Source organism: Serratia sp. 2C06 (genome assembly GCF_050037615.1).
GTDB classification, from domain to species: Bacteria; Pseudomonadota; Gammaproteobacteria; order Enterobacterales; family Enterobacteriaceae; genus Serratia; species Serratia ureilytica.
The window spans coordinates 4424479-4480111 of sequence record NZ_CP188299.1 but is presented as its reverse complement, the minus strand read 5'-3'; the positions used below and the strand labels follow the sequence as shown (position 1 = coordinate 4480111).

Annotated in this window: 52 protein-coding genes, 3 tRNA genes, 1 pseudogene and 1 riboswitch (2 of these 57 running past the window's edge); of the genes and pseudogenes, 32 read left to right on the top strand and 24 right to left on the bottom strand. The window is 61.6% G+C overall.

Annotated features, from left to right (window positions below):
• A protein-coding gene (dpiA, locus tag ACP3TA_RS21935) for a two-component response regulator DpiA (protein ID WP_047574538.1) crosses the window boundary here: on the bottom strand, positions 1 to 161 show its 5' end (the start). The gene continues 526 nt to the left of window position 1, outside the view; 161 of the gene's 687 nt are visible here — the first part of the coding sequence; its start codon is at positions 159 to 161; its stop codon lies off the left edge, out of view.
• A gap of 313 nt (positions 162 to 474) precedes the next feature.
• Here dpiA and citC point away from each other — a divergent pair, with 313 nt between their 5' ends.
• From citC to dhbA, 11 genes are all read left to right on the top strand, one after another.
• Complete coding sequence (citC, locus tag ACP3TA_RS21930) at positions 475 to 1545, top strand: [citrate (pro-3S)-lyase] ligase (RefSeq protein WP_046896435.1); 1071 nt, start codon at positions 475 to 477, stop codon at positions 1543 to 1545.
• Complete coding sequence (gene citD, locus ACP3TA_RS21925) at positions 1545 to 1853, top strand: citrate lyase acyl carrier protein (RefSeq protein WP_004940811.1); 309 nt, start codon at positions 1545 to 1547, stop codon at positions 1851 to 1853. The genes citC and citD overlap by 1 nt, the downstream gene beginning before the upstream one ends.
• On the top strand, positions 1837 to 2757 hold the full coding sequence (citE, locus tag ACP3TA_RS21920; RefSeq protein WP_016927085.1) for a citrate (pro-3S)-lyase subunit beta: 921 nt from the start codon (positions 1837 to 1839) through the stop codon (positions 2755 to 2757). Before citD ends, citE begins: the two co-directional genes overlap by 17 nt.
• Complete coding sequence (citF, locus tag ACP3TA_RS21915; RefSeq protein WP_028130661.1) at positions 2757 to 4262, top strand: citrate lyase subunit alpha; 1506 nt, start codon at positions 2757 to 2759, stop codon at positions 4260 to 4262. Before citE ends, citF begins: the two co-directional genes overlap by 1 nt.
• Before the next feature lie 3 nt (positions 4263 to 4265).
• Positions 4266 to 4814, top strand: a complete 549-nt coding sequence (gene citX, locus ACP3TA_RS21910; RefSeq protein WP_033651845.1) for a citrate lyase holo-[acyl-carrier protein] synthase — start codon at positions 4266 to 4268, stop codon at positions 4812 to 4814.
• Complete coding sequence (gene citG, locus ACP3TA_RS21905; protein ID WP_197816217.1) at positions 4795 to 5679, top strand: triphosphoribosyl-dephospho-CoA synthase CitG; 885 nt, start codon at positions 4795 to 4797, stop codon at positions 5677 to 5679. The genes citX and citG overlap by 20 nt, the downstream gene beginning before the upstream one ends.
• 25 nt (positions 5680 to 5704) lie before the next feature.
• Complete coding sequence (locus ACP3TA_RS21900) at positions 5705 to 7168, top strand: anion permease (RefSeq protein ID WP_033643712.1); 1464 nt, start codon at positions 5705 to 5707, stop codon at positions 7166 to 7168.
• Positions 7169 to 7314: 146 nt separating this feature from the next.
• Positions 7315 to 8544: a bifunctional glucose-1-phosphatase/inositol phosphatase gene (gene agp / locus ACP3TA_RS21895; protein ID WP_043143150.1), complete on the top strand. Its 1230-nt coding sequence runs from the start codon at positions 7315 to 7317 to the stop codon at positions 8542 to 8544.
• Positions 8545 to 8706: 162 nt separating this feature from the next.
• Positions 8707 to 9399 carry a 4'-phosphopantetheinyl transferase family protein gene (locus ACP3TA_RS21890; protein ID WP_042785751.1) on the top strand — a complete coding sequence of 231 codons (693 nt, stop codon included), beginning with the start codon at positions 8707 to 8709 and terminating at the stop codon, positions 9397 to 9399.
• A 189-nt stretch (positions 9400 to 9588) separates the two neighbouring features.
• Entirely contained in the window at positions 9589 to 10779 is a 1191-nt protein-coding gene (locus tag ACP3TA_RS21885) for an isochorismate synthase (RefSeq protein WP_033643708.1), read from the top strand.
• Between the two features lie 100 nt (positions 10780 to 10879).
• Positions 10880 to 11638: a 2,3-dihydro-2,3-dihydroxybenzoate dehydrogenase gene (gene dhbA, locus ACP3TA_RS21880; RefSeq protein WP_206196385.1), complete on the top strand. Its 759-nt coding sequence runs from the start codon at positions 10880 to 10882 to the stop codon at positions 11636 to 11638.
• 1 nt (position 11639) lies between these two features.
• Here the strand turns inward: dhbA and rarD are convergent, their stop codons facing one another.
• On the bottom strand, positions 11640 to 12518 hold the full coding sequence (gene rarD, locus ACP3TA_RS21875) for an EamA family transporter RarD (RefSeq protein WP_033643705.1): 879 nt from the start codon (positions 12516 to 12518) through the stop codon (positions 11640 to 11642).
• Between the two features lie 139 nt (positions 12519 to 12657).
• Between rarD and alkB the strand changes: the two genes are divergently transcribed.
• Positions 12658 to 13305 carry a DNA oxidative demethylase AlkB gene (gene alkB, locus ACP3TA_RS21870; RefSeq protein ID WP_103100980.1) on the top strand — a complete coding sequence of 216 codons (648 nt, stop codon included), beginning with the start codon at positions 12658 to 12660 and terminating at the stop codon, positions 13303 to 13305.
• Here the strand turns inward: alkB and ACP3TA_RS21865 are convergent.
• Entirely contained in the window at positions 13288 to 14223 is a 936-nt protein-coding gene (locus ACP3TA_RS21865; protein ID WP_033651839.1) for a LysR family transcriptional regulator, read from the bottom strand. The genes alkB and ACP3TA_RS21865 overlap by 18 nt on opposite strands.
• 85 nt (positions 14224 to 14308) lie before the next feature.
• On the opposite strand from ACP3TA_RS21865, the gene ACP3TA_RS21860 reads away from it, so the two are divergent.
• On the top strand, positions 14309 to 14938 hold the full coding sequence (locus ACP3TA_RS21860; RefSeq protein ID WP_033651838.1) for a serine-tRNA(Ala) deacylase AlaX: 630 nt from the start codon (positions 14309 to 14311) through the stop codon (positions 14936 to 14938).
• 5 nt (positions 14939 to 14943) lie between these two features.
• On the opposite strand, the gene ACP3TA_RS21855 is transcribed toward ACP3TA_RS21860, so the two are convergent.
• The gene (locus tag ACP3TA_RS21855; RefSeq protein WP_015378427.1) at positions 14944 to 15186 is read right to left on the bottom strand and encodes a hypothetical protein; all 243 of its coding nucleotides are present in this window, start codon (positions 15184 to 15186) and stop codon (positions 14944 to 14946) included.
• A 319-nt stretch (positions 15187 to 15505) separates the two neighbouring features.
• Here ACP3TA_RS21855 and ACP3TA_RS21850 point away from each other — a divergent pair, with 319 nt between their 5' ends.
• A complete protein-coding gene (locus tag ACP3TA_RS21850) occupies positions 15506 to 16261 on the top strand; it encodes a glycosyltransferase family 2 protein (protein WP_096242393.1) in 756 nt (251 codons plus the stop codon).
• Between the two features lie 110 nt (positions 16262 to 16371).
• On the opposite strand, the gene ACP3TA_RS21845 is transcribed toward ACP3TA_RS21850, so the two are convergent.
• The 4 genes from ACP3TA_RS21845 to ACP3TA_RS21830 form a co-directional block, all read right to left on the bottom strand.
• Positions 16372 to 18012 carry a Na+/H+ antiporter gene (locus tag ACP3TA_RS21845; protein WP_016927100.1) on the bottom strand — a complete coding sequence of 547 codons (1641 nt, stop codon included), beginning with the start codon at positions 18010 to 18012 and terminating at the stop codon, positions 16372 to 16374.
• A 193-nt stretch (positions 18013 to 18205) separates the two neighbouring features.
• On the bottom strand, positions 18206 to 20545 hold the full coding sequence (locus ACP3TA_RS21840) for a membrane-bound PQQ-dependent dehydrogenase, glucose/quinate/shikimate family (protein WP_122016250.1): 2340 nt from the start codon (positions 20543 to 20545) through the stop codon (positions 18206 to 18208).
• A gap of 457 nt (positions 20546 to 21002) precedes the next feature.
• On the bottom strand, positions 21003 to 21176 hold the full coding sequence (locus ACP3TA_RS21835) for a hypothetical protein (RefSeq protein ID WP_154219870.1): 174 nt from the start codon (positions 21174 to 21176) through the stop codon (positions 21003 to 21005).
• Positions 21177 to 21876: 700 nt separating this feature from the next.
• Positions 21877 to 22560, bottom strand: coding sequence for a helix-turn-helix domain-containing protein (locus tag ACP3TA_RS21830; RefSeq protein ID WP_426784430.1), 684 nt, complete (start codon positions 22558 to 22560; stop codon positions 21877 to 21879).
• Between the two features lie 697 nt (positions 22561 to 23257).
• Between ACP3TA_RS21830 and ACP3TA_RS21825 the strand changes: the two genes are divergently transcribed.
• Positions 23258 to 24106, top strand: a complete 849-nt coding sequence (locus ACP3TA_RS21825; RefSeq protein ID WP_223524802.1) for a helix-turn-helix domain-containing protein — start codon at positions 23258 to 23260, stop codon at positions 24104 to 24106.
• Positions 24107 to 24823: 717 nt separating this feature from the next.
• Here ACP3TA_RS21825 and ACP3TA_RS21820 read toward each other — a convergent pair.
• A complete protein-coding gene (locus ACP3TA_RS21820) occupies positions 24824 to 26743 on the bottom strand; it encodes a sigma-54-dependent Fis family transcriptional regulator (RefSeq protein WP_206196386.1) in 1920 nt (639 codons plus the stop codon).
• A 281-nt stretch (positions 26744 to 27024) separates the two neighbouring features.
• Here ACP3TA_RS21820 and ssuD point away from each other — a divergent pair, with 281 nt between their 5' ends.
• Entirely contained in the window at positions 27025 to 28197 is a 1173-nt protein-coding gene (gene ssuD, locus ACP3TA_RS21815; protein ID WP_426784429.1) for an FMNH2-dependent alkanesulfonate monooxygenase, read from the top strand.
• Entirely contained in the window at positions 28197 to 29576 is a 1380-nt protein-coding gene (locus ACP3TA_RS21810) for an FAD/NAD(P)-binding protein (protein ID WP_069099982.1), read from the top strand. The genes ssuD and ACP3TA_RS21810 overlap by 1 nt, the downstream gene beginning before the upstream one ends.
• A gap of 28 nt (positions 29577 to 29604) precedes the next feature.
• Here ACP3TA_RS21810 and ACP3TA_RS21805 read toward each other — a convergent pair whose 3' ends face one another.
• Complete coding sequence (locus tag ACP3TA_RS21805) at positions 29605 to 30240, bottom strand: flavodoxin family protein (protein WP_047574567.1); 636 nt, start codon at positions 30238 to 30240, stop codon at positions 29605 to 29607.
• 115 nt (positions 30241 to 30355) lie between these two features.
• Here ACP3TA_RS21805 and ACP3TA_RS21800 point away from each other — a divergent pair, with 115 nt between their 5' ends.
• The 3 genes from ACP3TA_RS21800 to ACP3TA_RS21790 all read left to right on the top strand — a co-directional run bounded on the left by ACP3TA_RS21800 (position 30356) and on the right by ACP3TA_RS21790 (position 32333).
• Entirely contained in the window at positions 30356 to 31252 is an 897-nt protein-coding gene (locus tag ACP3TA_RS21800) for a LysR substrate-binding domain-containing protein (RefSeq protein WP_033643692.1), read from the top strand.
• A gap of 69 nt (positions 31253 to 31321) precedes the next feature.
• Positions 31322 to 31909, top strand: coding sequence for a nitroreductase family protein (locus ACP3TA_RS21795; RefSeq protein WP_033643691.1), 588 nt, complete (start codon positions 31322 to 31324; stop codon positions 31907 to 31909).
• A gap of 130 nt (positions 31910 to 32039) precedes the next feature.
• Entirely contained in the window at positions 32040 to 32333 is a 294-nt protein-coding gene (locus ACP3TA_RS21790; RefSeq protein ID WP_033643690.1) for a DUF2623 family protein, read from the top strand.
• Positions 32334 to 32345: 12 nt separating this feature from the next.
• Here the strand turns inward: ACP3TA_RS21790 and ACP3TA_RS21785 are convergent, their stop codons facing one another.
• The gene (locus ACP3TA_RS21785) at positions 32346 to 32915 is read right to left on the bottom strand and encodes a helix-turn-helix domain-containing protein (RefSeq protein ID WP_033643689.1); all 570 of its coding nucleotides are present in this window, start codon (positions 32913 to 32915) and stop codon (positions 32346 to 32348) included.
• 38 nt (positions 32916 to 32953) lie between these two features.
• Between ACP3TA_RS21785 and ACP3TA_RS21780 the strand changes: the two genes are divergently transcribed.
• Both ACP3TA_RS21780 and ACP3TA_RS21775 read left to right on the top strand, forming a co-directional pair.
• The gene (locus tag ACP3TA_RS21780; RefSeq protein ID WP_033643688.1) at positions 32954 to 33472 is read left to right on the top strand and encodes a GNAT family N-acetyltransferase; all 519 of its coding nucleotides are present in this window, start codon (positions 32954 to 32956) and stop codon (positions 33470 to 33472) included.
• Between the two features lie 17 nt (positions 33473 to 33489).
• A complete protein-coding gene (locus ACP3TA_RS21775; RefSeq protein ID WP_033643687.1) occupies positions 33490 to 33930 on the top strand; it encodes a DMT family transporter in 441 nt (146 codons plus the stop codon).
• 57 nt (positions 33931 to 33987) lie between these two features.
• On the opposite strand, the gene ACP3TA_RS21770 is transcribed toward ACP3TA_RS21775, so the two are convergent.
• A tRNA-Asn gene (locus ACP3TA_RS21770) sits at positions 33988 to 34063 on the bottom strand.
• Positions 34064 to 34391: 328 nt separating this feature from the next.
• Here ACP3TA_RS21770 and nac point away from each other — a divergent pair.
• Positions 34392 to 35315 carry a nitrogen assimilation transcriptional regulator NAC gene (nac, locus tag ACP3TA_RS21765; protein ID WP_033643686.1) on the top strand — a complete coding sequence of 308 codons (924 nt, stop codon included), beginning with the start codon at positions 34392 to 34394 and terminating at the stop codon, positions 35313 to 35315.
• 36 nt (positions 35316 to 35351) lie between these two features.
• Here nac and ACP3TA_RS21760 read toward each other — a convergent pair whose 3' ends face one another.
• Both ACP3TA_RS21760 and opgB read right to left on the bottom strand, forming a co-directional pair.
• A complete protein-coding gene (locus tag ACP3TA_RS21760; RefSeq protein ID WP_033643685.1) occupies positions 35352 to 36815 on the bottom strand; it encodes an AMP nucleosidase in 1464 nt (487 codons plus the stop codon).
• 139 nt (positions 36816 to 36954) lie between these two features.
• Positions 36955 to 39258, bottom strand: a complete 2304-nt coding sequence (gene opgB / locus ACP3TA_RS21755) for a phosphatidylglycerol--membrane-oligosaccharide glycerophosphotransferase (RefSeq protein ID WP_142002647.1) — start codon at positions 39256 to 39258, stop codon at positions 36955 to 36957.
• Positions 39259 to 39543: 285 nt separating this feature from the next.
• Between opgB and ACP3TA_RS21750 the strand changes: the two genes are divergently transcribed.
• The gene (locus tag ACP3TA_RS21750) at positions 39544 to 40284 is read left to right on the top strand and encodes a transporter substrate-binding domain-containing protein (RefSeq protein ID WP_033643683.1); all 741 of its coding nucleotides are present in this window, start codon (positions 39544 to 39546) and stop codon (positions 40282 to 40284) included.
• Here ACP3TA_RS21750 and ACP3TA_RS21745 read toward each other — a convergent pair whose 3' ends face one another.
• From ACP3TA_RS21745 to ACP3TA_RS21730, 4 genes are read right to left on the bottom strand one after another with little or no spacing between them, the layout of a single operon-like run.
• Positions 40285 to 41220, bottom strand: coding sequence for an ABC transporter substrate-binding protein (locus ACP3TA_RS21745; protein ID WP_033643682.1), 936 nt, complete (start codon positions 41218 to 41220; stop codon positions 40285 to 40287).
• Positions 41221 to 41255: 35 nt separating this feature from the next.
• Positions 41256 to 42023 carry an ABC transporter permease gene (locus ACP3TA_RS21740; RefSeq protein WP_033643681.1) on the bottom strand — a complete coding sequence of 256 codons (768 nt, stop codon included), beginning with the start codon at positions 42021 to 42023 and terminating at the stop codon, positions 41256 to 41258.
• The gene (locus ACP3TA_RS21735) at positions 42020 to 42760 is read right to left on the bottom strand and encodes an ABC transporter ATP-binding protein (protein WP_033651821.1); all 741 of its coding nucleotides are present in this window, start codon (positions 42758 to 42760) and stop codon (positions 42020 to 42022) included. Before ACP3TA_RS21735 ends, ACP3TA_RS21740 begins: the two co-directional genes overlap by 4 nt.
• Positions 42757 to 43440, bottom strand: coding sequence for a TenA family protein (locus ACP3TA_RS21730; RefSeq protein ID WP_089194926.1), 684 nt, complete (start codon positions 43438 to 43440; stop codon positions 42757 to 42759). Before ACP3TA_RS21730 ends, ACP3TA_RS21735 begins: the two co-directional genes overlap by 4 nt.
• 62 nt (positions 43441 to 43502) lie before the next feature.
• A riboswitch (TPP riboswitch) is annotated at positions 43503 to 43605 on the bottom strand.
• Between the two features lie 149 nt (positions 43606 to 43754).
• Between ACP3TA_RS21730 and ACP3TA_RS21725 the strand changes: the two genes are divergently transcribed.
• From ACP3TA_RS21725 to gap, 4 genes are all read left to right on the top strand, one after another.
• Complete coding sequence (locus tag ACP3TA_RS21725) at positions 43755 to 44777, top strand: LLM class flavin-dependent oxidoreductase (RefSeq protein WP_142002645.1); 1023 nt, start codon at positions 43755 to 43757, stop codon at positions 44775 to 44777.
• A gap of 12 nt (positions 44778 to 44789) precedes the next feature.
• The gene (locus ACP3TA_RS21720) at positions 44790 to 45524 is read left to right on the top strand and encodes an SDR family NAD(P)-dependent oxidoreductase (RefSeq protein WP_033643677.1); all 735 of its coding nucleotides are present in this window, start codon (positions 44790 to 44792) and stop codon (positions 45522 to 45524) included.
• Between the two features lie 125 nt (positions 45525 to 45649).
• Entirely contained in the window at positions 45650 to 46624 is a 975-nt protein-coding gene (locus ACP3TA_RS21715; RefSeq protein ID WP_426784648.1) for a GlxA family transcriptional regulator, read from the top strand.
• A 77-nt stretch (positions 46625 to 46701) separates the two neighbouring features.
• Positions 46702 to 47712: a type I glyceraldehyde-3-phosphate dehydrogenase gene (gene gap, locus ACP3TA_RS21710; protein WP_033643676.1), complete on the top strand. Its 1011-nt coding sequence runs from the start codon at positions 46702 to 46704 to the stop codon at positions 47710 to 47712.
• A gap of 54 nt (positions 47713 to 47766) precedes the next feature.
• On the opposite strand, the gene ACP3TA_RS21705 is transcribed toward gap, so the two are convergent.
• A tRNA-Asn gene (locus ACP3TA_RS21705) sits at positions 47767 to 47842 on the bottom strand.
• A 99-nt stretch (positions 47843 to 47941) separates the two neighbouring features.
• Entirely contained in the window at positions 47942 to 48742 is an 801-nt protein-coding gene (mtfA, locus tag ACP3TA_RS21700) for a DgsA anti-repressor MtfA (RefSeq protein ID WP_033643675.1), read from the bottom strand.
• A gap of 92 nt (positions 48743 to 48834) precedes the next feature.
• Between mtfA and ACP3TA_RS21695 the strand changes: the two genes are divergently transcribed.
• Positions 48835 to 48924: transfer RNA gene (locus tag ACP3TA_RS21695), tRNA-Ser, on the top strand.
• Positions 48925 to 49036: 112 nt separating this feature from the next.
• Here ACP3TA_RS21695 and ACP3TA_RS21690 read toward each other — a convergent pair.
• Together ACP3TA_RS21690 and ACP3TA_RS21685 are read right to left on the bottom strand one after the other, a co-directional pair.
• On the bottom strand, positions 49037 to 50410 hold the full coding sequence (locus tag ACP3TA_RS21690) for an MFS transporter (protein ID WP_046687396.1): 1374 nt from the start codon (positions 50408 to 50410) through the stop codon (positions 49037 to 49039).
• A 255-nt stretch (positions 50411 to 50665) separates the two neighbouring features.
• Positions 50666 to 52561 carry a bifunctional sugar phosphate isomerase/epimerase/4-hydroxyphenylpyruvate dioxygenase family protein gene (locus tag ACP3TA_RS21685; protein ID WP_198808810.1) on the bottom strand — a complete coding sequence of 632 codons (1896 nt, stop codon included), beginning with the start codon at positions 52559 to 52561 and terminating at the stop codon, positions 50666 to 50668.
• A gap of 229 nt (positions 52562 to 52790) precedes the next feature.
• On the opposite strand from ACP3TA_RS21685, the gene pcaH reads away from it, so the two are divergent.
• Genes pcaH through ACP3TA_RS21670 form a run of 3 tightly spaced genes read left to right on the top strand, consistent with a single transcriptional unit; the run spans position 52791 to position 55140 of the window.
• Positions 52791 to 53528 carry a protocatechuate 3,4-dioxygenase subunit beta gene (pcaH, locus tag ACP3TA_RS21680; RefSeq protein WP_033651814.1) on the top strand — a complete coding sequence of 246 codons (738 nt, stop codon included), beginning with the start codon at positions 52791 to 52793 and terminating at the stop codon, positions 53526 to 53528.
• Positions 53528 to 54148, top strand: a complete 621-nt coding sequence (pcaG, locus tag ACP3TA_RS21675) for a protocatechuate 3,4-dioxygenase subunit alpha (protein WP_016927159.1) — start codon at positions 53528 to 53530, stop codon at positions 54146 to 54148. Before pcaH ends, pcaG begins: the two co-directional genes overlap by 1 nt.
• A 59-nt stretch (positions 54149 to 54207) precedes the next feature.
• A complete protein-coding gene (locus ACP3TA_RS21670) occupies positions 54208 to 55140 on the top strand; it encodes a LysR substrate-binding domain-containing protein (RefSeq protein WP_069100813.1) in 933 nt (310 codons plus the stop codon).
• Positions 55141 to 55149: 9 nt separating this feature from the next.
• Here the strand turns inward: ACP3TA_RS21670 and pcaC are convergent, their stop codons facing one another.
• Positions 55150 to 55560, bottom strand: coding sequence for a 4-carboxymuconolactone decarboxylase (gene pcaC / locus ACP3TA_RS21665; protein WP_208060768.1), 411 nt, complete (start codon positions 55558 to 55560; stop codon positions 55150 to 55152).
• Positions 55561 to 55633 (bottom strand): annotated as a pseudogene (pcaD, locus tag ACP3TA_RS21660) (3-oxoadipate enol-lactonase); its annotated part runs 671 nt beyond the window's last position; the annotation flags it as partial. It abuts the gene before it with no gap.

The window sequence follows — 55633 nt, the reverse complement described above, 5'->3', positions numbered from 1 at the left end:
AGGATCAGATCCGGCTTGAAGCGTTCGGTCATGGCGCGCGCCTGCGCCAGCGTGCCGGCCAGCCAAATCTGGCGGCAGCCGCCGTTCTGGCGGATAAACTCCGCGTGCATCTCCGCCAGCGGCGTTTCGTCTTCAACGATCAGGATGTTCAGCCATTCCATAGTGTGACCCGTAATTGCAATAAAAATGCTAAGTGAATGTAAGTGAATTGCGGCGCCAAATAAAGATTATCTCAATAATAAACACCATAAGATTAATTAAGCAAATAAAGAACATTAAATAACTTATTAACCGGGATCGGTTTGTGAAATAGGTCAATAATCCGCGTTTTTTTTCTGCTTACCATGGGTTTATCGAACGAGAGGATGATTTTATCTTCATGGTTTTTAAGGTTTTAATTGCCATTTCTGATGTTAATTAAAATGCCTTTTTGTATTTCATTTGTTGTTTGCCAGTTAACCCAGAGAGCGTGTTATGTTAGGCGATGCCGTATTTAATCGGGTAAAGCGATCGGATCATAAAGCGATTTCGGAAATAAGCGCCTTCTTGCGCAGTAACGATCTGAATATCGACACCACGGTTGAAATATTTATTACCGTTACCCAGCACGACAAATTGGTCGCCTGCGGCGGCATCGCCGACAATATTATCAAATGCGTCGCCATCAGCCCGCTGATGCGCGGCGAAGGGTTGGCGTTGGCGCTGGCGACCGAGCTGGTGAACCTGGCCTACGAGCGCCATCACACCCAGCTGTTTATCTACACTAAGGTGCAGAACGAGCCGCTGTTCCGCCAGTGCGGTTTCTACCCGATCGCCACCGTGCCGGGCATCGTGGTGCTGATGGAAAACAGCCCGTGCCGCCTGAAGCGCTACGCCGCCCAGCTGGCGAGCCAGCGCCGGCCGGGCGACACCATCGGCAGCATCGTGATGAACGCCAACCCCTTCACCCGCGGGCATCAGTATCTGGTGCGTCAGGCGGCCAAACGCTGCGACTGGCTGCACCTGTTTCTGGTGAAGGAAAACACCTCGCGCTTCAGCTATGAAGACCGCCGCCGGCTGGTGCTGGCCGGCACCGCCGATATCCCCAACCTCACGGTACACGAAGGCTCGCAGTACGTGATCTCGCGCGCCACCTTCCCCTGTTACTTCATCAAGGACCAGGGCGTGGCCGACGACTGTTACACCGAAATCGATCTGAAGATCTTCCGCCAGTATCTGGCGCCCGCGCTGGGCATTACCCACCGCTTCGTCGGCAACGAGCCGTTCTGCGCGGTGACCGCGAAATACAACCGCGACATGCGCTACTGGCTGGAAACGCCGGCGCTGCCCAGCCCGCCGATCGCGCTGGTGGAAATCGAGCGTTTGCAATATCAGGGCACGGCGATCTCCGCCTCCTGGGTGCGCAAGCTGCTGGCGGCGGGGGATTTCCACGCCGCCGCGCCGCTGGTGCCGCCGGACACCCTGTACTACCTCCAGGATCTGCAAACGCAGCGCCGGGCCAAGACGGCCCCGCATCCTTTTGAGTCCGCACAATCAGGTGAATGATGAAAATTATCCGAGAAGCAATGGCCGGCACGCTGGAATCCAGCGATGTCATGGTGCGCATCGCGCCCGCCGAGGGGCCGCAGCACGATCTGTTGATCGCCAGCAGCGTGGAAAAACAGTTCGGCGCGGCGATCCGCCGCACCCTGCTGGAGGTGCTGCAGCGTTATGAGGTGGAGCCGGTGCAGGTGATCGTCGACGACAAAGGGGCGCTGGACTGCGTGCTGCGCGCCCGGCTGGAAACCGCGCTGATGCGCGCCTGCGAGGGCGGCCAACTGCCGTGGGAGGCGAAAGATGAAAACGCTGAATAAAACCCGGCTGCGCCGCAGCATGCTGTTCGTTCCCGGCGCCAACGCGGCGATGGTCAGCAACGCCTTTATCTATCAGGCCGATGCGCTGATGTTCGATCTGGAAGACTCGGTGATCCTGCGTGAAAAAGACGCGGCGCGCCGGCTGGTGTACCACGCGCTGCAGCATCCGCTGTATCAGGAGGTGGAAACCATCGTGCGCGTCAATGCGCTCGACTCCGCCTACGGCCTGGCGGACCTGCAGGCGGTGGTGCGCGGCGGCGCGGACATCGTGCGCCTGCCGAAGACCGACAGCGCGCAGGACGTTGTCGACATGGAGCGCGAGATCGCCGCCATCGAGGCGGCCTGCGGCCGGCCGGTCGGCAGCACCGGGCTGCTGGCGGCGATCGAATCGGCGCAGGGCATCACCAACGCGGTGGCGATCGCGCACGCTTCGCCGCGGCTTATCGGCATCGCGCTGGGAGCGGAAGACTATGTGCGCAACCTGCGCACCGAACGCTCGCCGGAGGGCATTGAGCTGCTGTTCGCCCGCTGCTCGCTGCTGCAGGCGGCGCGCGCCGCCGGCATTCAGGCGTTCGACACCGTCTACTCCGACGCCAACAACGAGGCCGGTTTCCTGCAGGAAGCGGCGCTGATCAAACAGCTCGGCTTCGACGGCAAATCGCTGATCAACCCGCGCCAGATTGAGCTGCTGCACAACCTATATGCGCCGACCGCCAAAGAGGTGGCGCACGCGCAGCGGGTGGTGGACGCCGCCGAAGCGGCGGAGCGGGAAGGGCGCGGCGTGGTGTCGCTCAACGGAAAAATGGTCGACAGCCCGGTGATTGAACGCGCCCGGCTGGTGCTGGAGCGCGCCGCGCTGTCCGGCTTACGGGAAGAACCGGCGCAGCACGGGGAGGAAGCATGATGAACCGCCAACAACGATTGATGACCTTCGCCAACCCGGCGGATCTGCCGGGCTATCAGGACGTGTCCAAAGCCAATCTGCAGGCGCGTAAACCGCGCGATCTCAAGCTGTGCGACTCCTTGCAGGAAGCGGTGCGCCGCAGCGGGCTGCAGGACGGCATGACCATCTCCTTCCACCATGCGTTTCGCGGCGGCGATCTGGCGCTCAATCAGGTGATGGAGACGCTGGCGGCGATGGGGTTCCGCAACCTGACGCTGGCCTCCAGCTCGCTGACCGACTGCCATGCGCCGTTGGTTGAGCATATCCGCCACGGCGTGGTGAGCCGCATTTACACCTCCGGGCTGCGCGGCCCGCTGGCGGACGCCGTATCGCGCGGGCTGCTGGCGGAGCCGGTGCAAATTCACTCGCACGGCGGCCGGGTCAATCTGATCGAATCCGGCGAGCTGAAGATAGACGTGGCCTTCCTCGGCGTGCCGGCCTGCGATGAGTTCGGCAACGCCAACGGCTACAGCGGTGAAGCCTGCTGCGGCTCGCTCGGCTATGCGCGGGTGGACGCCGAGGCGGCGGGCACCGTGGTGTTGCTGACCGAGCAGCTGGTGCCGTATCCGCATCATCCCGCCAGCCTGGCGCAGGATCGGGTGGATCTGATCGTGCAGCTGGAGCGGGTGGGCGACGCCGACAAGATCGGCGCCGACGCCACGCGCATGACCTCGAACCCGCGCGAGCTGTTGATCGCCCGCCGCGCCGCCGAGGTTATCGCCGGTTCCGGCTACTTCACCGAAGGGTTCTCGCTGCAAACCGGCACCGGCGGCGCCTCGCTGGCGGTGACCCGGTTCCTGGAGGACAAGATGCGCGCCCGCGGCATTCGCGCCGCGTTCGCCCTCGGCGGCATCACCTCGACCATGGTGGATCTGCACGAGAAAGGGTTGATCGGCAAGCTGCTGGACGTGCAGAGCTTCGATCGGGCGGCGGCGACCTCGCTGGCGCGCAACCCGCGCCATATCGAAATCAGCGCCAATCAGTACGCCAACTTCAGCTCCAAGGGCGCGTCGGTCGATCGGCTCGACGTGGTGGTGCTGAGCGCGCTGGAAATCGACACCGGCTTCAACGTTAACGTGCTGACCGGCTCCGACGGCGTGCTGCGCGGCGCGTCCGGCGGCCATTGCGACACCGCCGCCGCCGCGCGGCTGGCGATCATCGTCGCGCCGTTGGTGCGCGGGCGCATCCCGACGCTGGTGGAGCAGGTGACCACCTGCGTCACGCCGGGCTCCAGCATCGACATTCTGGTGACCGACCACGGTATCGCCGTCAACCCGGCGCGGCCCGAGTTGGCGCAGCGCCTGCGGGAGGCCGGGCTCGAGGTGGTGAGCATCGACTGGCTGCGCGCCCGCGCGCTGCAGCTGACCGGCGAACCGCAACCGATCGCCTTTACCGACAAGGTGGTGGCGGTGGTGCGCTACCGCGACGGTTCGGTGATCGACGTGGTGCATCAGGTGGCGGAGTAACCGATGGCCGCCGTCGATCCTCAACTGGCCGCCGAACGCGCGGTCAGCCTGCCGGAGCTGCTCACCAGCCGCGAATGTCGTCAGGCGCGCCAGCAGGCGTGGCTGGCGCAGCACGAGTGCACGCTGCTGGTGCTGACGCTGGTGGTGCCCGGCCCGGTGAAGGACAGCGCGTTGACGCGCGGCATCTTCAACCTCGGGTGGGCGGCGCTGCTGCGGCTGTGCGCCGAACAGGGTTGGCCCAGCCCGCAGGCCGAGGCGCTGGCGCTCGCCACCGGCTGCGAAGGGTTTGTAGCGCTGCGCGCCGACGCCCAACGGGTGAAAGATTGCGCCATGCAGCTGGAGGTGAGCCGCCCGATCGGCCGGCTGTGGGATATCGACGTGCTGGATGCGCAGGGGCGAATCCTGTCGCGCCGCGACATCGGCCTGCCGGCGCGGCGCTGCCTGCTGTGCGGCCAACCGGCCAAGATCTGCGCCCGCCAGCGGCGGCATGGCAGCGAGCAGCTGCTGCAAGAAATGGAAAGGATGTTCAACGATGCGATCTCTGCCGATTAATCCACCCGCCCGCCGAGCCGAGCCGGCCTGCGACTTCGCCCGCGCCGCCTTTCGCGCGCTGTTGGTGGAGGTCAACCTCACGCCCAAACCGGGGCTGGTGGATCGGCATAACACCGGCGCCCATCGCGACATGGATCTTGGGCATTTCTACCGCAGCGCCCGCGCCATCGGCGTGTGGCTGCCGCGTTTTATCCAGCGCGGACGGGAAGACGCGGCTTTGCCGGCCGAGCGGCAGCTGGCGCGGCTGCGGCCGCTCGGCCTGGCCTGCGAAAACCAGATGTTTCGCGCCACCGGCGGCATTAACACCCACAAGGGCAGCGTGTTCTCACTCGGGTTGCTGTGCGCCGCCTTCGGCCGCCTGCAGCAGCAGGGCCGGACCATCAGCGCCGCATCGTTATGCGCCGAAGTGGCGGCGATGTGCCGAGGGCTGGTGGACAGCGAACTGCGATGCAACAACGCCGGGCAGACCGCCGGCCAGCGGCTGTTCGCCGCGCACGGGTTGAGCGGCGCACGCGGCGAGGCGGAGGCCGGTTTCCGGCTGGTCATTGACGGCGCGCTGCCGCTGTATCGGCAACGGCTGGCCGCCGGCGGCGACGAACAGCGGGCGCTGCTGGACAGCCTGCTGTGGCTGATGGCCCACAACGATGACACCAACGTCGCCTCGCGCGGCGGCCTGCGCGGGCTGCGCTGGCTGCGGCGCCGGGCGGCCTGGCTGCTGGCGCAGGGCGGCTCGGCGGGGGAGGCGGGCCTGGCGCGCCTGCGGCGCTTCGATGCCGATTGCATTGCCCGCAACCTCAGCCCCGGCGGCAGCGCCGACTTGTTGATAGTGACCTGGCTGCTGGCGCAGCTGGGTGCCCAAGAATAATAACCAAGCCTTCAGGAGAGTCCCTATGTCCCAAACCCAGGAAAAGATCTGGAAAGCGATAGCGCCGCTGGCGGTGCTCGCGATCCTGTTATTGATACCGGTGCCCGACGGCATGCCGCCGCAGGCGTGGCACTATTTCGCCATCTTTGTGGCGATGATCGTCGGCATGATTCTGGAGCCGATCCCGGCCACCGCCATCAGCTTTATCGCGGTGACCGTCAGCGTGCTGAGCGCCAACTGGGTGCTGTTCGGCGCGCAGGAACTGGCGGAGCCGGGCTTCAAGGCCGGTAAAGAGGCGCTGAAATGGGGGCTGGCAGGCTTCTCCAGCACCACCGTTTGGCTGGTGTTCGGCGCCTTTATCTTCGCGCTGGGCTACGAGGCCACCGGGCTGGGGCGGCGCATCGCGCTGTTCCTGGTGAAATTCATGGGCAAGCGCACGCTGACGCTGGGCTATGCGGTGGTGATCATCGATATCCTGCTGGCGCCGTTCACGCCGTCCAACACCGCGCGCACCGGCGGCACGGTGTTCCCGGTGGTGAAAAACCTGCCGCCGCTGTTCGATTCCTTCCCTAACGATCCCTCTTCGCGCCGCATCGGCGGCTACCTGATGTGGATGATGGTGGTCGGCACCAGCATCAGCTCCTCGATGTTCGTCACCGGCGCCGCGCCGAACGTGCTGGGCATCGAGTTCGTCGGCAAGATAGCCGGGGTGCACATCAGCTGGATGCAGTGGTTCCTGGCGTTCCTGCCGGTCGGCCTGCTGCTGCTGATCATCGCGCCGTTGATCTCCTACTACCTCTACAAACCGGGCGTGACCCACAGCAGCGAAGTGGCCGCCTGGGCGAATACCGCGCTGGGGGAAATGGGTAAGCTGACGCGCAAGGAGTACACCCTGATCGGCCTGGTGCTGCTCAGCCTGTGCCTGTGGGTGTTCGGCGGCAAGGTGCTGGACGCCACCGCGGTGTGCCTGTTGGCGGTGTCGCTGATGCTGGCGCTGCACGTGGTGTCGTGGAAAGACATTACCAAATACTCCAGCGCCTGGAATACGCTGGTTAACCTGGCGACGCTGGTGGTGATGGCCAACGGCCTGACGCGCTCCGGCTTTATCGACTGGTTCGCCCAGACCATGAGCACCCACCTGGACGGCTTCTCGCCGAACATGACGGTAGTGGCGCTGGTGCTGGTGTTCTACTTCGCCCACTACCTGTTTGCCAGCCTGTCGGCGCACACCGCCACCATGCTGCCGGTGATCCTGGCGGTCGGCAAAGGGTTGCCGGGCGTGCCGATGGAGCAGCTGTCGATGCTGCTGGTGCTGTCGATCGGCATCATGGGCGTGCTGACGCCGTACGCCACCGGGCCAGGGGTGATCATCTACGGCTGCGGCTATGTGAAGTCGAAAGACTACTGGCGCCTGGGCGGCATTCTCGGCGTGGTGTACATCGCCGCGCTGCTGCTGATCGGCTGGCCAATCATGAGCCTGTGGTACTGAGTTGACGCACAGCGGCCGCCGCCCGGTGGCCGCTGGTACGATCTTTTCCCGTGAACCCTGTCACACACTTGTCACACTAACCCCGCCATCATACGCAGGCAAACGCTAACACCTTAAAAATAATCATTTTCCGGGAGCCTCTGCGGATGAGAAAAAAAACGTTATTGCTGTGCCTGCCTTTGTTATTCACCGGGAACGCGCTGGCGGACGCCGGTGGTTATCAACTGGAACAGGTGCTGGTGATGAGCCGCCATAACCTGCGCGCGCCGCTGGCCAACAACGGCAGCGTGCTGGCGCAGTCCACGCCGAAGGCCTGGCCGGCCTGGGAAACGCCGGGCGGCCAGCTGACCACCAAGGGCGGGGTGCTGGAAGTGTATATGGGGCACTATTTCAACGCCTGGCTGAAGCAGACCGGCCTGTTGCCGCAAGAGGGCTGCCCGACCGCCGGCAGCGTGTACGTCTACGCCAACAGCCTGCAGCGCACGGTGGCCACCGCGCAGTTCTTCAGCAATGGCGCGTTCCCCGGCTGCGACGTCAGCGTGCACCATCAGGACAAGATGGGCGAGATGGATCCGACCTTCAACCCGATCATCACCGACACCAGCGAAGCCTTCAACCAGCAGGCGCTGGCGGCGATGAACGCCGCGCTGGGATCGCTGAAGCTGGACGCCTCTTATCAGCAGTTGGCGAAGATCATCGACTACAAGGATTCCGCCGCCTGCAAGACCGACAAACACTGCGACCTGACCAAAGAAGCCAGCGTGATGAGCGCGGTGCCGGGCAAAGAGCCGGGCGTCTCCGGCCCGCTGCGGGTGGGCAACTCGCTGGTGGACGCCTTTATGCTGCAGTACTACGAAGGTTTCCCGATGAAAGAGGTGGCCTGGGGCAAAATCGCCACGCCGCACCAGTGGCAGCAGCTGGCGCAGTTGAAAGACGGCTATCAGGATTCGCTGTTCACCTCGCCGGTGGTGGCGCAGAACGTCGCCAAGCCGCTGCTGACCTACATCAACAACGCGCTGCTGGGCGAGCGCAAACCGGACGCGCCGAAGCTGACGGTGCTGGTGGGCCACGACTCCAATATCGCCTCGCTGCTGTCGGCCATGCAGTTCCAGCCGTATCAGCTGCCGCAGCAGTACGAGAAAACGCCGATCGGCGGCAAACTGGTGTTCCAGCGCTGGCGCGACGCGCAGAACGACCGTGAATTGCTGAAGATCGAGTACGTCTATCAGTCCACCGAGCAGTTGCGCAAGGCGACGCCGCTGACGCTGCAAACCCCGCCGCAGCGCGTGACGCTGGCGCTGAAAGGCTGCCCGATCGATAAAGACGGCTTCTGCGCCTGGAGCGATTTCGAGAAGACCATGAAAGGCATCTTGTAATGCCCGGCCTCTCTCCCGAATGCGGGGGAGAGGCCTTTTCCCACTTCGCCCAACGCGCCTCCGCGCGGGACTTAACGCCAATTTATTTTGCCCAGGGTCATTGTTGCAGGCCGTTTCGGGGGCTAACATCATCAGCCAGCCTGCTTATCATGGATACCGCCGTTGCCCACTTTTATCCGCAATATCGAATTTTTCACGCCGGACGGCTATCCGGGCCAGGTGGCGCGCTGCCAGTTTGCGCTGGCGGAGTATCGCGACGACAGTTTTCCCGAGGCGGGCTTTACGCTGCCGGACCACCTGGCGCGCGCGGTGCCGAAACGCCGTGCGGAGTATCTGGCCGGGCGTGTGCTGGCGCGACAGCTGCTGGCGCCGCTCGGTTTCGCCGATTTCACCCTGGCGCGCGGCGAAGATCGCGCGCCGCAGTGGCCGCCGGGCATCGCCGGGGCGCTGAGCCATAATTCGCATACCGCGCTGTGCGCCGTACACCGAGAGAGCGGGCTGGGCGGCGTTGGGCTGGATGTGGAGACGCTGCTGTCCGTGGCGCGAGCGGAGGAGCTGTGGAGCGCGATCGTTTCACCGGTGGAGCGCGAGACGTTGCTGGGCGAAACGCTGCCGTTCAACGAGCTGCTGACGCTGACGTTTTCCGCCAAAGAGAGCCTGTTCAAAGCGCTGTACCCGCAGGTGCGCCGATATTTCGATTTTCTTGATGCGCGGATGGTGGCGGTGGATGCGCAGCGGCAGACGTTCGAATTGGCGCTGCTCACCACGTTGACGCCGCATTGCTGCGCCGGACGGCGTTTCGCCGGGCGGTTTTGGCGTGAAGGTGACGATGTCACGACTTTTATTTTTTGCTAAAACACAATAATAACAGTGTGTTATTTCTTGTTGTGGCGTAACGCGAATTTGCCGCGGCGTGCGGAAAGATTCATTCATCGGAGATTGACCGACGGTGGGGATCCGGTGTAATTTACCCACCCTTTACAGCTAATGATAATTATTCGCATAAACATTATCATTGGTGAGGCGCAACAAAGGAGTGGTCTTGTGGCGACACTGACGACAGAAAACCAAACCTTCTCCGGGTTTGAGTACGCCGAACAATCGACCTTTTTGTACCGGTCTGAATTCCGTTCCCTCTCCGCCCACGGCGTGTTTGAGCGTATCGAGACGCCGGCGTTCGGCGGCGAGCAGGAAGGCAGCGCGCTGGCGCAGCATATTCGCCAGGCGCTGGCGCGCGCCAAAGCCGCCGGCCAGGCGGCCCCGGTGGTGGTGGGCGCCATTCCGTTCGACACGCGCCGGCCTTCCTGCCTGTATATCCCTGAAGAAAGCCGATTCGTCGCCAACGACAGCTTTATCCGCGCCGCGCGCCCGATGCTGCAACAGCCGCATCGCCTGGTCGCCTGCACCAGTATTCCAGACGAACCGCGATTCAAACACGCGGTCGCGGAAGCGGTCAGCCGCTTTAAACAAGGCAAGCTGGACAAGGCGGTGCTGTCGCGCATCCTCGATATCGAGCTGGAGCAGCCGGTGGCCGGCCACCGGATCCTCAATAACCTGATGGTGCAGAACCCGACCGGTTACCACTTCTCCCTGCCGCTGGCCGATGGCAGCGTGTTGATCGGCGCCAGCCCTGAACTGCTGATCCGCAAGCAGGGCGGCGAGATCCACACCAATCCGCTGGCGGGCTCGGCGCGCCGACAGGACGATCCGCAGCAGGATCGCCTCGGCAGCGAGCGCCTGATGCGCTCGACCAAAGACAAATACGAACACAAGCTGGTGATCGACGATATTCGTCGGCATCTGACGCCGCTGTGCGCCACCCTGAGCGTGCCCAGCGGCCCGTCGCTGCTCAGCACCGGCACCATGTGGCACCTGTCCACCCGCATTCGCGGCGAGTTGCTGAACCCGGCTCTCAACGTGATGCAGCTGGCCTGCCTGCTGCATCCGACGCCGGCGCTGTGCGGCTTCCCGACCGAAAGCGCCCGCCAGCTGATCGCCGCTCTGGAACCGCACGATCGCGGCTTGTTCAGCGGCATCGTCGGCTGGTGCGACGCCAACGGCGACGGCGAGTGGGCGATCGTCATCCGCAGCGGGCTGCTGCGCGGCAACCGGGTGCGGCTGTTCGCCGGCGCGGGCATCGTCGCCGCCTCGACGCCGCAGTCCGAGTGGATGGAAACCACCGCCAAACTGGGCACCATGCTCAACGCTTTCGGCCTGAACAGCGGCGCGCTGTAGGCCTCTTTGCGGCGCAGTCCGCGCCGCGTCATAGCCTTTCGCAGGAGACAACGATGAACAACAACATGACCCGGCGGTGCGCCCGGATGGCGGTGCGCGCATGAGTATTCAGATGGATTTCACCGGCAAACGCGTGTGGGTGACCGGCGCGGCGCGCGGCATCGGCGAGCAGATCGCCCGCCACTTTTTAACCCAGGGCGCCGAGGTGGTGGGGTTTGACCGAGAATTCGCCAATCCGGATCTGCCTTACCCCTGCGTGACGTTGGACATCAGCCGGCCGGAGCTGGTGGAGGCGGTGTGCCGCCAACAGCTGGCGGAGAACCCGCGACTGGACGTGTTGGTCAACGCCGCCGGTATTCTGCGCATGGGCAATACCGAAGATCTGAGCGTGGATGATTGGCACCAGTGCATCAACGTCAACGCCTCGGGGGCGTTTTACCTGTTCCGCGCCGTGCTGCCGCACTTCAAGGCGCAGCGCAGCGGGGCGATCGTCAGCATCGGCTCCAACGCCGCGCACGTGCCGCGCGCGCAGATGGCGGCCTACTGCGCCTCCAAGGCGGCGCTGACCAGCCTGAACCACTGCGTGGGGTTGGAGATGGCGCCGTTCGGCGTGCGGTGCAATCTGGTGTCGCCGGGCTCGACCGACACGCCGATGCAGCGCGGCATGTGGCAGACCGACGATGCGCATCAACGCACCATCGCCGGCTTCCCCGAGATGTTCAAGCTGGGGATCCCGCTGGGTAAAATCGCGCGTCCGGACGAAATCGCCAACGCGGTGCTGTTTCTGGCCTCGGATTTGGCCAGCCACATCACCATGCAGGACATCGTGATCGACGGCGGCGCCACGCTGGCCGCCTGAGTCAGACCCGCTGGCGGCGCAGCAGGTGCCGCGCGCCCTCCGCCGCCAGCAGCAGCACCGCCAGCCAGATCGCCAGATAGGTTGGCCATTCGCTTTGGCTGATGCTCTCGCCGAGCAGCAGCGCGACAAGCACCAGCAGCACCGGTTCCACATAGCTCAGCAGGCCGAACAGGCTGAACGGCAGCATGCGGCTGGCGAGGATGTAACACACCAGCGCCACGGCGCTGATGACGCCGAGCAGCGGAATGCGCCAATACAGCTCGGCATTGATCTGCAGCGCCGCCGCGCCGCCGTCGCCGAAGGCGAACCAGGCCGCCGCCGGCAGCATCAGCGTCAGCTCGCACCACAGGCCGCCGAGATTGTCGGTGCCGAAACGCCGCCGCAAAATAAAGTAGAGCGGATACCCCAGCGCCACCACCAGCGTCGGCCACGATACGCCGCCCGCCTGATACAGTTCATTGCCCACCCCCGCCACGGCGCACGCCACCGCCAGTTTTTGCAGCAGCGACAGCCGATCGCGGTAGATCAAACGGCCCGCCAGCACCATGGTCAGCGGCAGCAGAAAATAGCCGAGCGACACGTCGAGCGCCTTGCCGTGCAGCGGCGCCCACAGGAACAGCCACAGCTGCACCCCCAGCAGCGCCGAGGTGAGCAGCAGGCCCAGCAGACGCGGCGGCCGTTGGCCTATCCCGACCAGCGTGTCGCTCACCTTGCGCCAATCGCCGGACAGCGCCATGAACAGCGTCAGGAACGGCAGCGTCAGCAGCGTGCGCCAGCCGTAGACCTGTTCGCCGTTCAGCGGGGTGAGGGTAGAGGTGAAGTAATACATCGCGCCGAACAAGATGGAGGCGACGACCGAAAGAGTGATGCCCTTAATCACACGCATTCCTGGTGAGTGATTGATTTTATGGCGGCTACTGTAGAGAAATTTGCCGCCAACGACAATGGCGCAGCCGGGCGCTGGACAATCGGCGGCGGCGGGTTACAATGGATACTGTGTATTCATACAGGTTTTGGCGATGACAATCGATCTTTTTGAAGACGCGCTGCCGCCGCCGTGGCGTGAAGAGATCGCCCCCGGCGCGGTGGTGATGCACGGCTTTGTGCGCGATCACGGGCCGGCACTGCTGGCGGCGGTGCAGGGCGTGGTGGCGCAGGTGCCGTGGCAGCATTTGACCACCCCCGGCGGGCACGTGATGTCGGTGGCGATGAGCTGGTGCGGCAACGGCTGGACCAGCGACAGCCGCGGCTACCGTTACTCGGAACGCGACGCGCGCAGCGGCAAACGCTGGCCGCCGCTCCCGCCTATTCTGATGGCGTTGGCGGACGAAGCCGCGCAGCAGGCGGGCTTTGGCCCCTTCGTGCCGGATTCCTGTTTGATGAACCGTTACGATCCGGGCAGCAAGCTGTCGCTGCATCAGGATAAAGACGAGCACGACTTCGGCGCGCCGATCGTCTCGGTGTCGCTCGGGTTGCCGGCAGTGTTTCAGTTCGGCGGGCTGCAACGCAGCGACCGGGCGCGGCGCATCCCATTGGCGCACGGCGACGTGGTGGTGTGGGGCGGCCCGTCGCGGCTCTGTTTCCACGGCATCCTGCCGGTCAAGGAAGGCTACCACTCGCTGGTGGGGCCGCACCGCATCAACATCACGCTACGCAAGGCGCTTTAGCTGCGGCTCCTGCGCCAGGCAGGCGACGAGATAGTCGATAAACACCCGCAGTTTGGGCGGCAGATACTGGTTGGGCGCGTAAAGCAACCACAGGCCGCCGTGATAGCTGCTGAGGAAATCCCATTCCGGCAGTACCTGCACGATCTCGCCCTCGTCGAGCGCCTGGCGGGCGGTAAAGTACGGCAGGCTGCCGATGCCGATATGCCGTTTCACCGCGTCCAGCCGCACGCCGGTGTGGTTGGCGGCGTAGCGGCCGCGCACGTTGACCGTCACCGTTTTGCCGCTGCGGCGGAACTTCCATTGCGCGTCGCTCGGCGTTTCTCCCAGATAGATGCAGCTGTGCGCCGCCAGATCGTGCGGGTGCTGCGGCGCGCCGTGCTGCGCCAGATAGTGCGGCGTGGCGCACAGCAGGTGGTCTATTCGCATCAGCTGACGGCCGATCAAGCCCGGCGACGGGCGATCGGTAATGCGTAGCGCCAGATCGACGCGGTCGTCGATCAGATCCATATAACGATCTTCCAGCCGCAGCCTCACGTCCACCTTCGGATAACGTCGCAGGAACTCCGGCATGTGCGGATGCAGCACGAAACGGCCTACCGCCTTGGGCACGCTGACGCTGACCAGCCCTTCGGGCTCTGCGGCGCCGCGCCCGCCGATCGCCATCACCGCGTCGGCCGCCGCCAGCAGGGTGCGGCAGTGCGCAAACGCCTCTTCGCCGCTTTCGCTCAGCCGCAGTTTACGGGTGGTGCGATGCAGCAGCTGCAGCGCCAGCGCCTGTTCGAGCTTCGCCACGCTGCGGCTGACGGCGGAAGGTGAAGCGCCCAGTTTGCGGGCGGCGGCGGAAAAGCTGCCGCTCTCCACGACCTGGACGAAAACGGCCATTTCGGCCAACAGCGCGTAAGAAAGATTTGTGCTCATGACGCAAAGGTCCATTGTGATGGCGACGGATTATGCTCCGATTATGACATGAATATAATGGCTCTTCGAACCGAGGAGAAAAATGATGACCGAGCGACGTTATTACTACAGCGACGATTTACAGGGCCAGGCGCAGGTATTGAGCTGTGAGCCGGCCGAGGCGGGCGCTTACGCCGTGGAACTGGACGCCACGCTGTTTCACCCGCAGGGCGGCGGGCAGCCGGCCGACGTGGGAGCGTTGAACGGCGTCGCCGTGTTGCGGGTGCAGCAGCAGGGGGATAGGGTGTTGCACTATACCGCGGCGCCGCTGCCGATCGGGCCGGTCAATATGCAGGTCGACGAAGCGCAACGCCGGCTGCACGCCCGCTGGCACTCCGGCGGCCATCTGATCGGCTGGCTGGGGGAAACCCGCGGTTGGCGGCCGATGAAAGCGCATCATTGGCCGGGAGAAGGGCGCATCACGTTCACGCCGGGGCCGGACGTACAGACGCTGGAGGCGGCGTTTTTACACGCGGAGCTGGCGCGCCTGATCGCCGCCGATTTGCCGCGTCGCCAACAGGCGGTGGACGGGATGCGCCAGATCGGTTTCGGCGATCTGCCCGCCTACGGCTGCGGCGGCACGCATGTCGCCACGTTGGGCGAGGTGGGCGCGATCGCGATTACCGGCGTAAAGATGAAGAAAGGGCAGCTGATCGTGCAGTATGCGCTGGAATAAAAGCGTCAGCGCCCGGCCTGCCGCAGCTGGGTGCAGAAGGCGCACTGGCATCCCGCCACCGGCACCGCCTCACAGCGGCCGATATTCACCGGCTGGGCGTCCATAGCGTGAAAGCCGTAAAACAGATTTTCGATGTTCTGTTCCGCCGCACGCGCCTGTTCGGTGCGCGGCTCGGGCACTTTTGACTGAAACGCCGCAGCCTTGCCGGCCAACAGGCTGAGAAACAGCAGCGACAGCTGGATTTTCATCGTCGTCTTCCCTTTGCTTTTTTTGATACGTTATAACAAAACCAAAGCGCCGCCAAGCGCAGCTCTCGCGCTCGGCGCCCGCCAGCGCGTGAGCCGGTGCGGTGAACGCCCGAGCTTAATTCATTTTACTCATTGATTTTATTGAAATTGATGAAATAGTCAGATGCCATCATCCAGGGCATGACAGGGCAGCCAATATTCTAAATACTTAATTGAAGAGGCGCTCGGGGCAGGAGAAGCGCTTTGGGTGTGCGTTTTTGCACGGCGCGCCCGCCGTTTTTGGCATGGACTGCATTTTCTCAGTGTCGTGGATTGTAAAATGGATTTTTGTAACCGGATTTCCGTGTGTTTATTGACGTTTAATTCATCGCGCCTGCTGCGTGACGTGTTGCAACCTGTGGCGGCGTTCGCCGATGAAATCATCGTGGTGGATTCGGGCAGTACTGACGGCACGTTGGCCATTTGCGACGACTTCAATATCAAGCCTCTTTATCACCCGTTTGAAACCCATGGCCGGCAAATGAATTACGCCATATCCCGCGCGCGATATGACTGGGTTTTGTGCCTGGACAGCGATGAGATCATGGATGATGAAGCGGTCGACGCGATGCTGCTTTTCAAGCGCACCCCAGGCCCCGACAAAAATAACGCCTATCGCATTCGTCGCGATTGGTTTGTGTTGGGACAGGCGGTCAGAACGCTTTATCCCGTCTCGTCACCAGATTTCCCCATTCGCTTTTTTCATCGCCAGGTGGTGAAGTTCAATGATGCGCCGGTAGATGATGCGGCGGAAGGGGGCGCATCCACCTTGATACTGGCCGGGCACGTTAAACACGACACTTTTTTCTCAATCGAGGAAGTGTTTGCCAAGCTGAACAGCTATACGGCGCGCGTGGTGAAATACAAGGCGATAAGGCCATCGATTCTCCGAGGGGTGATTAGCGCCATCGGCGCATTTTTCAAGTGGTACATTTTCAGCGGCGCCTGGAAAGCGGGCCGGGTCGGGGCCGTGACCGGCGTTTACGCGGTGTCCTACAGCTTTTTGAAGTATTTCAAGGCGTGGTACCACAGATAGCCGAACGGCGGGCGTGGCGTGAGCTCCCGTTCGATTGCGGCGCGCGATTGCGGCGTTGGGCCGGCAACCGCGCGCCGAAGGCGGGGGGCGAACCGCCTTCATCTCCTCGTTTAAACGCTGTCTTCAGCGATCAGCACCTCAGTAATATCAATGCGATGCAGCAGCTTTCTCTGTTTCTCATGGCTGATTTTCTTCATGCGGCGCAGCCGGTACAGCTCTTCTCTTTCCGCGTGCAACGAGGCTAAGTACAGCTGCTTTTCCAGCCGCTTCAGCGCCACGATATTCTTAACGTCTTCTTTGGTCAGAATTTTACGTTGCAGCACGTCCAGCATCCGCCGCGTCGTTTCTTCAATCAGTTCCGGCGTGGCGTCGTCCGGCGGGGCGACGAGCAGCTTTTCCTTGGTTTCGTTGACGGCCTTGGTCGCCGCGCTCGCCAAGGCTTCTGAAACGGAGAAAGCCTCTTCCTGATCTTCTTCCGGCGGCAGATTGCCGCGCAACAGGAAGGGCAGCGTGACGATGCCGACGACGATCGAGAGCAAGATGACTCCCGAGGCGATAAACACCAGCTGATACCGCCCCGGGAATGGCGAGCCATCCAATAGAAACAGCGGAATTGACAGCACGCCCGCCAGGGTCACCGCCCCTCGCACCCCGGCAAAGGCGGCGACGAACAGATCGCGCGTGCTGAATTTCGAAAATAACAGCGGATCTTTGCGCATCAGGGTCGCGCTGCCGACCTTCATCAGCCACAGCCAAATCAAACGCACGGCGATCAAACTAAAATAGATGATCACCACGTAAGCCAGCAGCGTCTCCAGGCTGATGGAATGATCGATACCGGTTTGCGCCACGGTGAAGTTCAAGATGCCCGGCAGCTGTAGCCCAAGCAGAATAAACACCATGCCGTTAAACACGAACTCGAGCATTTCCCAAATATTATTGGTGCGTAAACGCACCAGCGGCATGCTGCGATTCACTTTGGATTGGCCAATCATCATGCCGGCGCTAACGGCGGCCAGGATGCCGGATACGCCAATTCTTTCCGCAATCAGATAGCAGGAAAAGGGCAGTAACAGCGAGAAAATAATCTGGGTGGCGGAATCGTTATACATCCATTTATGGATGAACTTAACCATTTGATTATAGAGAAAGACAATAATGATGCCGCACAGCACCCCGCCAATCGATACCTGAAGAAAGGTCAGAAAGGCGCTCTCCAGGGTAAACGCCATCGCGCCGAGCGCGACAGCGATGGAGAAGTTGAGGGAAACCAACCCGGAGGCGTCGTTCATCAGCGCCTCCCCTTCAATTACGCTCATCACGGGTTTGGGCATGCGTCCTTTACCGACGATGCCGGACAGCGCCACGGCGTCCGTTGGCGACAGAACGGCGGCCAGGGCAAACGCGGCGGCGAGGGGGATTGACGGGAGCAGGAAGTGAATCAGATAACCCACCCCGACGACCGTGATGATCACCAGCACCAGGGCCAGACAAAGGATTTCTCTGCCGTAATGGATGAACTCTTGCGCCGGCGTTTTCCAACCGTCGGCGAACAGCAGCGGGGGAATAAACAGCATCAAGAAAAGCTCGGGATTGAAGTCGATATGCAACCCAAACTGCGGCCAGGCCAACACGGCGCCAACGATGATTTGCATCAGCGGAAGCGGGATTTGGAAGGGCAATATGCGCGTCACGACGCCGGACAACGAGACGGTGAGCAATAAGATCAATATGGTGAAGAATGTTTCCATCGTGAACCTTTTGTGGATTTAATTTTTCTCGCCGTTATCAAACGGTTTTCTGCATGCCGCCCCTCAGGCGGGCTCGTCGGCCAAGGCTGAACAGCGGCCACGGCGGCCGCTGTCGATAAAGAAAGCGCAGTTGAGCAAGGCCGGTCTTCGCCCCGCTTGCCTGTGGAATGGCGCAGGCAAACGGGGCAAAGGGTTAAGGCAGCGCAAACGCCATCACGTAATCGCCGGTTTCTGACGAATGCGCGGCGCCGCCGACCACAATAACGATGTATTGCTTGCCGGTTTTAGGCGAAACGTAGCTCATCGGCGTCGCGCTCGCGCCGACCGGCAGCGCATATTTCCAGACTTCTTTGCCGGTGCTGCTGTTATAGGCGCGCAGATAATAGTCCTGGAAGCCGGCGAAGAAGACCAGGCCGCCGGCGGTCGTCATGGTGCCCGCGTAGGTGGGCATGCCAACCGGCATCGGCAGGTGCGATCTGATGCCCAGCGGCCCCATTTTTTCGGCGGTGCCGGCCGGTATCTGCCAGGCGATCTTTTTGTTTTTGTAATCGACGGCGGTGATCGTGCCGTAAGGGGGTTGGTTGCAAGGCACTTCGAGCGGCGACATCCACATCAACGTGATCATGCCGTATGGCGTGCCGATCATGGGAGAAGGCCCGTGGCCATCGATCACTTTTTGCGGGTACTGCTTCGCGACGCGTTCATAGCTGTCGCGCGCCACTAACCAAAACACATTCGGGATGCGCACATCGTTCATGTAAGCCATATGGTTTACAGGATCAATCGACATGCTCCCCCAGTTGAGTCCGCCTAAATTGCCGGGCTGCTCGAGCGTTGGGCGGGTGCCGATCGGGGTCATGTCGCCCTGGTAATTCATCTGTTTGAACAGGATGCGGCAGGCCATCTGGTCAAACAGGGTGGTGCCCCACATTTTTTCTTCGGTCAGGCGCTCGGCGCCAATGGTCGGCATGCCGACGGAGAACGGCTGGGTTGGCGAGAGGCGCTCTTCCTCTGCGGCGCCTTGCGTCGGCACGGCTTTCTCTTCAACCTGCGCCAGCGGTTTGCCGGTCTCCCGGTTCAGGTAGAAAATCTGCCCGCGTTTGGTGCCGAGCAAAAGGGCGGGCACCGGGCGATGTTGCTCATCAAAACCGTCTACCAGCGCGGGTTGGGACGCGAGGTCATAATCCCAAATGTCGTGATGCGTGGTTTGGAATTTCCAGCGCTCACGGCCTGTTTCAATATCAATGGCGACCAGGGCAGAGTTGTACTCATCCGAATTTTCCGGGCGATTCATGCCGTAATAGTCGGGCGTTGCATTGCCAAGCGGCGCATACAACAAGCCTAATTTGTCGTCATAGGCGGCGGTGGTCCACATATTCGGCGTGCCGCGCGTATAGGTGCTTCCGGCCGGCGGCGCCTTGGTGATGCCCGGATTGCCTAAGTCCCACGCCCAGTCCAACTCGCCGGTTTTGGCGTCGAACGCCCTGATGACGCCGGAAGGCTCGCCTTTCATTACGTTATCGATAACCCAGCCGCCGACGATAATCTTCCCTCTGGCGATGGTCGGCGCCGAGGTTTGGAAGTAATAACCCGGTTTGACTTCCCCCATATGCTGGCCGAGATTCACCTCACCGTTTTGACCGAAGGCGGGGCATTTCTGGCCCGTTTTGGCATCCAGCGCAATGAGGCGGGCATCGATCGTGGTGTGAACGATCGTTTTCTCGCACAGAGCGCCTGGCGCAACCTCCTCATTTTTGTAGTAGCCAAGCCCGCGGCAGCGTTGCCAAACGGGGGAGGTGGAATGCGAGTCAAATTTCCAGCGCGCTTTACCCGTATCGGCATCGATAGCGGTGATAAGGCCGTTGGGCGTGCAGCTATACACCACATCATCAATCGCGAGCGGGGTATTTTGGTCCACGCCCGGCCGGAAATCGCCGGTGCGATAAACCCAGGCGAGTTTCAGATCTTTGACGGTTAAACGGTTCACCTGATTGAACGGCGCGTAGCGCGTTCCTTCCGTCGTGCGGCCATAGGCGCTCCAATCGGCAGGCGCATTGTCGCTTTTGCTCTCGATAAACGTCACGTCGCCAGCAGGGGTAATTTCGCCATGGGGAAAGAAGGCGCCGATAAAGAAAGCGACAAAGGCCACGGATAATGCCGAACCGGCGATGTAAGCCTGCTTTCGACTCTTGGCGCCGTGCAGGTACGAGGGAAGTAAAAACGCGGCGATAATAGAGAGGCCGGCGGGCACCAGCAGACGAGGGAACAATGCCCAGTAGTTAAGCCCCGACTCCCAAAGCGCCCACAGCACCGTCATCAAAAACAGCAGGCCGGTTAAGTAACAAGCCGATTTGCTGCGCTTGAGGACCAGCACTGCGGCGGCGATGTAGCCTATCCCGGTAATGGCATAGTAGAACGATCCGCCGAGGGCGATCAGCCAAATTCCCCCCACGGTTAACGCGACGCCAGAAAAAACCAGCAAGCAAAAGAACGTGATTATTGCGGCTCTCTTACCAAACGATGTTCTAATCATATGTTTTCCTTTGACTTTTAAATCCACATTGGATCACCATCCCATCGCTGCCAACGCCTGAAAATGCCGGCGCGAAAGGCAAGGCATGTCCCGCCTTGAGACTTTTTATTCTTTAACGCTTTAGGGGCATTGAGTTGTCGTTTTGATATCCATTTCAACAGTGGCCATTGCGGCTTGGATCAGTCGCCAGACCAAGATAAGGGGTTTTTATTGGGCGATGACAGAACGCGCGCGATAAAAATAACCATCAACATTTTTATTTAATACCGGGTTGTAACCGTCTCGCAGAGATACGGTTTTGGGTGCGCTGGGCAATCCGATATTTTATTGCAGTGATAAGCGCATTGAATGAAAGAGCCTCTCTGGACTAATTATTTAGAGTGATGATGAATGCGAAATTGCTTTTAATCACGAGGTTGCGTAGAGGTTTACCCTGCGTTGAGTTCAGGATGAAACGTCATTCTTTATCAAGCCGGTGTCGATAGAAACGGCGAAAAAAATGATTTAATGCCATTCTTTCCCCATCGACATAGACAATATAACCTTTCCCGCGTTCGCCGACGGTGACTTTTTCAACATTAACATTAGGATAGTGTTTTTTTAGGTTTTTAGACCATACTTGAATACTCATAATTCTATTTTCCTGACGCGCTTTATTCTTGTTTAAGGCATATTGATAGCACCCGTAAAAATAAGTCTCGTAGAAATAAAATATCGTCACTACCTGGGGATGTCTACAAGCGTGCGGGCGGGATAAAGCGAAAAATGCCGGTTGCGCTCAGGCGGGGTATTTAGCGCAAATAGAATAAAAACAATAAGTTATCCAATCGGCCGCACAAAAAGCAAATGTGGGTAACACATTGATATTTAAGGTTTTGGTACGTAAGTCATATCGAAGTCAACGCTTAACGGATAAGCGGTGATTCCTTGTGGGGGCGAGAAGAACTCATCTTGGCGCGATCTTCAGGGCGATATTGACGTGTTTTCCAATTAGATAAGTCTTAAAGTTGGCGCTTTGCAGCGAGTGGGTAATGAGTGGTTTTGAGCCTAAATTCATCATAACTCTTTATTGTTTAATATAAATCATTACCCTTTTTAATAAATAGCAACGCCGATAGTGACAGGGTTACCGCGCTGGCCCTGGCGCTACCTCTTTCTCTCTGTGCTTGATAGGGAAGACAATGGGGATATAGGTCTTCATCTCTATTCTATCGCCGCCTTTGGGGGTGATAATTTCAATGAGAAAGCGATCGATCATGCCAACTTTATTTATCGGGAATGATTTGGTGTAGATACTTTGCGTGAATTTTTGCGCCTCATCGCTTGCGCCGTCATAACTGAACTCTGCATAAAGTTGTATGTCTTTTTTTTCCCTGGGCGTCGGCCAGAGAGGCAAGCACGCTGCCAAGACAGTCTTCTTCAGAAATATAGAGGGTCTTCAAATAGATGCTGACGTAATTCTCTTTCTTGATGCTCGCGCCAAAATTGAAAAAGTTAATCACGCCGCTATCCGTTTTTTTCATGTTATCAATTGCCGCCAATCGCAGCGCGGAAACCGCAGGATGGAAGTGATCTATCTCTGCATCAACGCCATCCCCTGAATCGTCGAAAAATTTTGGCAGGTGCACATAGCGATGCTCGGGAATGCCGTCGAGAAACAGCAATGGGATGGCGGAGGACACGTCCCACGATTTACTTTTGCGATACTGCATCGGCGAGGTTCTGAATTGCTTGCGAAACGCCCGTTCAAAGGATTGATATGACTGAAAGTTCAGCGCTTTAACGATATCGGAAATAGAGAGGTTCGTCGCTTTCAACATAAATGCGGCGCGAATGAGTTTTCTGCCCCTCACATAGCTCCCGAAAGTCATCCCTGTTTCATCTTTAAACGCTTTTTGGATATGCCCGCGTGAATATCCGCTTTTTTCTGACAGCATCTCAACGGTGAGCTTCTCATTGAACCCACTTTCTTCCACCCAGGCGAGCAGCTCCTCAATGACTTTGGTTATAAACATGCAGGAGCTCCCTTTTAGTTATCTGCCTAATGGTTGCGTTGGGTAAAATAACGCGTTATCGGTATTCAGCGATAAGCCCCCAATTTATCCGTTCTTTTAGGAAATATCCTGAGTATAGAACGCTTGCAATATTAACGCGGTAAATTAAAAAAAATGTACTTAAAAGTGTCATTTACCAAATAGCAGCGTATGGCGAAGAAGGAGAAAGTGCAGGGATACATTTTAAGTGTATTAATTTATTGATTTTTATGAGTTTGTATGAATGAATCAAGGCGGTTGGAGCACATTTTTTGCTCATTGATAGATAAAAACTCTATATGGCTGTCAATTTATTGACAGTAACATCTTTTCGAATCGAAATAATTAACTATTCTATGTTTAAGAGTGGGTGGTTAAGCGGCAAATAGGCCAGGCAGGGGATTGCGCAATTAAATAATGGTTAATCCAAGGGGGTATCAAGGATAATGACATTCAGGGAGGAGTATGAGGGGGGTATTTTCACGAGAAATAGCGTTTGCTATTTATCTTCTGGCTGTGGCCTGCGTTTTTTGAGGCAGAATAAACGCTGAGCGTTGTTCTGTCTTGGCGTCCGTGGTTTATCAGCGTTTTTCCACACGACTTCTTTGTGAATCTCATCTTGTGCGAGAGGTGAATCGGCATCTTTCGCCCTGGAAATGATTTTTGTGCAACGTGATGCGTGGATATATTTGAACGGATATGGGAATGCCATTCTTCGAAAGAAAGCAAGCCGGACAGCTTTTGGTTCCGCAAGAAGAGAGATGCATTCAATAATAAAAATAGCAAGATGACAGGCTTTACTATGGATTGTTCTAACAAGTTCAGACGCAATATTTTAGATGAGATAATCGCTATCATTGAAAAAGCCATTGATACACAAAGCCATGTATCAATAAGGGCGCTATCCATTAAGTCAGGGTATTCCATCGGGCATTTACAGCGGATGTTCTATTTGTATGAAGGGATGAAGATAGGGACCTATATCAGAAAGCGCAGACTAAGCCGCGCGACGTTATTGCTGAAATGTACCGATATGAAGATCTATGAAATCGCGTTGCTCTCCGGGTTTAGTTCTCAGCAATCATTTAGCCGTGCGTTTTCAAATCAATTCGGTTGCCCGCCGAGAACATTCAGAACCCTGCGCGATTGGCCTTTTCTCAATTATCAACCGATTATTGGCTTCGATAAAGAGCCTTTCCCCAGCAGCATCGTGTACTTGAATTTGCATGAGTATTACGAGAATAAAAGGATCGTGCAACTGCTTTCGCCGGTAATCAGCCGGGGGCAGATGAAGGTAAACGTAAAGAATCCAATAACCTGTAGCCTGTACAACGCATCGGCAAAGTACATTGCGATCAGACGCAATGAAAAAAAGATGAGCGAAAACGAGTTCATCCTATCGCTCTATGAGGGGGTGTTGGCTTCCCTGGATATCTTCATCACGCAAAGCGTAATCTTTAAAATTCACGATCACTGCCCCGGTGAAAAGGAAAATGTCAGCATGTGGTATTTCATCCCGATAAAATGAGCTCTTTTTATCGCGCGCGGCAGCAGGTTGCCTGATCACAACGGAAAGCTTGGGTTATGCCATCGATATTTTGATGGCGCCCTCCCGTCAACGCCCCATAAGCCTGTTGCCGCCAACGGAACGGTTGGTGAAGAAGAAAAAAAACCGACCGCGAGGGTCGGTAAGCATGGGGTATTCAATAGGTATGACAACACTACAATTAAATAATAGCGCGCGTTGAGGTTTTGTCTTTACCGAAAAGTGTTATCTCACGGAACAATGGACTCGGCATGCGCGCATCCTCTTTGGCAATAAGACGTGAGGCCTGCGACGCGCAGGCGTCATGAAATGAAGATAAAAAAAGCCGGCGATTAACGCCGGCCAATGAAACATCGACAATCTCTCTGAGATGCACGGCCCTACACGGGAAATAAGGCCATGCAGTTGCTATGTAATCCTACCTGGCGCGCTTTTTTTTACCAAAAAACGATATTTTTGGCAGGGAAGCGGGGAAATAAAAAAGCCGGTCGTGACGACCGGCGAATGCGAAAATAACAGGGTAACGTTAATTGAAAGTGCACATAAAATGATAGCGAATTAATCCTAGCACTGACATCGGCGGTATATTTTACCTAAAAATGTCTTTGCGGCATTGGCATTACCGCCCGGCTCCGACGGCGATATGAGTTTGTGCGCAGAGGAGAAAGGGCGGCCGATGCTGCGCCCTCCGAAGCCAGGCTAAGATCCCAGCGGCCAAACCGCCTCGCGCACGGCGATCGCTTTGGGCAACAGCCCCAGGGCGTAGAAGCGGTCGGCGATGCTTTGCTGCTGGCGGATCACCTGCAAATCCATGGCGCGGATCTCGTGGCTGCGGCGCGACAGCGCGAGTTCCAGCGAGGCGCTCGCCAGCCCCAGTTCGTCGGAAAGGTGACGAGCGGCTTCTCTCGGCTGCGCGGCAATGTAGCGGCCGGTGTGCTGCAATGCTTGCATCAGCGGCTGCAACAGATCGCCCGAGCGCTCGGCGAACTCGCGGCGCGCCAGATAGAATTGCTGATTGAGCACCCGTTGGGTGCCGTCGGCGATCACGCGCAGTTCCCCGCTGCGCTGCGCGTCGCTGAGCAGCGGATCCCACATCATCCAGGCGTCCACCGCCTGCAGGTCGGTCGCCGACAGCGGATACTTCGGCGGCGCATAGACGATGCGCACATCGTTCAACGTCAGTCCCTGTTCGTCCAACATCTGCAGCAATAAATAGTGCACGTTGGAGCCTTTGTTGAGCGCGATGCGTTTGCCGCGCAGATCGGCGGCGCTGCGTATCGGGCTGTCTTGCGGCACCACCATCGCCACGCTTTGCGGCGCCGGCGGCTCAAACCCGACATACACCAGCGCGTTGCCCTGCGCCTGCGCGAAGATCGGCGGCACTTCGCCGGTGGTGCCGAAGTCTATTTCATCGCCGTCGAGCGCGTGCAGCAGCTGCGGCCCGGCGGGAAACTCGCTCCACAGTACGCTGATGCGCTGTGCGGCGAAGTGCTGTTCCAGGCTTTGCCGCGCCTTGAGCACGCCGAGGTTGCCAAATTTTTGATAGCCGATGCGCAGTTCGCGTTCGGGCAGCGGCGCTGCGCTGATGGCCGGCGAATGCGCGGGCGCGCCGACGCTGCGGCGGCGCGGTTTGATCAGACCAAGATGCGCCAAATGGGTGCGCAGGGTATTGCGGCTGACGCCGAGCAAGGCCGCCGCCTGCAGCTGGTTGCCGCCGCTGCGTTCGAAGGCGTTGCGCACCAGCGCATCCAGCACCCGTTGGTAGAGCTGGGTACCGTCGCCTTGCAACTGCTGCTGCACGAAGCGATCGATGGCGTCGTCACCGCCGCCGCCGTGATCCGTCAGGCGTTGCGTGAGCCGCAGTTGCTGCGGGGCGATCGGCCCCTCCTGGCTCAGCAAGACCGCATTATGCAGCGTGTTCTCCAGCTCGCGCACGTTGCCGGGCCAGGGGTAGTCCAGCAGCGCCTGCTGCGCCTCCACCGTCAACTGCAGCGGCGGCCGTCCCAGCCGGCGGGCGTACAGCGCAAGAAAGTGTCTGGTCAGCGCCGGAATGTCCTCCGGCCGCTGGCGCAACGGGGGTAAGGTCACCGCCGCGACGTTCAGCCGGTAATAGAGATCTTCGCGGAAGCGTCGTTGGCGGATTGCGCCGGCCAGATCGACGTGGGTGGCGGCGATGACCCGCACATCGATCTTCAGCGGTTTGCGCGAACCGACGCGGGTGATTTCTCGTTCCTGCAACACGCGCAGCAGCTTGACCTGCAGCGACAGGTTGAGTTCGCCGATCTCGTCCAGCAGCAGGGTGCCGCCTTCCGCCGCTTCGAACCAGCCCTGATGGGTGCCGACGGCGCCGGTGAAGGCGCCTTTCTCATGGCCGAACAATTCGGCTTCCGCCAGGCTTTCCGTCAGCGCGCCGCAGTTGACCGCCAAAAAAGGGCGATGGCGGCGCACGCTGTGGTGGTGCAGATAGCGCGCCACCACCTCTTTGCCGGTGCCGGTTTCGCCGACGATCAGTACGGTGGCATCGGTGGGGGCCAGCCGATCGAGCACGCTTTGCAGAGCGAGCGACGCCGGATCGATCAGCACCGGTTTGTCGGCGGCGAACGGTTGGGGATCGTACATGGGCGTCTCCTGGCTGACGGCGAAGGGGGGAAAAAAATCTTATCCCAGCCCATGAGCGGCCGCGAGAGGGCCAAAGGCGCACGGTGCTGCATTGGCAACAGCTTTTCGCCGCCGCCTGCTGCCAATGCAGCAGCGCTTGGGCGGTGATGTCTTTTCAACACATTGATATGCATTGCTTTTTAAAATCCGCCACTGTGGCATGCATCCTGCTTTTCGTTTTATAACCAAGCAAGATTTTTCTATCGATAAATATTGAGAATAGTTATATAGGAAAAGCATAAATGACTGAGTCAGCGAAAGAACGCATCAACGTTTTCTGGTTTCTGCCGACCCACGGTGATGGCCGCTATCTGGGCACGGCGCAGGGCGGGCGCCCGGTAGACCTGCCTTACTTGCAGCAAGTGGCGCTGGCCGCCGATAACCTTGGCTATTACGGCGTGCTGATCCCAACCGGTAAAAGCTGCGAGGATTCCTGGCTGGTGGCGGCGGCGCTGGCACCGATCACCCGTCGGTTGCGCTATCTGGTGGCGGTGCGCCCCGGCCTGCAGCCGCCGAGCCTGGCGGCGCGCATGGCCGCGACGCTGGACCGGTTGTCGGACGGGCGCCTGCTGATCAACGTGGTGACCGGCGGCGATCCGGTGGAAAACAAAGGGGATGGCATCTTCCTCAGCCATGCCGAACGCTACGAGGTGACACAGGAATTTCTCACGGTGTATCAACGGCTGCTGCAAGGGGAGAAGGTGGATTTCAGCGGTAAGCATATTCGCGTCGAAGGCGCCGAGTTGCTGTTCCCGCCGGTGCAGGAAAACGGCCCGCCGCTCTATTTCGGCGGCTCCTCGCCGGAAGCGATCGACATCGCCGCCGGGCAGATCGACACCTACCTGACCTGGGGCGAGCCGCTGGCTCAGGTGGCGGAAAAGCTGGCGGCGGTGCGCCAGCGCGCCGAGCGGCAGGGGCGTAAACTCAGCTACGGCATTCGCCTGCACGTTATCGTGCGCGAAACCGAAGACGAAGCCTGGGCGGCGGCTGAGCGCCTGATCGCGCATCTGGATGACGACACCATCGCGGCGGCGCAGCAGATCTTTGCGCGCATGGACTCCACCGGCCAGCGCCGCATGAGCGAGCTGCATGGCGGCTCGCGCGAGAGTCTGCGCATCGGCCCCAACCTGTGGGCCGGCGTCGGCCTGGTGCGCGGCGGCGCCGGCACCGCGTTGGTGGGCAATCCGCAGCAGGTGGCTGCGCGCATACGCGAGTATCAGGCGCTGGGCATCGACAATTTCATCCTTTCCGGCTATCCGCATCTGGAAGAGGCCCACCGCTTCGCCGAACTGGTGATGCCGCTGTTGCCGCTGGCGCAGCCGGCCCATCAGACGGCCCGCACGATCAATACCGGCCCGTTCGGCGAAACCATCGGCGGCGATCGTCGCCCCGACCCGTTACAGCGGGAGGGCTGATGGCGAAGCGTGCCCATATTATCGTTATCGGCGGCGGTTTCACTGGCGCGGCGCTGGCGATCCAGCTGGCGCGCGGAGCGGTGGATGTCACGGTGATCGAACCGCGCGCGGCGCCGGGCTATGGCGTGGCCTACTCGACCACTGAACCGACCCACCGCATCAACGTCCCGGCCGATCGGATGCAGCTGGCGGATGAGCCGGCGGGGGATTTTGACCGCTGGTATCGCCTGGGCGGCGGATTGGTGGCCGATCCGCAGGCGTTGTGGCGCGACGGTAAAGCCTATCCGCAGCGCGGCGCCTTCGGCCGCTATGTCGAGGAACGTTTCCATCAGGCGGCGCAGTCGGGCCGGGCCCGCTTGCGGCACCTGCGCGATCGGGCGCTGCACCTGCAGCCGCAGGCGCAGGGCGCGACCGTCATCACCGCGGGCGGCGAACGGCTGTGGGGCGACTATGTGGTGTTGGCGACCAGCCATCCGCCGCCCGCGCTGCCGCGGCAGATCGCCCCGGAGCTGGCGCGCGATGCGCGTCTGATCGCCAATCCCTGGGCGGCGGAGGCGCTGGACGAAGTTGAACCCGGTGAGGCGTTGGCGATCGTCGGCACTGGGTTAACGATGGCCGATACGGTGGCGGCGTTGCACCGCCGCGGGCATCGCGGGCCGATTACCGCCTTCTCTCGTCACGGCCTGCTGCCGCGCCCCAATGCCGAAGGGGAGTACCCGACATGGTCGTTTGCCCCGCCCGCCGGACTGCGCGATGGGGTGCGGCAGGTGCGCCTTGAGGTGGCGCGCGCCGCTCGGCAACGGGTGCCGTGGCAGGCGGTGTTGGACGCGGTGCGCGCCCAGGGGCAGCGCCTGTGGCAAGCGTTGACGCCGACCGAACAGCAGCGCTTTCTGCGGCATTTGCGCGCCTATTGGGACGTGCATCGCTATCGCCTTGCGCCGCAGGTGAGCACGCTGCTGGCGGAGCAACAGGCGGCGGGCACGCTGCAGGTATTGGCCGCTCGTTTGCGTAGAGCGGAGCGAACGCCGCAGGGCGTAAGGTTGACGATTCTGCCGCGCCAAGACGCAGAGCGGGCGCTGCAGGCGCAGCGGCTGCTGATCACCACGGGCCCGGCCCATGCCGGGCTGATCGCCGCCAGCCCCTTGCTCCATTCACTGGCGGAGCAGGGGGCGCTGCGCGCCGATCCGCTGGGGCTGGGGCTGTGGGTCAATGCCGACAGCCAGGCGATCGGCGGCGACGGCCTGGCCAACCCGCGCCTGCTGGTGGCCGGCCCGGCGGCGCGCGGCCGCTTCGGCGAACTGATGGGGCTGCCGCAGGTGGCGGAACACGCCGAAAGCGTCGCGCGTCATCTGCTGGCGGCGATCGCCGCCGGAGGGTGACAGTGCGATTTACCGGCAGACTCAAGCGTCAGTCCGCCCACACCTGCGTGCTGCGCGGGCTGTCCATCTGATAATCCGAATAGGGGCGAGTGAAGAACTCGCGCCCCAACTCGCGGGCGGCCCGCAGCGGGTTGCGCGGATCGCGGGCGATCTCGCCGCGCTGGTTGCCGGCGCCGTGCACCAGCCCAACGAAGGCGGAATGGGTGTAGCGGCTGAACTCCTGGATCTGATGCACGATGCCCAGCGCCGCGCCGGGGTAGGCCTCTTCCGACGCCACCGCCAGCCCGATGCGCTTGCCGCTCATGCGTTGGTGCACGTCCGCCGCCTGAGGGTAGGCATTGGAATAGAAGCTGAACGAGCGATCGAAAAAGGCCTTGGTTTGCGCCGACATGCCGTACCAGTAAATCGGCGTGCAAAATACCGCGCCGTCGGCCGGCAGGAAGTGCTCCAGGAACAACTCGGCGTAGCGATCGGCCGGCGGCGGCGTATGGCGTTCATCGCTCAGAAAACCGCTCAGGTAATCGTCGAGAAAATGCAGGCTGGCGACGGTGCCGGCTTCGGCGGCGCCCGCCATGATCGCCTGTGCCAGCGTGGCGCTGTTGCCGTCGCGGCGCGGGCTGCCGACCAGCACCGCCAAACGCTTGGGTTGATGAGTTGCATTCATGTCATATTCCTCTGTGTGAAATGAATTCAGCCTTACTCTAGAAACAAACCCCGGCGGGCGACAAATGACGGCTTTTCTGCCAGGATGAATTCAACTCACTTGGAGAGGCTTCGCCATGTTCGCCACGCTGCCCGTCAACGCATTACGCACCTTCGAATCCGCCGCTCGCCTGCGCAGCTTCAAACTGGCGGCGGCCGAGCTGGCGGTGACGCCGACGGCGATATCACACCAGATCAAAGCGTTGGAGCAGCAGTTGGGGTTTGCGCTGTTCGAGCGGGTGCCGCGCGGCGTGCGGCTGACACCGAAGGGGGAAACGCTGTTTGCCGGGGTGCACGGCGCGCTGCTGGACGTCGCCGCCACGCTCGAAGGCCTGCGGCCGCAGCCCAGCGCAGGATCGCTGTGCGTTTCGGTGACGCACTCGTTCGCGGCGCTGTGGCTGGTGCCGCGCCTGGGGCGCTTCTATCAGGCGTATCCGCACTATCTGGTGCGCCTGGAGGCCTGCGCCGAGGTGATCGATCTGCAGCAAGACGCCAGCGTGGACGTGGCGGTGCGCTACAGCCGCGCGCACTATCCCGCGCTGCATCAGGCGGCGCGGCTGGAGGAAAGCTTTGGCGTCTACGCCGCGCCGGGGCTGGCCGCCGCCGAGCCGGAAAATCCGGTGCTGATCACCGTCAAGTGGGGGGATTCGGCGCTGTACGACAGCGGCTGGCATGACTGGTGCCGGGCCGCCGGGGTCGATTGGTGGCGGCGCCATGCGGCGATGCGCAGCTATCACGAGGAGCATTACGCCCTGCAGGCGGCGGTGGCCGGGCAAGGGTGGGTGCTCGCCAGCTCGGTGATGGTGTCCGAGATGGTGGACAACGGCCTGCTGGCGGCGTACCGGCCCGAGGTGCGCGTACCGGGCGCCGCATACAGCGTGCTGTGCGCGCCGGGGCGCGAGCGGCATCCGCCGGTCAGGGCGTTTCTGGCCTGGCTGCAGCAGGAATTGCCGCAGGACAATGGCACGAAATAAAAGTTTTACCGTCCTAAGCTGTGGGAATATCAGCGAACTTTTGTTTTTACTTCACTGCGAGAACCTATCATGAGCCAGCCAAGAATCTCCGATTACCCGATTGATGCGCAATTTATCGAGCGCTGGTCGCCGCGCGCGATGACCAACGACGCCATCGACGATCAAACGCTGCTGAGCTTCTTTGAAGCGGCGCGCTGGTCGCCTTCGGCCTACAACATTCAGCCGTGGCGCTTTGCCTACAGCAAGCACGGCTCCGACAGCTGGGAGAACTACCTGGAGTTCCTGATCGACTTCAACCGCGGCTGGGCGCAACACGCTTCGGCGCTGGTGGTGATCGTCTCCAAAACCACCAGCCTGAACGGCGAGCGGCTGGTGGACAACCCGACCCACGCGTTCGACACCGGCGCCGCCTGGGCCAACCTGGCGCATCAGGCGCACCTGAAAGGCTGGCTGACCCACTGCATGAGCGGCATTCACCACGACAAGATTAAGGCGGCGCTGCAGCTGCCGGACGATTATGCGGTGCACGCCATGGTGGCGATCGGCAAACCGGGCGACAAATCCCGCCTGCCGGATTTCCTGCAGGAGAAAGAAGCGCCGTCGGGCCGCCTGCCGCTGGGCAACACCGTCAGCGAAGGGCTGAATTTCACGCTGTGATCGCGCCTTCTCGCCGAGGCCCGCTTGGCGGGCCTTTTTTATGCGGCGAGTAAAACTTTGGGAGTATGTTCGCGTTCGCCCATTCGCTGTATATTTTGTTATATAGCGATTGCGTGATAAGGAGGAACCGATGGGGGATCATTTTGGCAAAGGGCTGTTGGCGGGATTAAAAGCGGACAACCTGAAACCCGAGGCGGAGCTGTCGCGCTTTTGCTCCGACTACAAGCGCGGTTTCGTGCTCGGCTATGCGCACCATTTGGCGCAGCGCTGCGGCGACGAGAACCGGGCGGCGTTCGAGGCCGGGCAGCTCAGCCGCGCCTATGGGCTTGGCAGCGAGCCGATGAGCGAGTTCTTCTCCGGCGGCGACAGCCGGTTGGCGGAGAAGTTTTTCCGCGCCGGCTATAACCGCCCGGCGCAGGGTTAGGGCAGACGGCCGTCAGGCGGCGCTCAGCACTGCCACCATATACACGCACGGTTGGTCGCTCTGATTTTCAAATCGGCAGTCCGCTGGCGGGCCGAGCTCCAGGCAGTCTCCCTCGGCCATCTCATGGCGCGCGTCACCCTCGATAAAGACCAGTGCGCCGGATAAGACCCAGATCAGCTGACGTTTGAACGCGTACACCGAAGCCGGCATCGGGATCGCCGCGCCGGCCGGCAGTTCGATGCGCACCAGATCGAGCGGCAAATCGGTGCGGGGCGACACGTGGCGCCGCACGTAACCGCTCTCGGGATCGACCCAGACCGGCTGATCTTCCCGGCGCAGCAGCCGGCCTTCCTGCGTTTCCGCTCGGGCGATCAGCTTGGACATGCTGAGGCCGAACGCGCCCGCCAGTCTGCCCAACAGCATCGCCGTCGGGCTGCTCTCGCCGCGTTCGATCTTATGAACCATCGCCCGTGAGACGCCAGCCCGTTCGGCCAAATCGGACAGCGACCAGTGGCGCGCTTCGCGTTCAATGCGAATGCGTGCGCCGATCAGCTGATTTAGATTGTCTAATTTAATATTCATATCGTAGTATTATAGTGGACAATTGGCCGGGGTAAACCATGATTATACGAAATGCGACGTTCAACGATAGCGCGGCGATTGCCGCTATCTATAACGACGCGGTGTTGAACAGCACCGCCATCTGGAATGAACAAACCGTGGATGCGGCCAACCGCGCGGCGTGGATCGGCGAACGGCAGGCGGCGGGTTACCCGGTGCTGGTGGCGGTGAACGCCGAGGACGAGGCGATCGGCTACGCGTCGTTCGGCGACTGGCGCGCCTGGGACGGTTATCGCCACACCGTGGAACATTCGGTGTATGTCCATCAGGCGCATCGCGGCGCCGGGATTGGCAAGGCGCTGCTGCTGGCGCTGATCGCACGGGCGCGGGAAATCGGCAAACATGTGATGGTGGCCGGCATCGAATCCGGCAATCAGGCCTCGATTAAGCTGCATCTGGCGCTGGGATTCCGCGACGTGGGGCGCATGGAACAGGTGGGCGCCAAATTCGGCCAATGGTTGGATCTGACGTTCCTGCAACTGAGGCTCGACGAACGGGTGACGCCGCCCGCGCGCTGATCCCGGGAGACAGGGCGATGAATATGCTATTGCTGCTGATCGCGGCCGGGATGGGGCTGGTGGTGCAGAATCTGCTGATGGTGCGCATCACCGAAAGCGTCTCGACCATCCTTATCACGCTGGTGATCAACTCCAGCGTCGGTTTGTTGCTGCTGGTAGGGTTGCTGCTGGCCAAAAACGGCCTCGGCGCGGTGACGGAAGTGACCGGCGCCGCCAGGTGGTGGATGCTGTTGCCGGGGCTGCTGGGATCGCTGTTCGTGTTCGCCGGCATCCTGGGCTACCAAAAACTGGGCGCGGCGGCCACCATTTCGATCCTGGTCGCCAGCCAGCTGTGCATGGGGCTGTTGGTGGACGTCTACCGCGCCGGCCCGGCGGCGCTGCGCGAGAATCTGCCGGCGCTGTTCGGCGCTCTGCTGCTGGTGGCGGGCGCCTATCTGGTGGCGAAACGCAGCTTTTGACGGCGGCTGAAAGGCAAAAAGCCCGCTCGGGTTTCCCTGAGCGGGCTTCTCTAAATATGGCTCCTCTGACTGGACTCGAACCAGTGACATACGGATTAACAGTCCGCCGTTCTACCGACTGAACTACAGAGGAATCGTGTGAACGGGGCGAATAATAGCGGGGCGGTTGCGGCTTGTAAAGCGCGAAAACGCCCGGCGCGCGCGTTTGCTGCAAGATTACCCAACCTGCTGCTTTTTCTCGCTTTTATCGCTTACCTCACGCGCAGCGCCGCCGGATTGCCCGCTGAGGCGGCGCCGTTGCCTGCCGGTGGTGCAACGCGTGCCCTGCGTTGTGGCGCGCCTCGCCCGATAAACGGCCATTTGTCGCCGTTTTTGGCCTTTTGACGACTCTGGCCTGGATCTTGCTGCGGTTGCATGACCGGATTTCGGCATTCTCAATTTAGCGGCTCGCTGGAGGCACTATGAATCTCAGACGTCTGAAGTACTTCGTGAAAATCGTCGATGTCGGCAGCCTGACCCAGGCGGCGGAGGTGTTGCATATCGCCCAGCCGGCGCTCAGCCAGCAGTTGGCGACGCTGGAGGGGGAGCTGAAGCAACAGCTGCTGATCCGCACCAAGCGCGGGGTGCAGCCGACCGAGGCCGGCAACATTCTGTATGCCCACGCGCAAACCATTTTGCGCCAGTGCGAGCAGGCGCAGAGCGCGGTCAACAGCGCCGGGCAGGCGATGAGCGGCCAGGTGTCTCTCGGGTTGGCGTCGGGGAGCACCGCAGCGCAGCTGGCGCTGCCGCTGCTGCAAACCCTGCGCGATCAGCAGCCGGGCATTTTGCTCAGCCTGCATGAAAACAGCGGCGCGGCGCTGGCCGGACAGGTGGCCAACCAGACGCTGGACATGGCGATGGTCTACGGCGCCAAAATGCCCGCCGGTCTGCACACCGTCGCGCTGATGCGGGAGGATCTCTATCTGGTGGCGACGCGCGCGGTGCCGCATCCCGGTAACAGCGTCGAGCTGCTGGACGTGGCGCGGCTGAACCTGTTCCTGCCGCGCGAGGGGGATGCGGTGCGCAACCAACTGGAGGAGGCGATGGCGCTGCGCAAGCTGGCTGTCAACGTGGTGGGGGAGATTGAATCCTCGGGTGCGCTGAGCGCCGCGATCGCCGGCGGGTTGGGGGCGACCGTATTGCCGGAGTCGGTGGCGCGCGCGATGATCGGCCCGGCCAAGGCCTGGATGGCGCGCATCAATGCGCCGACGATGTCGGTGCCGCTGTCGCTGTGCATGTCGGGCCAACAGTCGCTGTCCGCCCCGGCGCTGCTGGTGAAAGACCTGCTGCTGTCGATCGCCGGTGGCCGCAGCCAGGAGAAGCGCGCGCTGGCGCTGGTGCGTTGAGGAAAAAACGGCCCGCCGCAGCGGGCCTGAGCACCGTTATCGGAACGGCGGTTCGTTGAAGGTGCGCAGCTTGCGTGAGTGCAGGCGATCGCCCTCGGCGCGCAACAGATCGATGGCGCAGATGCCGATCTGCAGGTGTTCTGAGATTGCCCCTTCATAGAAGCGGTTGGCCTGGCCCGGCAGTTTTATTTCACCGTGCAGCGGTTTGTCGGAGACGCACAGCAGCGTGCCGTACGGCACCCGGAAGCGGTAACCCTGAGCGGCGATGGTGGCGCTCTCCATGTCGACCGCCACCGCGCGGCTGAGGTTGAAGCGCCGCGCCGAAGCGGAGTAACGCAGCTCCCAGTTGCGATCGTCGGTGGTGACCACCGTGCCGGTGCGCAAACGCTGTTTGACCTCTTCACCGGGCATGCCGCTGACCATCTTGGTGGCGTCGTACAGGGCGCGCTGCACCTCGGCGATGCTCGGGATCGGGATATCCGGCGGCAGCACCGCATCCAGCACGTGATCGTCGCGCAGATAGGCGTGGGCCAGCACGTAATCGCCGATCTTCTGGCTTTCGCGCAGGCCGCCGCAGTGGCCGATCATCAGCCAGGCGCTCGGGCGCAGCACCGCCAGGTGATCGCAGATGGTTTTGGCGTTGGACGGGCCGACGCCGATGTTGATCAGCGTGATCCCTTGGCCGGTGCGCGAGATCAGGTGATAGGCCGGCATCTGGTGGTTTTTCCACGCCAGATCGGACACCGCCTGTTCGGGCGCGCTGGTTTCCGGCGTGATGTAGGTGCCGCCGGCGCTGGAGAGCGCGATGTACGGGCTGGCCGGATCGGCGATCTGCGCGCAGGCCCAGCGCACGAACTCGTCCACATAGCGGGTGTAGTTGGTGAACAGCACGAACGGCTGGAAATGCTCCACCGGGGTGCCGGTGTAGTGCCGCAGACGCGCCAGCGAGAAATCCGCGCGCAGCGCATCGAAATGCGACAGCGGGAAATGGTTGTCGGTGGTGTGATACAGGCCGTCGGCGGTCTCGTCACCGATCTGCGCCAGCTCGGTGGTGGGGAAATGCTGCGCGATACCGGCGCTCATTGAGCGATCGAGCGCCAGGCTGGAGCCGTCGATCACATAAGGGAACGGGATCTCCTGCTGCGACGGCGCCACTTCGATATGGGCGGCGTAGTCGTGTTCCAGCATCGCCAGCTGTTCGGCCAGATAGTGGCGGAACAGCTGCGGCCGGGTCACGGTGGTGCTGTAGCTGCCGGGATGGGTAAAGCGGCCGAAGGCGCGGGTTTTGTTCGGGCCGGACTGCTGCCCGTCCCAGCTGACGCGCAGCTCGGGATACACGAACAGCCCGGCGGCGCGCGCCTGCGGGTCCGGCAGGGTGCCGTGGCTGATAAAGTCACTGACCGCCTGCCGCAGCGCGTCTACCGCGGCGTCATACAAGGCTTCCAGTTGATCGAGTGCCTGATCGGCGCTGAGGCCGCTGCGAGGTGGGGCATAGCTCATACTTTCTCCTTCGATGTCCCGGCTCTGGGGCGGGATTGGCGGCGTTTCACCGTCACAGGTTAGCCGAAGCAGGGCGTAAAAGCTTGGTCGAAATGACGGGCACGGCAAAGAAATTACCGCGCCCGTGAAGGCGGGGGGATCAGGAGGCGGGAGCGGCCGCTTCGACCTTCAGCGATACCAGGCCGATGCCCAGCTTCTTCGGCGTGAAGCCGCCGCTGGCGCTCTCTTTCGGCTCGGTCGGTGCCGGCGGGGTAATGCTGATCTTCTGCGCGCCACGCGGGTTGTCGAAACGCAGGGTGACGGTGCTGTCCTGCTCGCCGAGCGACACGAAGCGCTCTTCGTCGCCGACGCGCACCGAAATCGGTTCGCCGACGTTGTTGCCGTAGGCGCGGGCGCGCAGCACCAGATCGAAGCTTTTCGGCAGCGGATCGACATAATCGATGTCGACCGCCGGCGCCAGGTTGGCGTCGGACCAGCGGCCCCACTCCTCGACGGCGGAGACGCCGGTAATGGCTTTCACCTGTTCCGGCATGCCGGGCAGCATGAACTCGATGGCGTCCGCCCGGTACTTCATCGCCGCGTCGTCCACCTGCAGGCGGGCGACGGCGTTTTGGTAATCGGCGACGCTGTCCGCCGCCGGGCCGGTAAAGTTCACCTTGCCACGAAAGCGCTCGCCGCTGGCCCGCACGATCTGCGGCGGCGAGGCCAGGGTGCCGGAGGCCACGCAGATGTCGGTGCTCAGCGCCAGCTGCGGCGCCCAGACCCGGCCGATCTCGTAGCATTTATCGACCCAGACGAATTTCTCCCCCGCCCCCAGCCCGGCCAGCTGCTTGCGCAGCGGGGTGGAGAGGTAGACGTTGAACATCGGTTCGATGCGGTTGTCGCCCACCCGCAGGATGAACGGCACCTTGTAGGTGACGCCGGAGAAGCTGAAGCTGCGCTGGCGCGTGTCCACGCTGTAGTCGCTGATGCGGTTCGGCAGGCCCCACTGATTGATCACCGCCGGTTTCCAGCCGTTGATTTTCTCTTCGATATTCAGGAACACCGTAGACAGCGACGGCGCCGACAGGCTGCTGCGGCCGAGGCCGATATAGTTGTCACCGCCCATCACGTCCAGCACCGTGGCGCCGTTATCCAGCGTGCTGCGTTTCTCGTTGCGCTGCTCCGCCTGCGGCCGGGTGCCGTCGATGATAAAGAACAGGTTGCGGCGCTTCTGTTTGGTCAGGATGTCGTAGGCGGTGTTGTTCATCGCCAGATGATCGGAGGACACCACGATCACGGTGTTGCTGAAATAGGGCGAGCGTTTGATTTTGTCGATCAGCGCGGCGATGTGTTGCTGGCTGCAGGCCACCGCGCTCAGCGAGCGGTTTTCCTTGTTCTGCCAGGCGTAGCTTTTCTTGCTGCAGCCGGCGGAGATAAAACCGTCCGGGTGATGGGTATCGACGGTCAGGGTAAACAGCGAGAACGGCTGGCGCTGTTTGGACAGCTCGACAAACTTGCCGTACACCACGTCCAGCACGCTGTCGTCGTACCAGCCCCAGTCGTTTTTGTAGCTCGGATCGGCGACCTGTTCGCGCAGCTCTTTGAAACCGTAAATGTGGTCGAAGCCGTGGGATTTCAGGAAGGTGTCTTTACCGGCGAACGCCAACTCGGCGCCCTGATAGAAAGAGTTGCTGTAGCCGGCGGCCTTCAGCACGTCGCCCAGGCAGACGTTCTCCGGGTAGAAGGTGGAGACCGCGCTGGAGGCGTTGCCGTCGAAGGGCGCGAACAGCGGAATGCCGCACTGTGAGGCGACCATGCCGGCGATGGTGTAACCGGTGCCCGGCAGCTGCTGGGTGTTGCTGAAATCGATGCTGTCTGCGCGCAGGGCGTTCAGCTCGTCGGCCAGGCCGGGAAACAGCTCGGTATCGAAGTAGGTGCGCTCCAGGCTCTCGGCATAGATGTACACCAGATTCGGCCGTTTGCCCTGCACGGTCTTTTTCGGCGCCTTGTAGTAGGTGGTGAAATCGGCGGTATCGCCGACGATCTGGCTCTTGACCAGCAGCGAGATGTCCTGAAACGCCGGGGTGGTGCCGACCGAAAACAGCGCCAGCAGCACGGCGACGAGACTGTAGGCCACGCTGCTGCCTTTGGCCTTGCGGCGCAGCAGGCTGCGGGCCAGCACCGCGAAGATAAGCCCCAGCGCCGCCAGCAGGCCGATGAACGGCAGCACGTATTTGCTGATGCCCGCGCCTTTGAGGCTGCTGGTGACGGTGTAGATCACCGCATCGGTGATGCCGTCGCCGGTGAAGTAGTTGCTGGCGATCAGAATGACGTTCAGCACCAGATAGCTGCCGAGCAGCGTCAGCAGAATGGCGAACCACCAGCGGTTGGCGGCGGCCCGGGTGCGATAAATCAAGATCGACGCTAAAAAAAGAACAAACGAAACGACTGCGAGAACCATCCGCCAAACCTTGTCTGATTGGAAAAAAACGTTGCTGCCCTGGTCTGCGCCGCCGACCGTGCCGCGGCGCGAAAAGTGAAGGGTATAGCCTATTGTCGGCGGCGGAACAACGCGCGATGTCCCGCTCCGGCCGACGGTCGGCGGCTATTGTACATTTTTATGACAATAGTGTGACGTTAATCACGTCGGCGGCGGCCGCGGCGGCGAAATCTTGCTGGTCGGAGGTTTCGCTCTACGCTTAATGAGCGCCACGACGGCGCGTCCATCAGTCATTCAGGAGGAAGTATGCAGACGATTCCCGCCGCGGTACTCGACGATCTGGCCCCGCAAGGCGTGTTGCGCGCGGCGATCAATCTCGGCAATCCGGTGCTGGCGCAGGCCGGGCCCGGCGGTAAACCGCAAGGCGCTTCGGTTGAGCTGGCTGCCGCGCTGGCTCGCGAACTGGACGTGGCGCTGGAGCTGGTGACCTATGACGCGGCCGGCAAGGTGTTCGCCGACCTGGACAGCGGCGCCTGGAACCTGGCGTTTATGGCCATCGAACCGGTGCGCGCGGCGCAAATTGCCTTCAGCGAACCCTACGTGATCATTGAGGGGACTTACCTGGTGGCGAACGACGCGCCTTACTTTGAGGTGGCGCAGCTCGACAGGCCGGAGGTGCGCATTGCGGTCGGCCAGGGCGCTGCGTACGATCTGTTTTTGTCGCGTACGCTGCAGCAGGCGCAGCTGGTGCGGGCGGCAACTTCCGCCGAGGCGATCGCGCTGTTTTTCGAACGCGGGCTGGAGGCGGCGGCCGGCGTGCGTCAACCGCTGCTGGCCGCCGCGGCCGCTCATCCCGGCTACCGAGTGCTGGATGGGCATTTCACCGCCATTCGCCAGGCGATGGCGGTGCCGAGGCAAAAAACGCAGGGCGCCGCCTACGTGAACGCGTTTATCGAACGCTGCAAGGCCAACGGGCTGGTGAAGGCGGCCTTGCAGCGCAGTGGCCAGGGCGAGGTGACGGTGGCGCCGCCGGCCGCCTCGGCGTGATCAGTTCAGCTCTACCGCGTACTGTTCCACCGGGGTGATTTTCTTGATCAGCTTGTTGTCGAACAGGAACTGTTCGTAAGCTTGGTAGCGCGCGCGATCCAACTTGGCCGGATCGCGGGCGAACAGCGGCAGGCTGGCTTGCCACGCCTGTTTGTTCAACTCGGTATTCAGCTCCGGGTGCGCCTTGGCGAACGCCAGCCAGGTGTCCTGCGGGTGCGCATGCAGGTAGTCGCTGCCTTGCTTCAACGCGGCGAGGAACTTGCGGATTTTCGGCTCGTTCACCGCATCGCGGTTGGCGACGATGATTAGCTCGTCGTAGGCCGGCACGCCGTAATCTTCGACGTTGAACACCACCGGCGTCTTGCCCTGCAGCTTCAGCTCCAGCGCTTCGATGTTGCGGTAGCCGCCGATCACCGCATCGACCTGGCCCGCCAGCAGGGCGCTGGTCAGCTGGAAGTTGACGTTGATAAGCTTGATGTCCTGCGGCTTGAGGTGTTCGTGTTCGACCATGGTGGCCAGCGTCGCTTGTTCGATGCCGCTGACCGAGTAACCCACCGTTTTGCCCTTGAGATCCGCCGGCGACGTGATGCTTTTGTCCAGCGCGATCACCGTATTCAACGGCGTGTTGATCAGCGTGCCGACGCGCATCAGCGGCAGGCCCTGATCGGCGAAGAAATGCAGCTGCGGCTGATAGGTGATGGCGAGGTCGGCCTGTTTGGCGGCCACCAGCCGCGGCGGCAGCGCCGGATCGGACGGCGGCACGATCTTGACGTCCAGCCCTGCGGCCTTGAAGGCGCCGATCTGCTCGGCCACCATAATCGGCGCGTGATCGGGGTTGATGTACCAGTCGAGCACCAGCGTCAGCTTTTCGGCCGCGCCGGCCTGGCCGGTGATGGCGGCGCCCAGCAGCAGCCCGCAGAGGGTTTGTTTGATCATGGTCGTTCCTTTATCCCTGGTTATGATTGCAATCATCAGTCGTTTTCCGGCGCCCAGGCGATCAGGCGCCGCAGCAGCGCATCCACCGCGGCCCACAGCAGCACGGTCATCAGCACCAAAATAAACAGCGCGGCGAAGCAGACGTCGGTCTGCATGCGCGCGTTGGCGTTCAGCATCACGTAGCCCAGCCCTTCGGCCGAGCCGACCCATTCGCCGATAATGGCGCCGATCGGCGCGACGGCGGCGGCCATGCGCAGGCCGGAGCCGAAGGCCGGCAGCGCCGCCATCAGCCGCACGTGCCGCAGCTGCGCCCAACGCGAAGCGCGCATCGTGCGCGCCAGATCGAGATAGTCGTTGTTGACCCGGCGCAGCCCGTCGAAAAAGGCCGACACCACCGGGAAGAAGATCACCAGCACCGCCATCGCCACTTTGGCGCTCATGCCGAAGCCGAACCACAGCACCAGCAATGGGGCCAGGGCGAACACCGGTATCGCCTGGCTGGTGAGCACCAGCGGCATCAGCCAGCGCTGCAGGCGCGGCGAGAAGATCATGCACAGCGCCAGCGCCGCGCCGAGCAACACGCCCAGCACCAGCCCGCTGACGATCTCCGAAGCCGTGACCAGCGTGTGCCAGGCGAGATAGCCGCGTCCGTCCCACAGCGCCTGCGCCACTGCGCCCGGCGTGGGCAGCAGAAAGGCCGGAATGCCGCTTTGCGCCGCCAGCCACCACAGCAGCAGCAGGCCGATGAAGACCGTCAACCCACGCCGCAGGCGGGTGAAGCCGCGCTCTTTGGCGATATTCATTGCGCTGCCCTCACCATTTGCAGCAGCAGCTCGGCCTGGCTTTTCAGCAGGTCGGCGTCATCCGGCGCGCGCGGCGGTTGCCCGCTGATGCGGTGGGTATCGTCGAGGCCCAGCGGCCAAGGCGACAGCACCAGCAGCCGGTGGCTCAGGCGGCAAGCCTCCATCGGATCGTGAGTGATCAGCAGCACGGTGTTTTGCGCCAGCAGCTCGGCGGCCAGGCTCTGGATCTCGGCGCGGGTAATGGCGTCCAGCGCGGAAAAGGGTTCGTCCATCAGCACGATCGGCTGGCGTTCGTAGAGCGTGCGGGCGATGGCGGCGCGCTGGCGCATGCCGCCGGACAGCGCGGCGGGCAGGCTGCGGCTATGCGCGGCCAGGCCTACGCGCTCGAGCAGGTGCGCGGTCCACGCCCGATCCGGCGCTTCGCCGCGCAGCCGCGAGCCGAGGGCGACATTGTCTTCGACGCTCAGCCACGGATAGAGCAGGTCTTTTTGCCCCATGTAGGCGATGCGCCCGGCGATCGGCAGGCCGTCGCTGCCGCTCACAGTGCCCGAGCTGGCCTGCGCCAGCCCGGCGATGATCTTCAGCAGGCTGGTTTTGCCGGCGCCGCTGGCGCCGAGCAGGGAGACGAAGCTGCCGCCGGCGATGTCGAAGCTCAGCCGCTCAAAGATCGTCTGTTGACCGAAGCGCAGAGTGAGATCCCGCACCTGGATGCCGGGCGGGAGGCGCGGGGAGGTCATGAGGCGTTCAGCCCCATTTGCCAAAATGCCGCTTCCAGCTGAGTGGCGGTGGTGAAAATCTGCGCCAGCTCGGTAAAGCGGCTTTGTGCGCCGCGCTGGTGGCCGACGGTTTCCAGCAGTTCGATGGCGGCGTGCACGCCGGCCAGATAGCCCTCGTCGCCGTAGTTGCGGATCCAGGAGGCGTAAGGATTGCCCTCCATTTGGGTGGCGGGATCGTGCAGCAGCCGCAGGCCGATTTCGGCATAACCGGCCACGCAGGGCAGCAGGCCGGCCAGCAGATCGAGGGCGTCGCCGGCATGGCCGATGTCCAGCACGTAGCGAGTGTAGTTCATGGTTTCCGCCGCCTCCGGCTGGGCGGCGATCTGCGCTTCGCTCAGCCCCCATTCGGCGCAGTAGGCCACGTGCAGCGGCAGCTCGGCGACGATGCCGTTGAGCGAGGCGGTGGCGGCGCGCATTTCCGGCAGGGTGCGCAGCTTGCTGACCAGCAGCGCGTAGGCGCGGGCGAAGTGCAGCAGGAACAGGTAGTCTTGGGTCAGGTAACGGCGAAAAGCGCGTTCAGGCAAGGTGCCGGCGGCCAACTGCTGCAGAAACGGGTGATCGACGTAATTTTGCCAGTGGCTGCCGGCCTGTTGGCGCAGCCGGCCGTAAAGACCGCTTTCGAACAGGGTGGTGATGGACATGGGACCTCCTTGAGTCAGTGGAGATCCGGGCACGCTGAGGTATGAACAGGCAACGGGTGATCGCGCGGTTGCCTAACCGTCCCTTCGCTGGCATGACCCAGATCAGGTTCAAAGGGTTCGGCTTGCGCCATCTCAGCCCGTAACAGGACACCCCTCGGAGCTGCCTGTTATACGACATTTGTTTTTTGATTACAATCGCCGGGCGGCGCGGCGGCAATCGGTTCGTTTAGTGCGATCGGGGGCGATTTTGCTGGCGCAAAGCGCGCGATTTTTGTCACTGTAGGCCCATGTTTTGCCTTTGAGGACGATGCCCGATGAAAAAGATTGGTTTTCTCTCGTTTGGCCACTGGACGCCTTCCGCCCAGTCCGGCACCCGTTCAGCGGCGGATGCACTGCTGCAGTCCATCGATCTGGCGGTTGCCGCCGAAGATCTGGGGGCGGACGGCGCCTATTTTCGCGTGCACCACTTCGCGCGTCAGCTGGGATCGCCGTTCCCGCTGCTGGCCGCCATCGGCGCCAAAACCCAACGTATCGAGATCGGCACTGGCGTGATCGACATGCGCTATGAAAATCCGCTGTACATGGTGGAGGACGCCGGCGCGGCGGATCTGATCGCCGGCGGGCGGCTGCAGCTCGGCATCAGCCGCGGCTCGCCGGAGCAGGTGATCGACGGCTGGCGCTATTTCGGTTACGCCCCGGCCGAGGGCGAAACCGACGCTGACATGGCCCGTCGCCATACCGAAGTCTTTCTGGAAGCGCTGCGCGGTGAAGGGTTCGCTGAACCCAATCCGCAGCCGATGTTCCCCAATCCGCCCGGGCTGTTGCGGCCGGAGCCGTTTTCCGCCGGGCTGCGCGACCGCATCTGGTGGGGCGCCGGTTCGAACGCCACCGCCGTCTGGGCGGCGAAGCTGGGCATGAACCTGCAAAGCTCGACGCTCAAGAATGACGAGACCGGCGAACCCTTCCATATCCAGCAGGCCAAGCAGATCCGCGCCTATCGCGCCGCCTGGCAAGAGGCCGGCCATGCGCGCGAGCCGCGGGTTTCCGTGAGCCGCAGCATCTTTGCGCTGGTGGATCAGCGGGATCGCAACTACTTCGGCGGCGGTGGCAAGGAGGGCGATCAGCTCGGATATATCGACGCGCAGACCCGGGCGATCTTCGGCCGCAGCTATGCCGCCGAGCCGGACGTGTTGATCGAGCAGCTGGCGCAGGACGAGGCCATCGCCGAAGCGGATACGCTGCTGCTGACCGTGCCTAACCAGCTGGGCGTGGATTACAACGCCCACGTGATCGAATCGATTTTAACCCATGTCGCGCCGGCGCTCGGCTGGCGCTAAACGGAGGATGGCATGTCACGCATTTTCATTACCGGTTCGGTGGACGGGCTGGGCCGCGCCGCCGCGCAAACGCTGTTGGACGAAGGGCATCAGGTGATTCTGCATGCGCGCGCACCCGGCCGTCTGGACGCGGTGCGCGATCTGCTGGATCGCGGTGCACAGGCGGCGATCGGCGATTTGTCCGATGTGCAGCAGACTCGGCAGCTTGCCGAGCAGGTCAATCGCCTCGGCCGTCCGGACGCGGTGATCCACAATGCCGGCATGTTCACCGGGCCGCAGGTGATGCCGGTGAACGTCATAGCGCCCTACCTGCTGACGGCCCTGATCGAACGTCCCAAGCGAATCGTCTACCTGAGCAGCAGTATGCACTTTGACGGCGTGGCGGAGCTGAACGGCGTAGACTGGCTTGGCGGCGCCGCAGGTTCTTATTCGGACAGCAAGCTGTTCGTCACCACGCTGGCCGCCGCCGTGGCGCGCCTGTGGCCCGACGTCATCAGCAGCGCGGTCGATCCCGGCTGGGTGCCGACCAAAATGGGCGGCGCGGACGCGCCCGACGATCTGGCGCTGGGGCATGTGACGCAGGCATGGCTGGTGAGCAGCGATGAACCGCAGGCCCTGGCCTCCGGCGGTTATTGGCATCATCAGCAGCGCTTCGAGCCTCACGCGGCGGTACACGACGAGGCGTTTCAAACGGCGCTGCTGGCGCAATTGGCGCGCGCCGGCGGGGTGAGCTTGCCGCAGGTTTAAATGGCTATTCCTTCTAGGCCCGTCGGGTTGCCGGCGGGCTTTTTTATGCCTGCAGGGTGAACCGACGGCGCTTTTCTTATACAGTGGCTTCCTGACCTGTTTTGACCGTTCTCTCTATTATCGCCATGCACACATTCCTGATTATCGTCCCTGAAGGGGGCATGCTGTTCGAAGCGGCGGGCATCGCCGATATCCTGATGCAGGCTAATCGCCTGAGTGCCGCCGAGACGCCGCTGTATCAGATCGCGGTCGCCACCACGCAGTCTCATCGGGTGGTGCACGGCCTGTCAGGCCTGAGCCTGCTGGCCGACCATCGCCTGGCGGATCTCGATCCGTTCCTGCCGCGCGATACCGTGATCGTCGCCGGCAAAGGGGCGAGCGAAGAAGAGGGCGCCCTGGTGGCGGCTTGGCTGCGCCGCGCGGCGCCGCAGACGCGCCGTATCGCCTCCGTTTGCGGCGGCGCACTGTTGCTGGCCGAAGCCGGGTTGCTGGACGGACGGCGGGCGACCACCCACTGGCGACTGGCGGAAACGCTGCAGGCGCGTTTCCCGCAGGTGCAGGTCGAAAACGGCCCGATCTACGTGCAGGACGGGCCGATTTGGACCTCCGGCGGCGTCAGCTCCGGCTTCGATCTGACGCTGGCGCTGGTGGAGGATGATTACGGCTTCGTGCAGGCGCGCGAAGTGGCGCAGGATCTGGTGATGTTTCTGCGCCGCCCCGGCGGGCAGGCGCAGTTCAGCCGCTACCCGCTCAACCAGGCCAAATCGCCGGGCCCGATCCGCGACCTGCAGTCCTGGATCCTGGAAAACCTCGCCGACGATCTCAGCGTTGAACGGTTGGCCGAACGCGTGGCGATGAGCCCGCGCAACTTTACCCGCGTGTTCACCCGCGAGACGGGCATTTCTCCCGCCAAATTCGTCGAAGAAGGGCGGTTGCATACCGCCAGACAGCGCCTGGAGCAGAGTGCGCAAGGCATCGAACAGATCGCCCTGGCCACCGGCTTTGGCAACGGCCTTAACCTGCGGCGGGTGTTTGAGCGAAAACTGCAGCTGACCCCGAGCGAATACCGCGAACGCTTTCATGCGCGCAATTTGGCGTAAATTGATCGGTAAACGTCATTTACGCCGCTTCGAGGCAGGGCTAGAGTTGAGGCAAAGCCCAAAACGAGGAGTGCATCATGGTGAGAGTAGGCATTAATGGATTCGGCAGGATCGGACGCAACGTGCTGCGCGCGGCGCTGGGGCGCAGCGATTTTGAAGTGGTGGCGATCAACGATCTGACCGACAGCAAGACGCTGGCGCACCTGCTGAAATACGACACGCTTTCCGGCACCCTGGCCGCCAGGGTCGAAGCCGGCGACAACCAGCTGCTGCTGGACGGCCGGCCGATTCAGGTGTTTTCGCAGCGCGATCCCGCCGAGATCCCCTGGAGCAGCGTGGGCGTGGACGTGGTGATCGAAGCGACGGGCTTCTTTACCGACAAGGCCAAGGCGGAAGTGCACATCACGCACGGCGGCGCCAAGCGGGTGATTATCTCGGCGCCGGCCAAGAACGATGACATCACGCTGGTGATGGGGGTTAACGATCACCTCTACGATCCGGCGCTGCATAAGGTGGTCAGCAACGGCAGCTGCACCACCAACGGGCTGGCGCCCGCCGCACAGGTGCTGCATCAGGCGTTCGGCATCGAATACGGGCTGATGAACACCACTCACGCCTATACCAACAGCCAGGCGCTGCACGATCAGCCGGAAAAAGATCTGCGTGGCGCGCGGGCGGCGGCGGAGTCTATCGTGCCTTACTCCAGCGGTGCGGCCAAGGCGCTCGGCAAGGTGATCCCCGAGCTGGACGGCCGCCTGACCGGTTATTCACTGCGGGTGCCGGTGCCGGTGGTTTCCATCGTCGATCTGACGGTGACGCTGAAACGCCCGGCGACGGCGGAGGAGATCAACGCGGCGTTCCGCGCGGCGGCGGCGTCCGGCCCGCTGAAAGGGATCCTGGGGTACAGCGATGAGCCGCTGGTGTCGAGCGACTACCGGGGCGATGCGCGCTCGTCGATTATCGACGGTTTGTCTACGCTGGTGATCGGCGGCAATCTGGTGAAGGTGCTCGCTTGGTATGACAACGAGTGGGGCTTCTCCAATCGGTTGGTCGATCTGGCGCTGCTGATGGAAAAGCGCGGGCTGTAAACGCCCAACAGCAAAAAGCCCGCTTAAGTTGCCTTAAGCGGGCTTTTCTAAATATGGCTCCTCTGACTGGACTCGAACCAGTGACATACGGATTAACAGTCCGCCGTTCTACCGACTGAACTACAGAGGAATCGTGTGAACGGGGCGCATCATATCCAGCTGCCCCAGGTGTGTCAACGCTAAATTGCCCCAGGCGGTGCGACTGCTCGGTATCTGAGCAATAAGCCCGTCAATCAGCCCATTGCGCGTCGTTTTCTGCCTGGGCGCGCAGCAGGCGCGCCAGCGGATCCTGGCGGTAGAAGCGGCAAAAGTGCTGATACAGCGCCGGGAAGCGTTCGGCCAGCAGCTCGGGGGCGCTGAAGAAGTACTCCGACAGCACGGCGAAGCACTCGGCCGCATCGGTGGCGGCGTAGGCATCCATGCTGGCGGCCTCTTCGCCGACCATGTCGATCTCGTCCTGCAGGCTTTCCATCGCGGCGTGCAGATCATGTTCCCAGGCGGCCACCTCGCGCAGCGGGATCGGCGGCACGCCGGTGGCGACGCCGCCGTTGCGCATATCCAGCTTGTGTACCGCTTCGTGGATCACCAGATTAAAACCGGAAAGGTCGAAAGAGTCCTGCACGTCTTGCCAGTTGAGCACGATCGGCCCCTGTTCCCAGCTTTGGCCGGACTGCACCACCGGCCCCGAGTGCACCAGGCCGATCTCGTCCTGCCATTCGTCTTCCACCACGAATGGGGTGGGGTAGAGCAGAATTTCGTTGAAGCCGTCGAGGCACTCCGCGCCCAGCTCCAGCACCGGCAAGGCGAACAGCAGGGCGATGCGCGCCTGCATCTGCGAGGTGAGCTGCAGCCCCTGCAGCGGCACGATGCGCTTTTGCTGCAAAATCTGCCCGGCGACGGCCACCAGCCGCTGCCGCTCTTGCTCATTCAGCGGCGAGAGCAGCGGGATCGCCAGCGCGTCCCGCCACTGTGCCTGGGTATCCGCCTCGGGGTGAGAAGGTTGAGTCGCTTTCCACGGCCATTTAATCATCAGGTTGCTCGTAAAGTCGTCACTTGAACGTTCAGCGGTATGCTAATGCTGTAAAAATGCCGTAAAAGCGGGCATGATAGCAAGCGTTGTCAGGAGAGATGCCGGAGCGGCTGAACGGACCAGTCTCGAAAACTGGAGTAGGGGCAACTCTACCGGGGGTTCAAATCCCCCTCTCTCCGCCATTATTCAATCACTTACGAAAAAATCTTTCAACGATCCCCATCACAGTTAAAGCGCCCCGGCCCTGCAGGCCGACACGCCTTCCCCTTTGTTCTCGATTATTTCCCGACGCAATCAAACATCATTCGAACGCGCATCCAGATAGGCGGCATATTGATGCTCTGTCGCTTGACGCGCCTGATGACGCCGCTTGGCGACGATCATCGCCACCGTCAGCAGGGCGGGCAGCGCCAGGACGGCGAAAATGGTGCTGAAGCTCCAACCGAGCGCCAGCATTTCAGCCCCGGCCAGCGCGCTTAAGATAGCGCCCAAACGGCCGATGCCGTGCATCCAGCTGGAGCCGGTGGCTCGCGCTTCGGTGGGGTAAAAGCTGGCCGACAACGCGTTCATGCCGGTGTTGGCGCCCCCGATGCAGAACCCGATGGCCATCGCGCAGCCGCCCATCAGGAGGGGGTAACCCATCGCCATCCCCATCAGCAGAGTGAACAGCGCCCCCAACCCATAAATCGACGCCAACGCGCGATGCGGTTCGGATCTGTCCATCAACCACCCGGAAAATAGCGACCCTAATGTCCCGCCCGCCTGAAACAGCGCGGTGATGACCGCCGCTTGCGCGATGTTGAAACCGCTGTCTTTAATCAGCAGCGGCAGCCAACTGCCTAAGGTGTAGTACAGAAACAGCGCGCTAAAATACGCGCCCCACAGCATTAAACTGCCGAAGCGGTACCGTGCACTCACCACCAGTTTAACCGGATGAGTGCAGACCTGGCCCGGCGGGGGCAGAACGACGGTAGAATGTCGAAAATCGCGATCGGGCGCCAGTTTCGCCAGAATGCGCTGAATGCCGCCCTGATCTGCCCGTTTCGCCACCAGGAAACACACCGATTCGGGTAACGCCGCCATCAGCACGGGCGCGAACAGCAGGGGCAAGATCCCGCCGAGCAGCAGCACGGCATGCCAGCCGAAGCGCGGCATCAGCCAGGACGCGGCGAATCCGCCCAAGGCGGCGCCAAAGGTGAAGCCGCAGAAAACCACGGTAATCAAGAAAGCGCGGCGTCGGGCGGGCGCGAACTCCGCCACCAGGGTGCCGACATTCGGCATGGCGGCGCCGAGCCCCAATCCGGTGAGCAGGCGAAATAACATCATCTGCTCCATATTTTGAGAAAACGCCGTCACCAGCGTCCAAACGCCAAAAAAGAACACGCTGTTGATGATGACGACTTTGCGGCCGAATCTGTCTGACAATGGCCCGGATAGCATCGCGCCCAGCGACAGGCCAATCAGCGCCGCGCTGATCACCAGCCCCAGTTCGCGGTTAGTGATTTGCCAATCCGCCTTAAGCTCTGGCGCAATAAATCCCATGATAACGATATCGAATCCATCCAGAGCAATGATGCAAAAGCCGAGCAGCACGATCATCTTTTGCCATTTGCCTAACGGGCGGTCGTCGATCAGCGCCCGAACATTGATTGCGTTGTTTCCCGACATGGGGTGCTCCCGGTGCAGTAGTTGAGTGTCATCACTATAAGCAGCCCCTGGGCGGACGTTAAACGGCGATAATCGAAAAAATGTGCGTTTATCGGACAATTGAGCCGGCGGTGAGTGACGAGGCAGTGTTAACTTTATGTTATGAAAAGGGATTGCCGTGAGAATGGCGGCGCCGGAGGCCACTGAGAGTGTGAGCGCGATCATTAACCTTTTCAGTAAGATGGAAGAACAGGCGGGCCTTGATGGCCCGCGCGATTAACGCATGGCGGTGAGCCGAACCGGGGCGTTGGCGGCCCCAAAGCCGCGGTAGCCGCCTCGGCGCTCCAGAAGTTCGAAGAAGAAGCGGCCTTTTTCATAGGGCACGGTGTAGACATGCAGCAATTCACCGCCCTGATCGTCTCGATCGTAGAGCACATTGCCCGCTTGCAGCTGTGAGAGGAAAGCGGGGTCCAGATCGAAACGCGCTCTGAGATCGTGATAGTAGTTATCGGGAATACGCAGCGTTTTTAATCCGCGCGCCTGCGCCGCTTTCACCATGCTGAACAGATCCTCGCAGCCAAAGGCGACGTGCTGCAAGCCTGCGCCCTGATAGGCGGTTAGCGCCTGGGCAATTTGCGTTTCCCGGCTCACCGACATATTCAGCGGCAGCCGGATGGCGTCGTTGGGGCTGCGCAAGACGCGGCTGCGAACCAAACCCAGCGGATCGGGCAATTCCCACTCGTTGTCCTGCACAAAACCCGGCACGCTGCGCAGGAACATGATCCAGTTGCCGCTCGATTCATCCGCCAGCGCAATCGCCAGGTGATCGATGCTTTGCAGCGCGGGCGGCGGCGCGCTGCGATGCGTCAGATGAAAATCAGCGTGATAAATATCGTTCTTGGGATCTTCGTCCGCTTCCACCAGATAAATCAGGCTGCCGTCCGGTGCGCACAGCGCGGGGATTTGCCGCTCGTTGGGGCCGGTTTCTCCTTGCCAGATGGCGTACCCGTAGTCTTGCGCCCGTTGCAGTAAACGCGCTACGCCGCGCACCCGCCACGCCACGGCGCACAGGGAAATGCCGTGCAGGTGATAATAGCCGCTCGCTTGGCTTTCTGGCTGGGCATTCAGAATGACATTCACTTTGCCGTTGCGATAGAGGGCGACGCTTTTGGAGCGGTGCTCGCCGGCGTGAACCAATCCCAGCTGCGTCAGCCATTGGCCCATCGCCAGCCCGTCGTTGTGCGAGACGGCAAATTCGATAAACTCCAGCGCCAGCAAGGGCGGATGCGGCTGCGAATGGAATAAGGAACGTTCCATGAGCGAGGCCATGGCGTTGGGCAGCAGAGGCTGTTTGGCCAACCAGTCATAGGTTTGCTCCTCCAGCCACAACAACGATCGGAAACCGTCCTGGGCCGTGGGGAGTACCGGCGAGGCGCGGAAACCATCGTTAAATATCTCCAGCGACCAGGTGCCGCGATAGCCATGCGCGGAAAGTTGGGTCATGAACTGGGTCAGATTCAGCTCCCCCTGGCCGGGGAAGCAGCGGAAATGGCGACTCCAGGCGAGCACATCCATCTTCAACAGCGGGGCGTCCGCCAGTTGGACAAACACGATTTTTTCGGGCGGCACGTCCTCGAGGCCATCGAGGTTATCGCCGCGCGACAGGATATGAAAACTATCGAGAATGATCCCCAACGCCGGATGATCTACGGCCTTCACGCGCGCCCAGGCGTCGCGCCACATATTCACGTGACGTCCCCAGGCCAGCGCTTCATAACCGACAGTAATATCATACTCGGCGGCCAACTCCGCCAACGCGCGCAAATCGCTCACTTGCGTGGCCATGTCTTCGCTGCTGTCGGGCGAGACATTGCTGCAGAGCAGCATGCGAGAACAGCCCAGTTGCTGCATGACTTCGAACTTGCGCGCCGCGCGGGAAAGGTTCTGCGCCAGCGTTTCGCGCGGGCCTCCTTCGAAGTCCCGAAACGGTTGGAACAGTAAAATTTCCAGGCCCAGTTCGGCGCACAATTCACGGATTTCCGCCGGTGAGCCGGGGTAGTAGACCAGATCGTTATCGAAAATTTCGACGCCATCAAAGCCTGCGGCGGCGATAGCCCGCAGTTTTTCCGGCAGCGAACCCGATACCGAGACCGTCGCGATAGAACGTTTCATCATTGCCTCCAGTTAAGCGGTCATGGATGACCTGAAAGCGACCATTCAGCAGCGAGGCGGACCACCGACGGGAATTGAATCATGTTATGGACCAAATGAAATGTTTCGTCAATTCAGAACATTCCATTACTTTTGGTTATATAAAGCGATCGGTTTTCTCACTTTACTTTTACATATTGCGCTTCCTACACTCTGTCGACATGTACCCTCAAATAATAAGGATACCGGGATGAAAAGTGATTGGATGGCGCGAGAACTGGTGCATCGCGATTACAGTCATCACCCGCCGGCGCTGGCGCCGCTGTATAAAACCAGCGTGCTGCGGTCGCCGCGCAATGCATTAATTTCATTGCAAAACTCGCTGTCTGAACTGACCGCCCCCGTCTTCACGCCAACGGATATCGGCCCGCTGGATCACGATCTGATTCTGAATTACGCCAAAGACGGCTTACCGATCGGCGAGCGGATCATCGTGCATGGATTTGTGCGGGATGCCTTTGGGACGCCGGTGCGCAACGCCCTGGTCGAGGTATGGCAGGCCAATGCGGGAGGGCGCTATCGCCACAAGAAAGATCAGTATCTGGCGCCTATCGATCCCAACTTTGGCGGCTGCGGCAGGATGCTGACCGACGACAACGGGTATTACTGTTTTCGTACGATCAAGCCGGGCCCGTATCCCTGGCGCAATCAGGTCAGCGACTGGCGTCCGGCGCATATTCACTTCTCGCTCTCCGGCGAGGCGTTCGCGCAGCGCTTGATCACGCAGATGTATTTCGAAGGCGATCCGTTGCTCGTTCGCTGCCCCATCTTGCAGTCGGTAGGCAGTGACGATGCGATGCGCACGCTGATTGCCGAGCTGGATATGCACGCCGCCGTGCCGCTGGACAGTCTGGCTTACCGCTTCGATCTGGTGCTGCGGGGCCATCGAGCCACGTGGTTTGAGAACCGTACACAGGGAGCCGCGTGATGAAAAAGTACTTGTCTGAAACGGCCTCGCAAACCGCCGGGCCTTATGTGCACATCGGCTTGGCGCCGCATGCCGCCGGCTTTGATATTTTCGAGCGTAATTTTACCCATGTGTTGACGCAACCGGAGACGCGCGGGGAGCGAATCGTGGTGGAAGGGCATGTCTATGACGGTTCCGGCACGCCGGTTCGAGACGCGCTGGTCGAAGTCTGGCAGGCCAATGCCGCCGGGCGATATCAGCACCCCGCCGACGGCCAGTTGGATAAACCCGACGATCCGGCGTTTCGCGGCTGGGGGCGAACCTGTTCGGATTTCACCAGCGGCCTGTGGCAATTCGAGACGATTAAACCGGGGCGCGTGACGGGGCGCGACGGCCGGTTGATGGCGCCCCATCTCAATCTGTGGATAGTGGCCCGCGGCATCAACATCGGGTTGAACACGCGTCTCTACTTTGCCGACGAACAGGCGGCCAATGCCGAAGATCCGGTGTTGAATCTCATCGAGTGGGAAAAACGGCGCAGCACGTTATTGGCGCAAAGGCGGCAGCGCGGGGATCAGACGGTGTACCATTTCGACATCTGGTTACAGGGCGAGAACGAAACCGTTTTTTTTGATATTTGATCCTCCGTTCGCCCTGACAATGAGCTTGCCGCGCCGGCGGCAAGTTAATACTATAAATCATGAACATGACTTCTCGCTTTAGCCAACGCATCCGCCTTCGTCATCTGCACGCCTTTGTCGCTACCGCGCAACAGGGGACGTTGGTGCGCGCCGCACAGCAATTGGGCATCACGCAGCCCGCGCTCTCTAAAACGCTCAACGAACTGGAAAGCCTGGCCGGCGAGCGCCTTTTTTCGCGCAATCGGCAGGGGGCGGAACTGACCGCCGCCGGAACGCGTTTCCTGCAGGATGCCAGCCGCGTTTTGGATGCGCTGAATGTGTTGGGGCGCACGCTTGCCTCGGACAGCGAGGCGCTGCCGGCGCCGCTGCATATCGGCGCGCTGCCCACCACGCTGGTGAGCCTGGTCGCGCCGGTCGTGGTGGGGTTGCAGCAGCAATCGCCCGGCTGGCGCATGCAGGTTACGACGCTGGCCAACGATGCGCTGATGATGGCGGTGAGATCGGGGCAATTAACGTTAGGCATCGGGCGCATGTCAGACCCCTCCCGCATGGAGGGGCTCAACTTCGAGCTGCTGTACCATGAAACGCTGCGGCTGGTGGTTGCGCCTCATCATCCGCTGTTGCATTCGGATGTCTCGCTGGCGGAGGCGTTGAGCTGGCCATTGGTGCTCTCCCCGCGAGGTACCGTGCCGCGTCAGAATGCGGAGGCGCTCATTGTCAGCCACGGGCTGGCGGTGCCGGAAGGGTGCGTCGAGACGTTGTCGGTTACGCTGGCGCGCTGCCTGACGCTACAGTATGGCTATGTGTGGCTGGTGCCTTACGGCGCGGTGCGTGATGACTTGTTCAGCAATCACCTGCGTGCGCTGCCGTTGCCTACCCAGGGGATGGCCGAGCCGCTGGGCATCATTACCCGGCAAGAGACGCTCTCGCCCCCTGAGCAGCAGCGCCTGATTGCTGCGCTGCGCCAAAGGGTGCTGGATGTGCCGGTATAACCGCGTCTTCTAGTCGTCCGATCGCCGCCCGGCGTCGTATTCGGCAAAGACGGACTGCGCCAGATGAAAAGCGGCGTTCGAGGCGGGTAAGCCGCAGTAAAGCGCCGCATGCATCAGAACTTCTTTGATCTCTTCACGCGTGACGCCGTTATTGAAGGCGGCCCGGATATGCATTTTCAGCTCAGCTTCGCGATTCAAGGCGATCAGCATCGCGATGGTGATCAGGCTGCGGGTATGGCGCGACAAGCCCGGACGCGTCCATATTTCTCCCCAGGCGTAGCGAGTGATGAAATGCTGAAACTCCTCGTTGAGCGGCGACAGCGCCGCGAGGGTATTATCGACATGCTCATCGCCCAACACCGCTCTGCGCACCGTCAGGCCTTGCTGATAACGTTGCCGCTGCGTGAGCTGCTCATCCAAAAAGGCCCGGAACGCGCGGTTAAATGCCCGCCAGGCTTCGATGCTGGACAGATGGGCGGCGGGCAGGATGACG

Coding starts and splice junctions, on each gene's coding strand:
- citC (WP_046896435.1), top strand. CDS start 475: ATGTTAGGCGATGCCGTATTTAATCGGGTAAAGCGATCGGATCATAAA.
- citD (WP_004940811.1), top strand. CDS start 1,545: ATGAAAATTATCCGAGAAGCAATGGCCGGCACGCTGGAATCCAGCGAT.
- citE (WP_016927085.1), top strand. CDS start 1,837: ATGAAAACGCTGAATAAAACCCGGCTGCGCCGCAGCATGCTGTTCGTT.
- citF (WP_028130661.1), top strand. CDS start 2,757: ATGAACCGCCAACAACGATTGATGACCTTCGCCAACCCGGCGGATCTG.
- citX (WP_033651845.1), top strand. CDS start 4,266: ATGGCCGCCGTCGATCCTCAACTGGCCGCCGAACGCGCGGTCAGCCTG.
- citG (WP_197816217.1), top strand. CDS start 4,795: ATGCGATCTCTGCCGATTAATCCACCCGCCCGCCGAGCCGAGCCGGCC.
- ACP3TA_RS21900 (WP_033643712.1), top strand. CDS start 5,705: ATGTCCCAAACCCAGGAAAAGATCTGGAAAGCGATAGCGCCGCTGGCG.
- agp (WP_043143150.1), top strand. CDS start 7,315: ATGAGAAAAAAAACGTTATTGCTGTGCCTGCCTTTGTTATTCACCGGG.
- dhbA (WP_206196385.1), top strand. CDS start 10,880: ATGAGTATTCAGATGGATTTCACCGGCAAACGCGTGTGGGTGACCGGC.
- alkB (WP_103100980.1), top strand. CDS start 12,658: ATGACAATCGATCTTTTTGAAGACGCGCTGCCGCCGCCGTGGCGTGAA.
- ACP3TA_RS21865 (WP_033651839.1), bottom strand. CDS start 14,223: ATGAGCACAAATCTTTCTTACGCGCTGTTGGCCGAAATGGCCGTTTTC.
- ACP3TA_RS21860 (WP_033651838.1), top strand. CDS start 14,309: ATGACCGAGCGACGTTATTACTACAGCGACGATTTACAGGGCCAGGCG.
- ACP3TA_RS21855 (WP_015378427.1), bottom strand. CDS start 15,186: ATGAAAATCCAGCTGTCGCTGCTGTTTCTCAGCCTGTTGGCCGGCAAG.
- ACP3TA_RS21850 (WP_096242393.1), top strand. CDS start 15,506: ATGGATTTTTGTAACCGGATTTCCGTGTGTTTATTGACGTTTAATTCA.
- ACP3TA_RS21845 (WP_016927100.1), bottom strand. CDS start 18,012: ATGGAAACATTCTTCACCATATTGATCTTATTGCTCACCGTCTCGTTG.
- ACP3TA_RS21840 (WP_122016250.1), bottom strand. CDS start 20,545: ATGATTAGAACATCGTTTGGTAAGAGAGCCGCAATAATCACGTTCTTT.
- ACP3TA_RS21835 (WP_154219870.1), bottom strand. CDS start 21,176: ATGAGTATTCAAGTATGGTCTAAAAACCTAAAAAAACACTATCCTAAT.
- ACP3TA_RS21830 (WP_426784430.1), bottom strand. CDS start 22,560: ATGTTTATAACCAAAGTCATTGAGGAGCTGCTCGCCTGGGTGGAAGAA.
- ACP3TA_RS21820 (WP_206196386.1), bottom strand. CDS start 26,743: ATGTACGATCCCCAACCGTTCGCCGCCGACAAACCGGTGCTGATCGAT.
- ssuD (WP_426784429.1), top strand. CDS start 27,025: ATGACTGAGTCAGCGAAAGAACGCATCAACGTTTTCTGGTTTCTGCCG.
- ACP3TA_RS21810 (WP_069099982.1), top strand. CDS start 28,197: ATGGCGAAGCGTGCCCATATTATCGTTATCGGCGGCGGTTTCACTGGC.
- ACP3TA_RS21805 (WP_047574567.1), bottom strand. CDS start 30,240: ATGAATGCAACTCATCAACCCAAGCGTTTGGCGGTGCTGGTCGGCAGC.
- ACP3TA_RS21800 (WP_033643692.1), top strand. CDS start 30,356: ATGTTCGCCACGCTGCCCGTCAACGCATTACGCACCTTCGAATCCGCC.
- ACP3TA_RS21795 (WP_033643691.1), top strand. CDS start 31,322: ATGAGCCAGCCAAGAATCTCCGATTACCCGATTGATGCGCAATTTATC.
- ACP3TA_RS21790 (WP_033643690.1), top strand. CDS start 32,040: ATGGGGGATCATTTTGGCAAAGGGCTGTTGGCGGGATTAAAAGCGGAC.
- ACP3TA_RS21785 (WP_033643689.1), bottom strand. CDS start 32,915: ATGAATATTAAATTAGACAATCTAAATCAGCTGATCGGCGCACGCATT.
- ACP3TA_RS21780 (WP_033643688.1), top strand. CDS start 32,954: ATGATTATACGAAATGCGACGTTCAACGATAGCGCGGCGATTGCCGCT.
- ACP3TA_RS21775 (WP_033643687.1), top strand. CDS start 33,490: ATGAATATGCTATTGCTGCTGATCGCGGCCGGGATGGGGCTGGTGGTG.
- nac (WP_033643686.1), top strand. CDS start 34,392: ATGAATCTCAGACGTCTGAAGTACTTCGTGAAAATCGTCGATGTCGGC.
- ACP3TA_RS21760 (WP_033643685.1), bottom strand. CDS start 36,815: ATGAGCTATGCCCCACCTCGCAGCGGCCTCAGCGCCGATCAGGCACTC.
- opgB (WP_142002647.1), bottom strand. CDS start 39,258: ATGGTTCTCGCAGTCGTTTCGTTTGTTCTTTTTTTAGCGTCGATCTTG.
- ACP3TA_RS21750 (WP_033643683.1), top strand. CDS start 39,544: ATGCAGACGATTCCCGCCGCGGTACTCGACGATCTGGCCCCGCAAGGC.
- ACP3TA_RS21745 (WP_033643682.1), bottom strand. CDS start 41,220: ATGATCAAACAAACCCTCTGCGGGCTGCTGCTGGGCGCCGCCATCACC.
- ACP3TA_RS21740 (WP_033643681.1), bottom strand. CDS start 42,023: ATGAATATCGCCAAAGAGCGCGGCTTCACCCGCCTGCGGCGTGGGTTG.
- ACP3TA_RS21735 (WP_033651821.1), bottom strand. CDS start 42,760: ATGACCTCCCCGCGCCTCCCGCCCGGCATCCAGGTGCGGGATCTCACT.
- ACP3TA_RS21730 (WP_089194926.1), bottom strand. CDS start 43,440: ATGTCCATCACCACCCTGTTCGAAAGCGGTCTTTACGGCCGGCTGCGC.
- ACP3TA_RS21725 (WP_142002645.1), top strand. CDS start 43,755: ATGAAAAAGATTGGTTTTCTCTCGTTTGGCCACTGGACGCCTTCCGCC.
- ACP3TA_RS21720 (WP_033643677.1), top strand. CDS start 44,790: ATGTCACGCATTTTCATTACCGGTTCGGTGGACGGGCTGGGCCGCGCC.
- ACP3TA_RS21715 (WP_426784648.1), top strand. CDS start 45,650: ATGCACACATTCCTGATTATCGTCCCTGAAGGGGGCATGCTGTTCGAA.
- gap (WP_033643676.1), top strand. CDS start 46,702: ATGGTGAGAGTAGGCATTAATGGATTCGGCAGGATCGGACGCAACGTG.
- mtfA (WP_033643675.1), bottom strand. CDS start 48,742: ATGATTAAATGGCCGTGGAAAGCGACTCAACCTTCTCACCCCGAGGCG.
- ACP3TA_RS21690 (WP_046687396.1), bottom strand. CDS start 50,410: ATGTCGGGAAACAACGCAATCAATGTTCGGGCGCTGATCGACGACCGC.
- ACP3TA_RS21685 (WP_198808810.1), bottom strand. CDS start 52,561: ATGAAACGTTCTATCGCGACGGTCTCGGTATCGGGTTCGCTGCCGGAA.
- pcaH (WP_033651814.1), top strand. CDS start 52,791: ATGAAAAGTGATTGGATGGCGCGAGAACTGGTGCATCGCGATTACAGT.
- pcaG (WP_016927159.1), top strand. CDS start 53,528: ATGAAAAAGTACTTGTCTGAAACGGCCTCGCAAACCGCCGGGCCTTAT.
- ACP3TA_RS21670 (WP_069100813.1), top strand. CDS start 54,208: ATGAACATGACTTCTCGCTTTAGCCAACGCATCCGCCTTCGTCATCTG.